General features: G+C 73.7%; 54 protein-coding genes and 1 tRNA gene. 30 read left to right on the top strand and 25 right to left on the bottom strand.

Features of this window, described 5'->3' with window-relative positions:
- Positions 1 to 156 precede the first annotated feature (156 nt).
- Positions 157 to 936, bottom strand: a complete 780-nt coding sequence (locus H1A17_RS14045) for a D-Ala-D-Ala carboxypeptidase family metallohydrolase (protein WP_145918096.1) — start codon at positions 934 to 936, stop codon at positions 157 to 159.
- Between the two features lie 319 nt (positions 937 to 1255).
- Here H1A17_RS14045 and H1A17_RS14040 point away from each other — a divergent pair, with 319 nt between their 5' ends.
- Positions 1256 to 1891 carry a DUF6642 family protein gene (locus H1A17_RS14040; RefSeq protein WP_145918097.1) on the top strand — a complete coding sequence of 212 codons (636 nt, stop codon included), beginning with the start codon at positions 1256 to 1258 and terminating at the stop codon, positions 1889 to 1891.
- A 28-nt stretch (positions 1892 to 1919) separates the two neighbouring features.
- Positions 1920 to 2384 (top strand): PPOX class F420-dependent oxidoreductase, encoded by a 465-nt coding sequence (locus H1A17_RS14035; RefSeq protein WP_145918098.1) that lies wholly within the window; start codon positions 1920 to 1922, stop codon positions 2382 to 2384.
- A 67-nt stretch (positions 2385 to 2451) separates the two neighbouring features.
- On the opposite strand, the gene H1A17_RS14030 is transcribed toward H1A17_RS14035, so the two are convergent.
- Entirely contained in the window at positions 2452 to 3093 is a 642-nt protein-coding gene (locus H1A17_RS14030) for an NAD(P)-dependent oxidoreductase (RefSeq protein ID WP_145918099.1), read from the bottom strand.
- A 127-nt stretch (positions 3094 to 3220) separates the two neighbouring features.
- Between H1A17_RS14030 and H1A17_RS14025 the strand changes: the two genes are divergently transcribed.
- Positions 3221 to 4279, top strand: a complete 1059-nt coding sequence (locus H1A17_RS14025) for a hypothetical protein (protein WP_194822038.1) — start codon at positions 3221 to 3223, stop codon at positions 4277 to 4279.
- A 41-nt stretch (positions 4280 to 4320) separates the two neighbouring features.
- Here H1A17_RS14025 and H1A17_RS14020 read toward each other — a convergent pair whose 3' ends face one another.
- Positions 4321 to 5553 (bottom strand): serine hydrolase, encoded by a 1233-nt coding sequence (locus H1A17_RS14020; RefSeq protein WP_194822037.1) that lies wholly within the window; start codon positions 5551 to 5553, stop codon positions 4321 to 4323.
- 77 nt (positions 5554 to 5630) lie between these two features.
- On the opposite strand from H1A17_RS14020, the gene H1A17_RS14015 reads away from it, so the two are divergent.
- The 3 genes from H1A17_RS14015 to H1A17_RS14005 all read left to right on the top strand — a co-directional run bounded on the left by H1A17_RS14015 (position 5631) and on the right by H1A17_RS14005 (position 7860).
- Positions 5631 to 6224, top strand: a complete 594-nt coding sequence (locus H1A17_RS14015) for a pentapeptide repeat-containing protein (RefSeq protein ID WP_145918102.1) — start codon at positions 5631 to 5633, stop codon at positions 6222 to 6224.
- A gap of 222 nt (positions 6225 to 6446) precedes the next feature.
- On the top strand, positions 6447 to 7346 hold the full coding sequence (locus H1A17_RS14010; RefSeq protein WP_240762619.1) for a hypothetical protein: 900 nt from the start codon (positions 6447 to 6449) through the stop codon (positions 7344 to 7346).
- A gap of 76 nt (positions 7347 to 7422) precedes the next feature.
- Positions 7423 to 7860: a nitroreductase family deazaflavin-dependent oxidoreductase gene (locus tag H1A17_RS14005; protein WP_145922596.1), complete on the top strand. Its 438-nt coding sequence runs from the start codon at positions 7423 to 7425 to the stop codon at positions 7858 to 7860.
- Between the two features lie 15 nt (positions 7861 to 7875).
- On the opposite strand, the gene dacB is transcribed toward H1A17_RS14005, so the two are convergent.
- Complete coding sequence (gene dacB / locus H1A17_RS14000; protein ID WP_145918103.1) at positions 7876 to 9459, bottom strand: D-alanyl-D-alanine carboxypeptidase/D-alanyl-D-alanine-endopeptidase; 1584 nt, start codon at positions 9457 to 9459, stop codon at positions 7876 to 7878.
- A gap of 97 nt (positions 9460 to 9556) precedes the next feature.
- Positions 9557 to 10282, bottom strand: a complete 726-nt coding sequence (locus H1A17_RS13995; protein ID WP_145918104.1) for an MIP/aquaporin family protein — start codon at positions 10280 to 10282, stop codon at positions 9557 to 9559.
- Between the two features lie 216 nt (positions 10283 to 10498).
- Here H1A17_RS13995 and H1A17_RS13990 point away from each other — a divergent pair, with 216 nt between their 5' ends.
- On the top strand, positions 10499 to 10780 hold the full coding sequence (locus H1A17_RS13990; protein ID WP_088641796.1) for an adhesin: 282 nt from the start codon (positions 10499 to 10501) through the stop codon (positions 10778 to 10780).
- Between the two features lie 5 nt (positions 10781 to 10785).
- Here H1A17_RS13990 and H1A17_RS13985 read toward each other — a convergent pair whose 3' ends face one another.
- Positions 10786 to 11856: a beta family protein gene (locus H1A17_RS13985; RefSeq protein ID WP_370517006.1), complete on the bottom strand. Its 1071-nt coding sequence runs from the start codon at positions 11854 to 11856 to the stop codon at positions 10786 to 10788.
- A 229-nt stretch (positions 11857 to 12085) separates the two neighbouring features.
- Between H1A17_RS13985 and H1A17_RS13980 the strand changes: the two genes are divergently transcribed.
- Positions 12086 to 13429, top strand: a complete 1344-nt coding sequence (locus H1A17_RS13980) for a cellulose binding domain-containing protein (protein WP_145918105.1) — start codon at positions 12086 to 12088, stop codon at positions 13427 to 13429.
- A gap of 51 nt (positions 13430 to 13480) precedes the next feature.
- Here H1A17_RS13980 and H1A17_RS13975 read toward each other — a convergent pair whose 3' ends face one another.
- Positions 13481 to 14170 (bottom strand): response regulator transcription factor, encoded by a 690-nt coding sequence (locus tag H1A17_RS13975; RefSeq protein ID WP_194822035.1) that lies wholly within the window; start codon positions 14168 to 14170, stop codon positions 13481 to 13483.
- Between the two features lie 291 nt (positions 14171 to 14461).
- Between H1A17_RS13975 and H1A17_RS13970 the strand changes: the two genes are divergently transcribed.
- Together H1A17_RS13970 and H1A17_RS13965 are read left to right on the top strand one after the other, a co-directional pair.
- Entirely contained in the window at positions 14462 to 14869 is a 408-nt protein-coding gene (locus H1A17_RS13970) for a hypothetical protein (protein WP_145918107.1), read from the top strand.
- Positions 14870 to 15117: 248 nt separating this feature from the next.
- A complete protein-coding gene (locus H1A17_RS13965) occupies positions 15118 to 15510 on the top strand; it encodes a cupin domain-containing protein (RefSeq protein WP_088641792.1) in 393 nt (130 codons plus the stop codon).
- 58 nt (positions 15511 to 15568) lie between these two features.
- On the opposite strand, the gene H1A17_RS13960 is transcribed toward H1A17_RS13965, so the two are convergent.
- Positions 15569 to 16756 carry a threonine synthase gene (locus tag H1A17_RS13960; RefSeq protein WP_145918108.1) on the bottom strand — a complete coding sequence of 396 codons (1188 nt, stop codon included), beginning with the start codon at positions 16754 to 16756 and terminating at the stop codon, positions 15569 to 15571.
- 115 nt (positions 16757 to 16871) lie between these two features.
- Between H1A17_RS13960 and H1A17_RS13955 the strand changes: the two genes are divergently transcribed.
- Positions 16872 to 17654, top strand: coding sequence for an aldo/keto reductase (locus tag H1A17_RS13955; RefSeq protein ID WP_194822034.1), 783 nt, complete (start codon positions 16872 to 16874; stop codon positions 17652 to 17654).
- Positions 17655 to 17722: 68 nt separating this feature from the next.
- Here the strand turns inward: H1A17_RS13955 and H1A17_RS13950 are convergent, their stop codons facing one another.
- Both H1A17_RS13950 and H1A17_RS13945 read right to left on the bottom strand, forming a co-directional pair.
- The gene (locus H1A17_RS13950; RefSeq protein WP_145918110.1) at positions 17723 to 18850 is read right to left on the bottom strand and encodes a cellulose binding domain-containing protein; all 1128 of its coding nucleotides are present in this window, start codon (positions 18848 to 18850) and stop codon (positions 17723 to 17725) included.
- A 155-nt stretch (positions 18851 to 19005) separates the two neighbouring features.
- Positions 19006 to 19785: an IclR family transcriptional regulator gene (locus H1A17_RS13945; protein WP_240762620.1), complete on the bottom strand. Its 780-nt coding sequence runs from the start codon at positions 19783 to 19785 to the stop codon at positions 19006 to 19008.
- A gap of 196 nt (positions 19786 to 19981) precedes the next feature.
- On the opposite strand from H1A17_RS13945, the gene H1A17_RS13940 reads away from it, so the two are divergent.
- Positions 19982 to 21088, top strand: coding sequence for an FAD-dependent monooxygenase (locus tag H1A17_RS13940; protein WP_145918112.1), 1107 nt, complete (start codon positions 19982 to 19984; stop codon positions 21086 to 21088).
- Between the two features lie 137 nt (positions 21089 to 21225).
- Positions 21226 to 22983, top strand: coding sequence for a cytochrome c oxidase subunit I (ctaD, locus tag H1A17_RS13935; protein ID WP_145918113.1), 1758 nt, complete (start codon positions 21226 to 21228; stop codon positions 22981 to 22983).
- A 353-nt stretch (positions 22984 to 23336) separates the two neighbouring features.
- Here the strand turns inward: ctaD and H1A17_RS13930 are convergent, their stop codons facing one another.
- From H1A17_RS13930 to H1A17_RS13915, 4 genes are all read right to left on the bottom strand, one after another.
- Positions 23337 to 24584: an MFS transporter gene (locus H1A17_RS13930; protein WP_194822033.1), complete on the bottom strand. Its 1248-nt coding sequence runs from the start codon at positions 24582 to 24584 to the stop codon at positions 23337 to 23339.
- A gap of 64 nt (positions 24585 to 24648) precedes the next feature.
- Positions 24649 to 25230, bottom strand: a complete 582-nt coding sequence (locus H1A17_RS13925) for an isochorismatase family protein (RefSeq protein WP_145918115.1) — start codon at positions 25228 to 25230, stop codon at positions 24649 to 24651.
- Between the two features lie 68 nt (positions 25231 to 25298).
- Positions 25299 to 26585, bottom strand: a complete 1287-nt coding sequence (locus tag H1A17_RS13920; protein WP_145918116.1) for a nicotinate phosphoribosyltransferase — start codon at positions 26583 to 26585, stop codon at positions 25299 to 25301.
- 16 nt (positions 26586 to 26601) lie between these two features.
- Positions 26602 to 29280, bottom strand: a complete 2679-nt coding sequence (locus H1A17_RS13915) for a LuxR family transcriptional regulator (RefSeq protein ID WP_194822032.1) — start codon at positions 29278 to 29280, stop codon at positions 26602 to 26604.
- A 197-nt stretch (positions 29281 to 29477) separates the two neighbouring features.
- Here H1A17_RS13915 and H1A17_RS13910 point away from each other — a divergent pair, with 197 nt between their 5' ends.
- The 9 genes from H1A17_RS13910 to rdgB all read left to right on the top strand — a co-directional run bounded on the left by H1A17_RS13910 (position 29478) and on the right by rdgB (position 36360).
- Complete coding sequence (locus H1A17_RS13910) at positions 29478 to 31043, top strand: hypothetical protein (RefSeq protein WP_145918118.1); 1566 nt, start codon at positions 29478 to 29480, stop codon at positions 31041 to 31043.
- A gap of 130 nt (positions 31044 to 31173) precedes the next feature.
- Entirely contained in the window at positions 31174 to 31464 is a 291-nt protein-coding gene (gene clpS / locus H1A17_RS13905; protein ID WP_088641781.1) for an ATP-dependent Clp protease adapter ClpS, read from the top strand.
- 120 nt (positions 31465 to 31584) lie between these two features.
- Positions 31585 to 32079, top strand: coding sequence for a DUF2017 domain-containing protein (locus H1A17_RS13900; protein WP_194822040.1), 495 nt, complete (start codon positions 31585 to 31587; stop codon positions 32077 to 32079).
- Positions 32080 to 32134: 55 nt separating this feature from the next.
- Positions 32135 to 32623: a Mov34/MPN/PAD-1 family protein gene (locus H1A17_RS13895; RefSeq protein ID WP_145918119.1), complete on the top strand. Its 489-nt coding sequence runs from the start codon at positions 32135 to 32137 to the stop codon at positions 32621 to 32623.
- Between the two features lie 61 nt (positions 32624 to 32684).
- On the top strand, positions 32685 to 33050 hold the full coding sequence (locus H1A17_RS13890) for a MoaD/ThiS family protein (RefSeq protein WP_194822031.1): 366 nt from the start codon (positions 32685 to 32687) through the stop codon (positions 33048 to 33050).
- A gap of 11 nt (positions 33051 to 33061) precedes the next feature.
- On the top strand, positions 33062 to 34027 hold the full coding sequence (locus H1A17_RS13885; protein WP_145918121.1) for a PLP-dependent cysteine synthase family protein: 966 nt from the start codon (positions 33062 to 33064) through the stop codon (positions 34025 to 34027).
- Positions 34028 to 34219: 192 nt separating this feature from the next.
- The gene (locus H1A17_RS13880) at positions 34220 to 34966 is read left to right on the top strand and encodes an MBL fold metallo-hydrolase (protein ID WP_145918122.1); all 747 of its coding nucleotides are present in this window, start codon (positions 34220 to 34222) and stop codon (positions 34964 to 34966) included.
- 54 nt (positions 34967 to 35020) lie between these two features.
- Positions 35021 to 35749 (top strand): ribonuclease PH, encoded by a 729-nt coding sequence (gene rph, locus H1A17_RS13875; protein WP_145918123.1) that lies wholly within the window; start codon positions 35021 to 35023, stop codon positions 35747 to 35749.
- Positions 35746 to 36360 (top strand): RdgB/HAM1 family non-canonical purine NTP pyrophosphatase, encoded by a 615-nt coding sequence (rdgB, locus tag H1A17_RS13870; RefSeq protein WP_088641776.1) that lies wholly within the window; start codon positions 35746 to 35748, stop codon positions 36358 to 36360. The genes rph and rdgB overlap by 4 nt, the downstream gene beginning before the upstream one ends.
- Positions 36361 to 36718: 358 nt before the next feature.
- Here rdgB and hutH read toward each other — a convergent pair whose 3' ends face one another.
- The 7 genes from hutH to H1A17_RS13835 all read right to left on the bottom strand — a co-directional run bounded on the left by hutH (position 36719) and on the right by H1A17_RS13835 (position 45700).
- Positions 36719 to 38257 (bottom strand): histidine ammonia-lyase, encoded by a 1539-nt coding sequence (gene hutH / locus H1A17_RS13865; protein ID WP_145918124.1) that lies wholly within the window; start codon positions 38255 to 38257, stop codon positions 36719 to 36721.
- The gene (gene hutI / locus H1A17_RS13860; RefSeq protein WP_145918125.1) at positions 38245 to 39438 is read right to left on the bottom strand and encodes an imidazolonepropionase; all 1194 of its coding nucleotides are present in this window, start codon (positions 39436 to 39438) and stop codon (positions 38245 to 38247) included. Before hutI ends, hutH begins: the two co-directional genes overlap by 13 nt.
- A gap of 75 nt (positions 39439 to 39513) precedes the next feature.
- Entirely contained in the window at positions 39514 to 40869 is a 1356-nt protein-coding gene (locus tag H1A17_RS13855) for a formimidoylglutamate deiminase (protein ID WP_145922598.1), read from the bottom strand.
- Positions 40866 to 42050, bottom strand: a complete 1185-nt coding sequence (locus tag H1A17_RS13850) for an allantoate amidohydrolase (RefSeq protein ID WP_194822030.1) — start codon at positions 42048 to 42050, stop codon at positions 40866 to 40868. The genes H1A17_RS13855 and H1A17_RS13850 overlap by 4 nt, the downstream gene beginning before the upstream one ends.
- Positions 42047 to 43702 carry a urocanate hydratase gene (hutU, locus tag H1A17_RS13845; protein ID WP_145918127.1) on the bottom strand — a complete coding sequence of 552 codons (1656 nt, stop codon included), beginning with the start codon at positions 43700 to 43702 and terminating at the stop codon, positions 42047 to 42049. Before hutU ends, H1A17_RS13850 begins: the two co-directional genes overlap by 4 nt.
- Before the next feature lie 12 nt (positions 43703 to 43714).
- Positions 43715 to 44563 (bottom strand): MurR/RpiR family transcriptional regulator, encoded by an 849-nt coding sequence (locus H1A17_RS13840; protein ID WP_145918128.1) that lies wholly within the window; start codon positions 44561 to 44563, stop codon positions 43715 to 43717.
- Positions 44564 to 44659: 96 nt separating this feature from the next.
- Positions 44660 to 45700, bottom strand: coding sequence for an LCP family protein (locus tag H1A17_RS13835; protein WP_145918129.1), 1041 nt, complete (start codon positions 45698 to 45700; stop codon positions 44660 to 44662).
- Between the two features lie 125 nt (positions 45701 to 45825).
- On the opposite strand from H1A17_RS13835, the gene H1A17_RS13830 reads away from it, so the two are divergent.
- The 3 genes from H1A17_RS13830 (at position 45826) to H1A17_RS13820 (ending at position 48300) form a co-directional block, all read left to right on the top strand.
- Positions 45826 to 46659 carry an O-methyltransferase gene (locus H1A17_RS13830; RefSeq protein ID WP_194822029.1) on the top strand — a complete coding sequence of 278 codons (834 nt, stop codon included), beginning with the start codon at positions 45826 to 45828 and terminating at the stop codon, positions 46657 to 46659.
- A 183-nt stretch (positions 46660 to 46842) separates the two neighbouring features.
- A complete protein-coding gene (locus H1A17_RS13825; protein WP_145918131.1) occupies positions 46843 to 47169 on the top strand; it encodes a hypothetical protein in 327 nt (108 codons plus the stop codon).
- A 54-nt stretch (positions 47170 to 47223) separates the two neighbouring features.
- The gene (locus H1A17_RS13820; RefSeq protein ID WP_309236772.1) at positions 47224 to 48300 is read left to right on the top strand and encodes an expansin EXLX1 family cellulose-binding protein; all 1077 of its coding nucleotides are present in this window, start codon (positions 47224 to 47226) and stop codon (positions 48298 to 48300) included.
- A 95-nt stretch (positions 48301 to 48395) separates the two neighbouring features.
- Here H1A17_RS13820 and H1A17_RS13815 read toward each other — a convergent pair whose 3' ends face one another.
- The 4 genes from H1A17_RS13815 to bcp form a co-directional block, all read right to left on the bottom strand.
- Positions 48396 to 48923, bottom strand: a complete 528-nt coding sequence (locus H1A17_RS13815; RefSeq protein WP_145918132.1) for a GNAT family N-acetyltransferase — start codon at positions 48921 to 48923, stop codon at positions 48396 to 48398.
- Between the two features lie 65 nt (positions 48924 to 48988).
- A tRNA-Leu gene (locus tag H1A17_RS13810) sits at positions 48989 to 49074 on the bottom strand.
- 5 nt (positions 49075 to 49079) lie between these two features.
- Positions 49080 to 49778 carry a helix-turn-helix domain-containing protein gene (locus H1A17_RS13805; RefSeq protein ID WP_194822028.1) on the bottom strand — a complete coding sequence of 233 codons (699 nt, stop codon included), beginning with the start codon at positions 49776 to 49778 and terminating at the stop codon, positions 49080 to 49082.
- Between the two features lie 31 nt (positions 49779 to 49809).
- Positions 49810 to 50286, bottom strand: a complete 477-nt coding sequence (bcp, locus tag H1A17_RS13800; protein WP_088641767.1) for a thioredoxin-dependent thiol peroxidase — start codon at positions 50284 to 50286, stop codon at positions 49810 to 49812.
- Between bcp and H1A17_RS35080 the strand changes: the two genes are divergently transcribed.
- The 5 genes from H1A17_RS35080 to H1A17_RS13780 all read left to right on the top strand — a co-directional run bounded on the left by H1A17_RS35080 (position 50285) and on the right by H1A17_RS13780 (position 53159).
- Entirely contained in the window at positions 50285 to 50416 is a 132-nt protein-coding gene (locus H1A17_RS35080) for a hypothetical protein (protein ID WP_255470132.1), read from the top strand. The genes bcp and H1A17_RS35080 overlap by 2 nt on opposite strands.
- Before the next feature lie 82 nt (positions 50417 to 50498).
- Positions 50499 to 51218, top strand: coding sequence for an energy-coupling factor ABC transporter permease (locus tag H1A17_RS13795; protein WP_145918134.1), 720 nt, complete (start codon positions 50499 to 50501; stop codon positions 51216 to 51218).
- Positions 51215 to 51613 (top strand): PDGLE domain-containing protein, encoded by a 399-nt coding sequence (locus H1A17_RS13790; RefSeq protein ID WP_194822027.1) that lies wholly within the window; start codon positions 51215 to 51217, stop codon positions 51611 to 51613. Before H1A17_RS13795 ends, H1A17_RS13790 begins: the two co-directional genes overlap by 4 nt.
- A gap of 14 nt (positions 51614 to 51627) precedes the next feature.
- Positions 51628 to 52398, top strand: a complete 771-nt coding sequence (cbiQ, locus tag H1A17_RS13785) for a cobalt ECF transporter T component CbiQ (RefSeq protein ID WP_145918136.1) — start codon at positions 51628 to 51630, stop codon at positions 52396 to 52398.
- Positions 52395 to 53159, top strand: coding sequence for an energy-coupling factor ABC transporter ATP-binding protein (locus H1A17_RS13780; RefSeq protein WP_194822026.1), 765 nt, complete (start codon positions 52395 to 52397; stop codon positions 53157 to 53159). The genes cbiQ and H1A17_RS13780 overlap by 4 nt, the downstream gene beginning before the upstream one ends.
- The last annotated feature ends 23 nt before the right edge of the window (positions 53160 to 53182 follow it).

The following is a 53182-nucleotide window of genomic DNA, read 5'->3' as shown; positions in this document are numbered from 1 at the left end:
CCGGAGTCCGGCGGCACGTACGTCTACGGCCGGTGACGCCCCCCGCCGCCGCGCCGCGCTGGCCCCGGGCGAGCTGAGCGCCCGGCCCCGGTGCCCCGACGCCGGCCCGGCCCTGGTGATCCCGTGGGGCCGGACCGGCGTCGGCCGTCGTCTCGGTCAGCGGCTCACGCCGCAGTCCGGAGCGGCCCAGCTGGTGCGGTTCGTCGAGTTGTCCCGGTTGTTCTCCCGCCGCGAGTCCACGTGGACGTGGTCGTCGTGACCGGGGTAGCCGGGGCCGTAGATGCCGCTGAACCCGTGGTCGCGGGAGGCGCGGGCGATCTCGCAGAGCGACCTGTTCTGCGAGGTCACGTCGGCGGCGTTGCCGTAGAGGTGCTGGCTGTCCGAAGCCCCACCGACCTGCTTGTTGCAGCTGGAGTCCCGGAACCCGCTGGTGACGTTGAGCGGCTTGTCGCCCAGGCCGCGCCGCAACGCCTCCAGTTTCCACATGGTGCGCACCGCGTTGGCCTTGGTGTCGGTGGCGGAGAGCGGACCACCGCTCCAGCCGCCCTTGCCGCAGCCGCCGTCCAGCTCCCGGTAGCTGAAGTGGGCCGGCGTGCAGTCGTTGTCCTGCAACTGGTAGAGCTTGCTGAAGGTCTGCTTGCCGGCGACGCCGTCGCTGCGCAGCCCGTACGCGCTCTGGAAACGCTTGACCGCGGCGGCGGTCTCGGGGCCGAAGTCCCCGTCGATCCGGACGGTTCCCCCGCGCCCCGCCCAACCGGCCACCCGGATCTGCAACTGGCGGACGTCGTCTCCGGAGCGCCCCTGGTAGAGGTCGCGTTTCCAGGTGTAGCAGCCGTCGGCGTGGGCCGCTGGCGCGGCGGCCACCGTGGCGATCGCGGCTCCCGGCAGAGCCAGGGCGAACGCGACGAGTGCCCGCTTCACAGTGTTCTGGCGCACAGAAGTCCTCCCGATTGGAAGTGAATGGGGTGGTGAACAGGCCATCGCCCGGGACGTCCTGCAACTTCCACCTTGACAGCTACCTGGACGATTCGCGGCAATAAAGGGGAATCGTCCTCGCAGTCGGCGATAGCTGGGTATTGCCTGTGAATGGCGATGAATGGCGATTCGGGCAGGAGGGGTCAGCCGGTGACGGGAGGGACGCCAATTCCGACACCGGTGAAGCGCCCCGAAACGGATCAGCCGGGCACCGAGGGTGATGTGGGTCCGTGACCCGGACCCGGTAACGTCGTCCCGGCGGCGACGGGGAGGTGGGACGGTGGCGCGGGGCGGGGTCTTCTGTGTCGAGGGGCAGTGGCACCGCGACCTCAACGAGCGCGGTTCCGTGCTGCCCACCCTCGACCTGCTCGAACGGCTCGGCCGCATCCGCTACATCCACAAGGACGCCGCCACCCGCGACGAGCTGTTCTACTTCCTCGACCGGTGGCTGCTCAAGCAGTACGCCGACCACCGGGTCGGCTTCTTCGCCATGCACGGCGAACCCAGCCGGCTCTGCCTCACCGACTGGGACTCCGTCGAGCTGTCCGACGTCGCCGAGCGGATGGCCGGCCGGGGCGAGGGCCGGCGGCTCTACTTCGGTAGCTGCTCGGTGCTGCGCGCCTCCGACGCCACCCTGCGCGATTTCCTCGACGTCACCGGCGCGGCCCTGATCTGCGGCTTCACCCGCGAGGTCGACTGGGTCGAGTCGGCCGCCTTCGAGACGGTGCTGCTCGACGTGCTCGCCAACGGCCAGCGGCACAACGCCGCCGAGCTGCGGATGGGTTCGGCGCACTGGGCTCCGCTCGCGGCGTACCTCGGCTTCCGGGTGATCTACGCCAACGGGCGCGCCTGGCGGCCCGCCGCCCGGCCCCGGGTCCCCGCCCAACCGGGCCGGGTCGGCGGCCGGTCCGGCTGACGCCCGGCGGGCCTGGTAGAACCGGGGGATGGCACGCAGCGTCGCAACCAACACCCGGGTCGACCGGGACGCCCTGCTCGACTTCGTCCGGCCCCGGCACCGGGTCCTGCTGATGACCACCCGCGCCGACGGCCGGCCACAGTCCTCCCCGGTCGCCTGCGGCGTGGACGCCGCCGGACGGCTGGTGATCTCCACCTATCCGGAACGGGCCAAGGTCACCAACATCCGCCGTGACCCCCGGGTCTCCGCCTGCGTGCTCTCCGACGACTGGGACGGCCCGTGGGTGCAGGTCGACGGCGTGGCCGAGGTGCTCGACCTGCCCGAGGCGCTGGACCCGCTGGTGGAGTACTTCCGCAGCATCGCAGGGGAGCACCCGGACTGGGACGAGTACCGGGCGGCCATGACGGCGCAGGGCAAGTCGCTGATCCGGATCACCGTCGAGGGCTGGGGCCCGATCGCCACCGGCGGCTTCCCCGCCCGCCTCGCGGACTGACGTCCGGTACGACGCCGGCCGCCGCTCCGAGACGCCGGCCGCCGTCGCGCCGGCCGTCGTCGCCCGGTCAGTACGCCGCCGTGAACCGCATGTTCTCGTAGCGGGGCTCCTCGATCTCGTCCACGATCGCCACCGCCAGGTCCTCGTAGCTGAGCACCGAGCGGCCCTGCCCGTCGGTGACCGGGTGCTCGGTGCCGGTGCGGTACCGGCCGGTCCGCTCGCCGGGGTGGAACTCCACCGGCGGCGGCGAGACGTACGTCCAGGTCACCCCGTCGGCCGAGGAGCGGTACAGGGCCAGGGCGTCGGCCTGCCCGAGCGCCGGTTCCCGGTACCCGTCGGGGAAGTCCGGCTCGTCGAGGAACGGGGTGTCCCGCGCCGTCAGCAGGGTCGCCCCGCCGCCGACGTGGATCACCCGGGGCGGATCGGGCAGGTCACGCAGGACGGTGACCAGGTTCTCCGCCGCGGTACGCCACAGCGCCCGCTCACCGCCGCCGACCGCCACCACGATCACGTCGGCCTCCGGGGCCAGTTCGGCGACGCTGCGCGCCGAGGTCACGTCCCCGGTCACCACGCGTACCCCGGCCGGCAGCCAGGTGACCGCCTCCGGGCGACGGACCGCCGCGGTGACCCGGTGCCCCCTGCCGGCCGCCTCGGTGGCGATCCGTGAGCCTGCGGTGCCCCCGGCGCCGTACACCACCACGTTGCCCATGCCGTCCAGGCTAGGCAGCGGGTCGCCGTCGCGGTGGTGTAACGGGCGATCCGGCCGGTACGGGGAGTGTTGCCAACATCGACTACGGTCGGTCCGGTTCCGATCCATCGACCACGGGGGAAACATCATGACCGATCTCTCCGTACCACGCCGGTTGCTCGCCTGGAGCGCTCCGGCGGCCCTCGCCCTCGCGGTGACCGTGCCGGCCGCGCCCGCCCTGGCCGCCCCGGCCGACCGGCACCCGACGCCGGCGGTCGCCGGCCCGGTCGACCGGGACCTCGACGGCGACGGCGTGCCGGACCTGGTCACCGTCGGCGGCACCGCCGGTCTCGGCTCCGGTGTCTGGTCCGCGACCGGCCTGACGTCCCGCCGCACCGGCGTCGGCACCGGTCGGGTGCACACGCCGGCCGGCAACATCGGGTTGCTCGGCAACGGCGTCGGCGGCACCAACTCGCCCGCCGAGTTCGACGGGGCGCAGGTGGTCACGGGGCGCTTCTTCGGCGGCGACCGGCAGGACTTCCTCGCCTACTACCCCGGCGGCGCCGCTGCCGGGTACGCCAGCATCATCCGGGGAGCCGGCGACGGCACCATGCTCAACCCGTACCTCAGCGGCAACCAGATCTCCGTCGGCAGCGGGCAGCTCGTGGACGACGACGGCAACGCGCCGCTCCAGGTGGCCAACGCCTACGGAGCCGACGGCGTCAACCCGGAGTATCCGGATCTGATCTCGGTGACCGGCGACGCCACCAACGGTCACCGGCTGGTCTACCACCCCAGCTTTCCGGTGCCCGGCGGCTACCTCTTCCGGGTCGCGTTGGCCGACGCCACGCCGACCGGGGGCACGGACTGGCAGAACTGGACCATCGCCAGCACCGAGACGGCCACCGGGGTGGCGATGTACCTGCGCAACGCGGCCACCGGCGACCTCTTCCTCTGGACCGGGGTCACCCTGGTCGACAACGGTGACGGCACCGGCTCGCTGACCCACACCCAGTACCACGTCGCCAGCAACTGGAACACCGCCACGACGATCACCACGATCTCGGTCGCCGACGTCAACGCCGACGGCGTCCCCGACCTGTGGGCCGTCCGCCCGGACGGCACCGTCCGGGCGTACCTCGTCTCCGGCCTGTCGGCCGGTGGTCCGGCGACCGTGCGGGCCACCCGCGTCCAGCACCTGGTCTGAGCCGCGATCGGGCCGCCACCCGGTGGTGGCGGCCCGTCGGCTCAGCCGACCAGGGCGGCGTAGACGAGCTGGCGGAGCTGGGAGCGCAGCGGGTAGGTGCTCGACGGCATCAGCTGGGTGAACAGCAGCGCGGTGATCTCCTCGGCCGGGTCGACCCAGAACGCGGTGCTGGCCAGCCCGCCCCAGTAGTACTCGCCGACGCTGCTCGGCACCTTGGCCGGGACCGGGTCCTGCACCACGGCGAAGCCCAGGCCGAAACCGATGCCGTCCAGCACCGTCTCGGCGAACCCCTGCGGCTGGAGCGACGCCAGGTCGCCGCCGCCGGGCAGGTGGTTGCGGGTCATGTAGCGCACCGTGCGGGGCCCGAGCAGTCGTACGCCGTCCAGCTCGCCGCCACGCAGCAGCAGCTGGGTGAACCGGTGGTAGTCGGCGGCGGTGGAGACCAGCCCACTGCCGCCGGAGAAGCACTCCGGGCGGGTCAGCGCGGCGGCGCCGAGCTGGTCGGCGCGGACCGCCCGGCCGGTGCCCGGGTGCGGGGTGTAGAGGGCGGCGAGCCGTTTGGCGTCGGCCGGGTCGACCCAGAACCGGGTGTCGGTCATGCCCAGCGGGGTGAGGACCCGTTCGGTGAGGAAGTCGGTCAGGCTCCGCCCGGAGACCACCTCGACGAGCCGGCCCAGCACGTCGGTGGAGACCCCGTAGTTCCAGCCGGTGCCGGGCTGGAACAGCAGCGGCAGTTTCGCCATCCCGGCGCTGGCCCCGGCCAGGTCGAGCCCCGGCGGGACGGCGAGGTCGTAGCCGGCTGCCCGGTAGAGCGCGTCGACCACCGAGGTCTGCGCGAACCCGTAGGTCAGCCCGGCGGTGTGGGTGAGCAGGTGCCACACCCGGATCGGCTCGACCGCCGGCACCGTGTACGGCTTGAGCGCCGACCCCTTGTCGAAGACCCGGACGTCGGCGAACTCCGGTAGCCAGCGGCTGATCGGGTCGGTCAGCTCGAACCGTCCCTCCTCCCACAGCATCATCGCCGCGACCGAGGTGATCGGCTTGGTCATCGAGTAGATCCGCCAGATGGTGTCCGGCTCGACCGGGGTGCCCGCCTCCACGTCGCGCAGCCCGTACACCGAGGAGTGCGCGACCTCGCCACGGCGGGTGACCACGACCTGCCAGCCGGCCAGCCGGCCGTCGTCGACGTACCTGCCGAAGTGCTCGTCGATGCGGGCCAGCCGGGCCGGGTCGAAGCCGGTACGGGCCGGGTCGCTGCTGGGTGCCACGCTCACCCGCCGAACCTACTAGCCGGTACGCGCCGGACGGAAGGTGCGGCGGCGGTGTCGGTGCTCGCACCTAGGGTGGGACGGTGCCGCAGACCATCGAGGACGAGACGTTCCGCCACACCGACTGGTACGCCGAGGAGCTGACCGACAGGCACTTCGTGCGTTGCGTCTTCACCGACGTCGACCTGACCGAGGCGGTGAGCCGGGGCGCCTCGTTCACCGGGTGCGACTTCGGCGGGGTGTCGTTCAACGCCTCCCGGCACACCGACTCGGCCTTCGTCCGCTGCGGGTTCCGCCGGTGCAACCTGTTCGAGGCCGAGTTCACCGGGTGCAAGCTGGTCGGCAGCACGTTCGACCAGTGCGCGCTGCGTCCGCTGCGGGTGTCGGGCGGGGACTGGTCGTTCGTCGGGTTGCCCGGCGCCGACCTGCGGGGCGCGCAGTTCAGCGACGTACGGATGCGGGAGGCCGACCTGTCCGGGGCGGACCTGAGCGGCGCGACCCTGGCCCGGGTCGACCTCTCGGCCGCCCAGCTGCGCGCGGCCCGGTTCACCGGGGCCGACCTGCGGGGCAGCGACCTCACCGCGCTCGACCCGACGACCGTCGAGCGGGCCGGCGCGGTGATCGACCCGCAGCAGGCGATGGTGCTGGCGCAGGCGTTGGGTTTCGAGATCCGCTGACCGGCCCGGACCTGTCCATCTCTCCGTCATTGCGGCTCTGAGCTGCACTTTTCCATCGGGTAGGAAACTTTCCATCGGGATCACTCGGTAACAAACTGGAAACGCCCACCCGCTGGCATATGGCGCATCACGGCCCTGAAATGAAAACGTGAGAACGCTCACGCCGCGACCGCACCCCCTCCCCGACCGGTCGCGGGCGTCGGGCTGGGGAGTGGGACACGCGTGAACGACCAAGAGACCTGGCGGATCGGGCCGGGCCCGACGACGCGCAGCGCGCAGCGGCGGGAGGCCCGTCGTCGGCAACGTCGCCGCTGGGCGATCGAGGCGGTGGCCGCCCTGGCCTGCCTCGCGGTGCTGGTGACCTATCTGGGCCCGGATTCGGACCCGCCGGAGCCCGATCTGGTGCTGCCGGCCGGCGCGCCGACGCCGGCCGGTTATCCGACCGGGGCGGCGGGGCTGGGCGAGTCGGCCGAGGCCGGGATCGCCACGCCCGGCCTGCAACCCCGGGAGCGCACCCCGTCGCCGAGCGAGCCGCCGACACCGACGGTCACCCCGGCGGCGTCCTCGTCGCCGGCCGCGCCGACGCTGGGCGTCTCCCGGGCCGACGTGCCCGCCGAGGTGGACCTGACCGCGCTGGGCACCCGGGACTGGGTGCACTGGGGGCTCAACCGGCCGGAGACCGTGGTCCGCAAGAGCGGCGGCACCGGCGAGATCCGGGACGAGGGCGGCCGGGGCGCACGCGACCGGTACGACACCAATCCCGAGCTGTTCGGGTGGCGCGACGGGTCCCCGGTGCCGGCCGTCTCCGCCACCGGCGCCGGGGTGTTCGTCTGCGGTGCGGGCAACGGGTTCGCGCTGTCGGTGGCCGGCGACGGTGAACCGCGTACGGTGCACCTGTTCGCCGGGATCTGGATGGCCCAGGGGCGGCTGGACGTGCGGTTGTCCACCGGCGGGTCGACCCGCACGCTGCGGCTGGAGGACCCGCACACCACGCACACCGCCCAGTTCGTAATCAAGTTCCGGGTGCCGAAGGGCGAGCGGCTGCTGATCCGCTGGACCGTCGAGGGGACCTTCCGGAACAGCTGCGGCAACGTGAACCTTCAGGCGGCGGCGGTGCGTTGAGCCGTTCGCCCTTTTCCGGGGCTTATGTCGGGATAGCGTGGCCGGGTCGATGCCCACGAGCCACCCGGAGACGCCGATGCCGACCGACGAACAGGTGCTGGACAGCCCCGAGGGCTGGGTCGCCGACCACATCCGCCGGTACGTCGCCACCGGCGGCGCGGAGGGGCACGAGTGGCAGCCGGGCGTGTTCACCCTGCTGCTGACCACCCGGGGCCGGCGCAGCGGCCGGCTGCGCCGTACCGCCCTGATCTACGGCCGGGACGGCGACGACTACCTGATCGTCGCCTCCCAGGGCGGCGCGCCCCAGCACCCCTCCTGGTACCTCAACCTGCTCGACGATCCCGAGGCGGAGGTGCAGGTGGGCCCGGAGACGTTCGGCGTGCGGGCGCGCACCGCCGAGCCGGCCGAGCGGGCCCGGATGTGGCCGACGATGACCGCCATCTGGCCCGCCTACGACGAGTACCAGAGCAAGACCGACCGGGAGATCCCGGTGGTGGTGCTGCACCGGCGCTGACCGGGCCGGCCGGGCTCAGCAGACGATCGGCTTGACCCAGGAACACTCCCGGCCCTCGGGCACCCGGGGCGCCTCCGGGGCCACCGGGGGTGCGGCCCGCGCCGTCCCGCCGTCCCCCTCGCGGTAGCTGGCCAGCGCGATGGCGATCTGGTCCTCCAGCCCCTTCACCGACGAGGTCAGGTAGTTGTTGAACACCACCGAGAAGGCGAGCAGCCGACCGTCGCCGTCGGTGGCGTAACCGGAGAGGCCGGACACCCCGGTCAGGCTGCCGGTCTTGGCGCGCACGTTGTCCGCCGCCGGGGTGCCGCGCATCCGGCTGCGCAGGGTGCCGCCGACGAGGCGGTCCGGGTTGCCGGCGACCGGCAGGGCCGCGTACCAGGTGTCGAACCAGGGTTCCCGGCGGACGGCGGCGAGCAGCGCGACGAACTCGCCGGCCGGGATCAGGTTGCGCCGGGACAGCCCCGAGCCGTCGAGCTGACGCAGGACGCCGGTGTCCACTCCGGTGTCGGCGACGTACTCGCTGATCGCGGCGAGCCCGGCCGGCCAGCTGCCCGACCCGGAGATGACCCGGCCGATCTCCTTGGTCAGCACCTCGGCGTGCCCGTTGTTGGACAGTTTGAGGAAGGGCACCAGCAGCTCGGCCAGGGTCATCGAGTCGTGCCGGGCCACCGGGGTGGCGTCCGTCGGGGTGGCCCGGCCGGGCACCGTCCGCCCGAGCACCCGTACCCCGTGCCGGCGCAGCGCGTCCCGGAAGACGGCGGCGGCATAGCCGGTGGGCTCCCCGACGGTCATCCAGTCGCTGACCGCCGCCGCGCCGGCCGCGATCCGGCCGGTGACCACGATGGTGTTGCCGCCGTGCGTCCGCTCGAACGACAGCGTCGTCTCGCCGTCGGCCACCGTCTCGGCCCGGTTGTCGATCCGCAGGTAGCCGTTGGGCGGGGTCATGGTGACCACCGGCCGTGCCCCGGCACTGCCCGCCGGGGCGGCCCGCACGATCACCGTGCCCGCGTCGTAGTCGGTGTCCGGGGCGAGGGTCAGCGCGGAGACCTGCGCCGCGTAGTAGTACGACTCGTCGTCCCAGGCCCACTCCGCGCCGAGCCGGGTGGCGTCGTAGCGGGTGTCGTCGGCGACCAGGTTGCCGGTCACCATCCGTACGCCGCTGTCGGCGACCTGGGCGGCCAGCGCGTCGTAGTCGGCGGCCAGCATCGTCGGGTCGCCGCCGCCGCGCAGGTAGAGGTTGCCGGAGACGAGGCCGGCCCGTCGGCGGCCGTCGGTGAGCACGTCGGTGCCGAACCGGTGCCCGGGGCCGAGCAGCGCCAGGGCCGCCGTCGAGGTCAACAGCTTGGTGTTGGAGGCGGGCACCAGGCGGCGGTCGCCGTTGCGGTCGTAGAGGGTCCGGCCGGTGGCGGTGTCCACCACGACCACCCCGGCCTGCGCCCCGGCGAGCAGGGGGTCGGCGAGGACGGCGTCGATGGTGGCGTGCAGCCGGGTGGCCGCCGGGGTGGGTGACTCGGCGGTCGCCGGCAGCGCACCGGCGGCGGCCACGGTGGCGACCAGCGCCACCAGCGCGAGCGTCCGGGGGAAGAGACGACGATGCATGCGACGACGCTGCCACGAAGGTTTCCGTCGGGCAAGCCTCGGCACCGTAGATTTTCTTCCATGGCTGGTGGCCCCGGGCCGGTGGTCGGCCGGTGGGTCAGGTCGGGTCCGGCGCGGCCGGGTCGGGCGCGTCGGGTTCGGCGCGGAAGTGCCGGCTCGGCTTCACCAGCAGCGGTGCGGCCAGCGCGGCCAGTGCCCCGCCGAGCAGCGGGAAGACGATGAACACCCACAGTTGGCGTAGCGCCGCGCCCCCCTCGAACACGGCCGGGCCGAACGACCGGGCCGGGTTGATCGAGGTGCCGTCGAGGGTGATCCCCACCAGGAGCACCGCCACCAGCGCCAGGCCGATCGCCAGGCCGGCGAAGCCGGCGTGCTCGACCCGGCTCGTCACCACCAGCACCACCAGTACGAACAGGAACGTCAGGACGACCTCCAGCACCGCCGTGCCGCCCTGGTTGATGTGCACCCCGTAACCGTTGGTGCCCAACACCCCGGTCTGGTCCGCCACCCCGCCCCAGCGGACCAGCCCCCAGATGGCGAAGCCGGCCACCGTGGCCCCCACGAACTGCGCCAGCCAGTACGCCACCGCGCCGACCGCGGAGATCTTGCCGGAGAGCAGCACCCCCAACGTCACCGCGGGATTGAGGTGCGCGCCGGAGAGCGGGCCGATCGCGTACACCAGCCCCACCAGGACGAACCCGAAGGCCAGCGCCACGACCACCACGCCGCCCTGAAGCTGGGCGAACACGGCGGTGCCCACCCCGACGAAGACCAGCAGCAGGGTGCCGATCAGTTCGGCGGCGTACCGTCGGGCAGCGTCCATGCGTTCAGGGTAGAAAGCCGCAGGGCCGTGAGGAGCGGAAACGGGGATCTCCGACAGACCCCGCTCTATTTGACGAACCCCTGGGCAGGGGGCACGGTGGGGGGAGAGGGCCGCGCGGCGGCGCCCCCGGAACGCCCGGCGGGCACCGGTCCGCCGCAGGGGCGCGCATCTGTCGTCGCGCCACGTTCCGCCCGACAACTCCCGAGGAGTCCCATCATGCTCACCATGACCGACAACGCCGTGCTCGTGATCCGTGACCTCGCGGCCCAGCAGGACGTCGCCCAGGACGGTGGGCTGCGGATCGCCGCCGACACCGAGGCCGGCGCGCTCACCATCGAACTGGTCCCGGTGCCGGCGCAGGGCGACCAGGTGGTCGACACCGAGGGGGCGCGCATCTTCCTCGACGCCGAGGCCGCCGAACTGCTCAACGACAGCTCGGTGGACGCCTCCGTCGACGACGAGGGCGTGGTGCAGTTCGGGTTCACCGAGCAGGAGTGACCCGGTCAGCGGCCCCGCCGGTGCTCACCGCCCCGGTGCGGGCGGGTGAACCCGGTGCGGTCCTCGGCGGACGTCGGCGGGCCGCGACGCCGCCCGTCGGCCGGGCCGGTCAACGCCGCCAGCACGTGCGCCAGGTGGTGCGACGTGCTCCACGCCGTCCAGTTCGCCGGTGAGCCCGCGCCGGTGACCCGGCGGGCCCGGCGCAGCAGCTCGTGGTCGCCCCAGGAGAGGCCTGCCCCGGCGGGCGGCCAGTGCGGGGCGGTGACCAGCGTGCGGCACAGGTCGGCGAACCGTTCGTCGCCCCGGCCGCCCCGCCGCGACCAGCGGTAGATCCACCAGCCGTCCTCGGCGGTGTACCGCACCGTGGGCAGCCGGTCGCCCGGCTCCACGCCGCCCGGCGGCGCGGGCGACACCCCGTAGTCGCCGTACCCCACGCCCAGGTCGGCCAGCCGACTCCGGAGCAGCCAGTCCCAGCGGTCCACCCGGACCGGCTCGTCGGTGGGCAGCCGGGACAGCGACGGCGGCATCCCGCCGGCCGCCACGGTCACCGTGCGCCAGGCGTGCCGGCGGGCCCAGTCCACCACCCGGCGCACCCGGGGCTCGGCGACGCGCAGGTCGGCCGGGCAGCAGACGTCACCGGCGTCGACCAGCAGGTCGCACTGCTCCGGGACCAGCCCGGTGCGCCGCCACACCCGCTCCACCGCCGCCGTCGTGGCGTCCGGGCCGGTGCGGTCCCGGCCGGGCCGCAGCCGGACCACCGCCCCCCGGGCGTACGCCCGGCACGCCGCGCCGTGCGCGGCCAGCCGCCGGTCACCGCAGGTCAGGCCGACCACCGGCTGCACCGGTACGCCCCACCGGGCCAGCTCGCCGGCCGGCCCGTCGGGCAGCGCGCACACGTCGACGGCCGGCACCAGCCCGGCGGGCAGCCGGCGCAGCACCTGGGGCAGGCCGGTGTCGGCCGGGGACACGTCGAGGACCGGGACGACCAGGGGAGCGTGGGCGCTGTCCAGATGACCCAGCGCCTCCAGCTCACCGCGTCTGCTGGTGAGGATGGGGCGGTAGACGGGCTCCGCCACCCGACCCCCGGGGGCGGGCACCATACCTCAATCTACCGGGCCGACCGCCCCCGTCACAGGGGTTGCCCGGCAATCGTGGTGACGGATCGGCGTCGCATCCGGGCCCTCCACATCGGGCATTGACAGTGGTCGGTGACGGTGGTGGCATGGGTGGGCGGTACGCCGGGCGTGGAAGGGCATCCGAAAACCCATGTCCCCGCTCCCTGCTGCCCGGAAGGCGTACCCCCTCATGACAACGTCGCGTCACCGTGCCGGCCTGCTCGCGGCGCTGACCGCCGCCGCCGCACTGCTGCTGGTCGTCCCGCTGCCCGCCGGGGCGCTCGCGGTACCCGAGCCGACCACCCCGGTCACCGGCAACGCCACCCACTTCGACGCCCTCGGCGCACCGTACGGCGGCTGCGGCCTGCCCCAGGCGGAGCTCGACGCGCCGGACTTCGTCGCGCTCAACGCCTACGACCTGCCCGGCGACTACTCGTCGTACCCGATGCGGCCGATCCCGGCCAGCCAGGCGGCGAAGATCGGGCTGTGGAACAACGGCCTCAACTGTGGCCGGTTCGTGCGGGTCACCGTCGGCGACTACTGCACCGGCGTCAACGACGGCGCGCCCGGCCAGCCATTCTGCCGCAACGGCTCGTGGACCGCCGACGCCTACAGCGGGGCCACCCTGACCATGGTGGTGGCGGACAGTTGCGGCGACGGCAACGCCTGGTGCCGTGACGACCCCTACCACCTGGACCTCTCCACCGCCTCGCTGAACCGCTTCGTGCGCAACGGGACGCCGGTGGGGGACATGAACCCCGCCCACTGGAACAACCGGCACGTCTCCTGGTCGTTCGTCCCCGCCCCGAACTACTCCGGCGACATCCGGATCGGCTTCATGAGGGGCGCCCAGCGGTACTGGCCGGCGATCGCCGTCTCGCACCTGGCCAACGGCATCCACGGGGTGGAGTACCTGGCCGGTGGGGTGTGGACGGCCGCCACGATGAACAGCGACATGGGACAGTCGTACGTGATCGGGGCGACCGCCGCCGGGGGCACCGACTTCCAGATCCGGGTCCGCGACGCGGCCGGCGTTCTGATCAACAACGGTCGGGTCTACCGGTTCGCCCTGCCCGCCTCCTGCGGCGGGACGTGCTCGGCGGCGTACACCCGGGTCGACTACACCACCTCCGACGGGCCGACCCCGACCCCGACCGGCACCCCCACGGCCACCCCCACCGCGACGCCGCCGGTCACCCCCACCGCGACCCCCACCGGCACCCCGGCCCCGGTGACCGGTTGCTCGGCCGCCTACCGGGTGACCGGCTCGTGGTCGGGCGGCTTCCAGGCGGAGGTCACCGTACGCAACCTCGGTGCCGGCGCGATCACCGGCTGGGCCACCGCGCTGACCTTCGCCGGAAGCCAGCAGGTCGCCTCGTCGTGGAGCGCCACGGTCAGCCAGTCCGGCCGGCAGGTCACCGCGACCAACGCCGCCTACAACGGGAGCCTGATCCCCGGCGCGACCACCAGCTGGGGGATGGTCGTCACCGGCGACAACCAGCCCCCGACGGTGGTGACCTGCGCCGTCCGGTGAACCACCGGTGGCCGGCCCGCCCGTGGTGGCGGGCCGGTCACCGCCCCGGCGCTAGGCCCCGGGCGCGGTGAGCCGCACCCCGACCCCGCGTACGGTGTGCAGGTAGCGGGGTTGCTGGGCGCTCTCCCCGAGCTTGCGGCGCAGCCAGGACAGGTGCACGTCGACGGTCTTGTCCGCGCCGCCGTAGGGGATCTGCCAGACCTCGGTGAGCAGTTCCCGTTTGGTCACCACCGCGCCGGGGCGGCCGGCGAGGTGGTGCAGCAGGTCGAACTCGCGCGGGGTCAGCTCCACCGGCGTGCCGTCCAGGGTGACCTGGCGGGCGCGCGGATCGATCCGCAGCCCGCCGACCACCAGCACGGGCTCGCCGTCGGGCCGCTCGGCCCCGCCCCGGCGCAGCACCGCCCGGACCCGGGCGTCGAGCTGGGCGGCGGTGAACGGCTTGACCAGGTAGTCGTCCGCCCCGGCGTCGAGCAGCCGGACGATCTCCCGTTCGTCGTCCCGGGCGGTGGCCACGATCACCGGCACGGCGCTGACCGCGCGCAGCATCCGCAGCAGCTCGCCGCCGTCGAGGTCGGGCAGGCCGAGGTCGAGCACGACGAGGTCGGGCCGGTCGTCGAGGGTGTGCCGCAGCCCCTCCATCGCGGTCGACGCGGCGGCCACCGCGTGCCCCCGGTCGCGCAGCGCCCGGACCAGCGGGGCACGGATGGTCAGATCGTCCTCGACGAGCAGCAGGCGGGCCACCCCAGCAGGCTAGCCCCGGGGGGCGGGCCCGGCTGCCGACCGGGCCGGGCCGGACGACCACGTCGGGACGACCCGCCCGGGCGCGCACCAACTGCCGCCGCGACTCATGAGACGGGTGTTTTCGCAGCTCAGCACGGGTGGGTGTCGGCTACTGGACAGTTGGTCGGGTGGTCGCAAAAGGCGCAACCGACATATTTTCGAGGTACGCGATCCGGTCGGTCGGCGTGGATCGCCATCCCACCCCCCATCGCTCCCGGCCCGAGAAGGTGGCCGGCAGGCAGGAGCACCACGATGTCCAGCACCGGTTCCCGGCGTCGCCCGGTCAACCAGCCCGTCCCCTGCCGCAACGACCTGGCCCGGGCCGACGCCCAACTGGCCAGCGACCGGCGGGTGGGACTACCCCCCTCGGCCCGGATGCTCTACGCCGTGGTGCACGCGAACGGCACCCTGGCCCGTGGTCTCGGTGCGGCGTCGGCCACCCGACTCGCCCCCGGCATGTACCAGGTCGTCTTCGACCAGGACGTGAGCACCGCCGGCTACGTGGGCACGATCGGATTGGCCGGCAGCGCCGGGCTCGCGCCGCCCGGGGGGATCAGCGTGGTCGGCCGGACGGGAATCCCGAACGGGGTGTTCGTCAAGACGTTCGCCAGCGACGGCAGTGTCTCGGACCGTCCGTTCCATCTGGCGGTCCTGGCCTGAGGCCGGCGGATACGGGCGCACGGCGCCGTACGGCACACCGGCCGTCCGTCGCCGCGCTCCGACCGTCTCCCACCACCGCAGCCATCCGGCGGTACGCCAGCGGGGACCTGGTGCGACCGGTGCGGTGCCCGCGCCGGTCTGGGGTGCACGTTGCCCGATCCGGCGGCGCGCAAACCTGCCCGGGGCCGGGAATTGCCTCATCTGCACGACACGGCGTGATCCGTCGCCGTTGCGGGTATGAGCGGGACATGGAGCATTTCACGATCGCGACGGTCGCCCAGAAGAGCCCGGACTTCCGCCGGGTGCTCTGGACCGGCGAGAAGACCCAGTTGGTGATCATGACCATTCCGCCGGGAGGGGAGATCGGCGAGGAGGTCCACGACGGGATCGACCAGATCCTGACCTTCGTCAGCGGCACCGCGGAGGCCCGGGTCGGCGGGGAGACCCGGGACGTCGCCCAGGGTGACCTGGTGGTGGTGCCGGCCGGGACGAAGCACAACTTCGTCAACACCGGGCCCAACCCGCTGGTCCTCTACACGGTCTACGGCCCGCCGGAGCACGCCGACCAGGTGGTGCACCACACCAAGGAGGAGGCCGACGCGGCGGAGGCCGCCGGCGAGGACGAACCGCCGACGTCCTGAGCCGCCGCCGGACCGTTCCGCCGCACCGGCGTCCCCGGTGGGACGCCGGTGCGGGCGGTCAGCCCACGGGTACGGCGGAGACGTCCACCGTCTCCGGATACTTCAGCCCCGACCCCGTGTTCAGCACCACCACCCGCTCGTCGGGGCGGATCCAGCCCCCGGCCCGCAGGTGCCGGGCGGCGGTGAGGCAGGCCGCCCCCTCCGGGCAGAGCAGCAACCCCTCCCGGGCGGCGAACTCCCGCAGGTCGGTGAGGATCTCCGCGTCGTCGACGGCGACCGCCGTCCCACCGCTCTCCCGCAGCGCGGTCAGGATCAGCTCGTCGCCGAGGGGCGCCGGCACGGTGATCCCGAACGCCACGGTGCGCGCGTCGGCCCAGGGGCGGGCCCGGTCCTCACCGGCGGCGAACGCCCGGACGATCGGCGCGCAACCGGTCGACTGCACCGCCACCAGCCGGGGCAGCCGGTCGCTCACCCAGCCGAGTTCGCGCAGCTCGTGCAGGGCCTTGTGGATGCCGATCAGGCCGACCCCGCCACCGGTGGGATAGATGATCACGTCGGGCACCTGCCAGCCGAGCTGTTCGACGATCTCGTACCCCATCGTCTTCTTGCCCTCCAGCCGGTAGGGCTCGCGCAGCGTGCCGGCGTCGAAGACCGCGCCGTCCGCGCCGGCCACCAGCTCGGCCACCCGGCGTCCGGCGTCGCTGATCAACCCGTCCACCAGGAGCAGGTCGGCACCGGCGGCCACGCACTCGCGGCGGCAGATGGTGGGCGCGTCCAGCGGCATCACGATGGTCGCCGCCATCCCGGCCCGCGCCGCGTACGTGGCCCAGGCCGCTCCGGCGTTGCCGTTGGTGGGCATGGCGAACCGCCGTACGCCCAGCTCCCGGGCCCGGCTCACCCCGACGGCGGCGCCCCGGGCCTTGAACGACCCGGTCGGGGTGAGCCCCTCGTCCTTGACGATCAGGTCGGCGACGCCGATCTCGTGGCCGTACGCCGGCGCGCGCCACAGCGGCGTCCAGCCCTCACCCAACGTGGTGACGTGCCGCTCGTCGGCCACCGGCAGCAGCTCCCGGTAGCGCCACAGGTCGGCCGGGCGCAGCCCGAACCGTTCGGGCGTCACGGCGGCGGCCACCGCCGCCAGGTCGTAGCGGGCCAGCAGCGGCGACCCGCAGTCACACAGGTTGGTGAGCCGGTGGGCGTCGTGTTCCCGGCCGCAGCGGGGACACTCCAGGTGGGTCAGGTACACGATGCTCCTCGCCGTCGGCCCGGTCGGTGCTCGGCACACCGGCATTCTCCGGCAATCGGCCCGGGTTCGCCGCTCGCCCGGCATGCCCACGCCGATCATGGGTAGAACCGTCGGCATGGACCTCGACCAACCCACCGTCGGTCTCCCCGGCGACGTCCGGATGCCGCTGCTCGGCTTCGGCACCTGGCAGGCGACCGGCCGGGCCGGCTACGACGCCGTGCTGGCCGCGTTGGACGCCGGCTACCGGCACCTCGACACCGCCACCATGTACGGCAACGAGGAGGAGGTGGGTCGGGCGGTGCGGGAGAGCGGACTGCGCCGCGAGGACGTCTTCATCACCACCAAGCTGCCGCCGGACCGGGTCGGCCGGGAACGGGAGACGATCGAGGCGAGCCTGCGGGCGCTGGGCACCGACCACGTCGACCTCTGGCTGATCCACTGGCCGCCGTCGTCGCCGTCGGACAGCATCCCGGTCTGGCGGGAGCTGCTGGCCGCCCGGGACGAGAACCTCACCCGGGCGGTGGGGGTGAGCAACTACGCCACCCCCCAGCTCGACGAGCTGATCCAGGCGACCGAGGAGAACCCGGCGGTCAACCAGATCCGGTGGAGCCCGTCGCTGTACGACCGGCAGCGGCACGCCGAGCACCGGGACCGGGGGATCGTGCTGGAGGGTTACAGCCCGTTCAAGACCAGCGACCTGGCCGACCCGGTGCTGACCCGGATCGCCGCCGCGCACGACGTCTCCCCGGCACAGGTGGTGCTGCGCTGGCACGTCGACCACGAGATCGTGGTGATCCCCAAGTCGGTGACCCCGGAGCGCATCCGTGCCAACGTCGACATCTGGAACTTCTCGCTCACCGCCGAGGAGATGCGCGACATCGACGCCCTGGGTGGCTGAGCCCGGACGGGGTGCGGGGGGCGTGACCGGCCGGTCACGCCCCCCGCGTGGTGGTGGGTGGTGTGGGGTCAGGCGCGGGAGCAGGCGACGCCGTTGAGCGAGAAGCTGGTCGGCGCCGAGTACGTCCCGTTCAGCGAGCCCTGGTAGCCGAAGCTGGCGGTGCCACCGGGGGAGACGCTGCCGTTGTGCGAGGCGTTGCGGGCGGTCACCGTGGACCCGCTCTGGGTGACGGTGGCGTTCCAGGAGCTGGTGATCTGCTGCCCGCTGGGCAGGCTGTAGGTCAGCGTCCAGCCGTTGATGGCGCTGGAGCCCCGGTTGGTGATCGTCACGTCGGCGGTGAACCCGTTGTTCCACGAGTTGGACGTGTACTTCACCGCGCAGCCGCCGCCGTTGCCCGGGGGCGTGGTCGGCGGGGCGGTGGTGGGCGGCGGGGTGCCACCGGTGTTGACGGTCTGGGAGAAGTTGGTGACGGCCAGCCCGGCGCCGCCCTGCCAGGGCTCGAAACCGGCCTGGATGCTGGTCAGGTACCAGTCGTTGGTGATCGCCCCACGGTTGCGGGTGTCGGCGATGAAGTCCAGCACGTTGAAGCTCATGGACCCGATGGCCGACGGCGCGACGTACGAGATGACGTTGTTGCCGCCGTTGTTGCCGCGCCACACCTCCCAGCTGCGGCCCGCGATGTTCGCGTTGCCCACCGGCGAGCCGATCGGCTGGATGCTGCCCTGCCGGTTGAACCAGATCATGATCTCCATCGCGTTGACCCCGTCCCGCTTGGGCGACGGGTCGAGCCAGATGTCGTAGGCGGCGTCGTAGATCGCCCCGCCGACGTAGTTGAAGGAGATGCTGCCGGGCGCGCTGCTGATCGACTTCACCTGGGCCGGCAGGTTGGTGCCCGGCGAGCAGTTGGTGTAGTGGCAGCCGACGAAGATCGACGGGTACGACACCGGCGCGCCGTTGGTCGGCGCGGAACCCTGCTGGCTGGCGATGCTGAAGCCACTGCCGGTGACGTTGATGCACTGCTGGGCGGTGGTGCCCCAGCGGTTGTTCTGGACCACGTACCTGCCGCCGATGACGGTGGAGCCGTACTGCTCGCAGATCTGGGTGTCGGCGGAGGCGGTGCCGCCGACGGCGACGGCCACGATCGTGCCGACGGCCAGGAGACCGGCGGCGGCGAGGGCCCGCAATGGACGCTTCATGATGCTCCTTGGCTGCGGCGCGGGGACGCCGGAGGTGTCTCGGACGTGACCGGGAGCGCTCCCACGGTCCTGAACACATTTACATACTTGAAACTGTGACGCAACTGAACCGGTTAAGTTCGCGGCCGATCTCGTCCACGTACGTGAACCGCGTTCTACAGGTTGGGCGCGAGCAGCGTGCGCGCCGTCCGGGCCTGCGCCGCCGCCTCCCGCAGCGCCGCCGCCAGCCGGGTCCGCGCCTCCGGCCCCAGCCGGTCCACCGGCGCGGCCACCGAGATCGCGTCCACCGCCGGCTCCCGCAGCGGTACGGCCACCGCCACCGCGGCCAGCCCCGGACTGCACTCCTCCCACTCCTCGGCCCAGCCCCGCCGCCGCACCGCGGCCAACTCGGCACGCAGCGCCTCCGGCGTGGTGACCGTCCGCCCGGTGAACGCCGGCAGCGGCCACTGCAACAGCCGGTCGACCTCCTCGTCGGAGCGCGCGGCGAGCAGCGCCTTGCCGGCCGCGGTGGCGTGCGCGGGCAGCCGGCGACCCACCGCGCAGACCGGCCGCACGATGTGCGCCGAGTCCCGCCGGGCCAGCAGCACCACCGCGCTCCGGTCGAGCCGGTAGAGCTGCACCGTCTCGCCGGAACACTCGGCCAGCCGGTCCAGGGTCACCTCGTACAGGGCGGCGACGTCCGCGCCGGCCAGGAACGTCGCGCCCACCTCCAGCGCCCGCAACCCCACCGAGAACCGGGTGCCGGTCGGGTCGGCGGCCACCCACTCGCGGTCCAGCAGGGTCCGCAGGATGGCGTGCAGGCTGCTCTTGGGGATGCCCAGCGCCCGGCTCAGCTCCACCGGTGAGCGGGGGCCGTCCGGGGTGGCGAGCGCCTCCAGCACGTCCAGCGCCCGACCCGCCGACTTGACCGAGCGGTATGACTCGTCCGTCGTCACGCCGTCACTGTAGTGAGACGGACGACATCCGGCCGATGGGTATTCTTCGATCGAACCTCGTTCAGCTGGCTGAACAACTTTCTGTCCAGTCCGGAGCGTCCCGGGTGGGGGATCATCGGCCCTGGTGTGCGCCGATCGCGCGGAGTAGTGTCTTGCCTTCACCGCGTACCGATCCCCTCCGGAGGCGTACACCACCATGCGTGGCTCCCCCCTGCGCATCCTCGTCGTCGGCGCGGGCATCGCCGGTCTCGCCGTCGCCCGGGCCCTGCGGTTGGCCGGCTTCCGACCGGACGTCACCGAGAAGCTCCCCCCGAACGAACTCGCCGACACCGGCCTCTACCTGCCCGGCAACGCCGCCCGCGCGCTGCGCCGGCTCGACCTCGACGGCCCGGTCCGCCCGCTCGGGCAGGTGATCCACCGCCAACGCTTCCTCGACGCCGCCGGTGACCCGCTCTGTGAGGTGGACCTCGACACGCTCTGGGCCGAGGTGGGGGAGTGCCGGGCCCTGCCCCGCCGCGACCTCTACCAGGTGCTGCTCAGCGGCGCCGGGGGCGCTGTCCGGCACGGGGCCGAGGTGAGCACCGTCGAGCTGCTGCCCGCCGGGGTCGCGGTCACCTTCACCGACGGCACCGGCGGCGAGTACGACCTCGTGATCGGTGCCGACGGCCCCCGCTCGGCGGTCCGTTCCCTGGCCGCGCTCGGCGGTCCGCCCCGCCCCGCCGGCCAGGTGGTCTACCGGGGCGTGGTGCGCGACGGCCCCGACGTGGCCGACTGGACGGCGCTGCTCGGCCGGCGGGCCGGCTTCCTGGTGGTGCCGCTCGGCGCCGGCCGGCTCTACTGCTACGCCGACGAGGCGGGCACCGTCGCCCCGGCCGACCCGGTCGCCCGGCTGCACGAACTCTTCGGCGGCTACGGCGGCCCCGTCCCGGCGGTGCTGGCCGCCTGGCGCGACGTGCAGGTCGGGCTCACCGACGAGGTCGAGCTGGGCCGCTGGCACCGGGGCCGGGTGCTGCTGGTCGGCGACGCCGCGCACGCCACCGCGCCCACCCTGTCCCAGGGGATCGCGATGGCGCTGGAGGACGCGGTGGTCCTCGCCGAGTCGCTGCGCGCCGCCGGCAGCGTCGAGGCCGCCCTGGTCGCGTACGAGAGCCGCCGTCGTCCGCGTACCCGATGGGTGCGGGACCGGACCCGCGACCGCAACCGCACCCGGGACGTGCCGCCGGCGCTGCGCGACCCCTTGCTGCGCGGGCGGGGCGGGCGGATCTTCGGCGAGCACTACCGGCTCCTGGTCGGCCCGCTGTAGGTGCGGCGGGTGACCGGACATGGTGCCAGAGCACCCCGAGCGGTGCTGCCACCTGCCGGGGACTAACATCCTTTCGGATGACGGCCCGCAGCTGACGAGGCGTGCCGAGCGGGACAACCGAGAACCGGAGGCCATTCGTGACCACCGTCGCACCCAAGCCGGTCGTGACCCGGCCATGGCCGGTCCGAGAGCCGGTCAAGGGGTCGGCCATCGCGCGGCTGCTGCGCACCACGGACGCGAAGCAGATCGGGATCATGTACATGGTCACCGCGTTCGTGTTCTTCATGATCGGTGGCCTGATGGCCCTGGTCATGCGAGCCGAGCTGGCGCGGCCGGGCATGCAGTTCCTGTCGCCGGAGCAGTACAACCAGCTGTTCACCATGCACGGCACGATCATGCTGCTGTTCTTCGCGACGCCCATCGTGTTCGCGTTCGCCAACTACGTCGTGCCGCTGCAGATCGGCGCCCCCGACGTCTCGTTCCCCCGGCTGAACGCCTTCGCCTACTGGCTGTACCTGTTCGGCGGCACGATGGCGACCGCCGGCTTCCTCAGCCCGGGTGGCGCCGCCGACTTCGGCTGGACCGCCTACACCCCGCTGAGCAGCATCGAGCACTCGCCCGGCGTCGGCGCGAACATGTGGGTGGTCGGCCTGGCGATCTCGGGTCTGGGCACGATCCTCGGCGCGGTCAACCTGATCACCACGATCCTGACCCTGCGGGCCCCCGGCATGACCATGTTCCGGATGCCGATCTTCACGTGGAACATGCTGGTCACCAGCCTGCTGGCGATCCTGGTCTTCCCGCTGCTGGCCGCCGCGCTCTTCGCGCTGGCCGCGGACCGGCTGCTCGGCGCGCACGTCTACGACCCGGCGACCGGCGGCCCGATGCTGTGGCAGCACCTCTTCTGGTTCTTCGGCCACCCCGAGGTCTACATCATCGCGCTGCCGTTCTTCGGCATCATCACCGAGATCATCCCGGTCTTCTCCCGCAAGCCGATCTTCGGTTACAAGGGTCTCGTCGCCGCCACCATCGCCATCGCCGCCCTGTCGATGAGCGTCTGGGCGCACCACATGTTCGCCACCGGCCAGGTGCTGCTGCCGTTCTTCAGCTTCCTCAGCTACCTGATCGCCGTGCCGACCGGCATGAAGTTCTTCAACTGGATCGGCACCATGTGGCGGGGCCAGATCACCTTCGAGACGCCGATGCTGTTCGCCATCGGCTTCCTGGTGACCTTCCTCTTCGGTGGTCTGACCGGGGTGCTGCTGGCCAGCCCGCCGCTCGACTTCCACCTGCACGACAACTACTTCGTCGTGGCGCACTTCCACTACGTGCTCTTCGGCACCATCGTGTTCGCCGTCTTCGGTGGCATCTACTTCTGGTTCCCGAAGATGTTCGGCCGGATGCTCGACGAGCGCCTGGGCAAGATTCACTTCTGGCTCACGATGATCGGCTTCCACACCACCTTCCTGGTGCAGCACTGGCTCGGCGCCGAGGGCATGCCCCGCCGGTACGCCGACTACCTGCCCAGCGACGGCTTCACCACGCTCAACATGATCTCCACGATCGGCGCGTTCATCACCGGTATCTCGACCCTGCCGTTCATCTGGAACTGCTGGAAGTCGTACAAGACCGGGCCGGTCGTCGAGGTGGACGACCCGTGGGGCCACGGCAACTCGCTGGAGTGGGCGACCAGCTCCCCGCCGCCGCTGCGTAACTTCGACCGGATGCCCCGCATCCGTTCCGAGCGCCCGGCGTTCGACGCGAAGTTCCCCGAGCTGGCCGCCGGGCAGAGCCTCGCCGGCCCGCCGGAGGGTGGTGCCAAGCCACTGACCAGCGAGGTCAACGGCGGCGCCAGCTACCAGGAGGACACCGCCGGGAACCTCGACCAGCGCTGATCCGCACCGACATCGCCGACGGGCGTCGTACCCACCCGGGTACGACGCCCGTCGGCTTTCCCTGCCCGGTGCGGGGTCGACCGGGTGACCTTCCGCGCCACCGACGGTTCCCGTGTCACCGGCCCTATCCGGGACGCTGACGGCAACCGACGGTGACGGTCGGGCCGTGACATGCCCTCAAGGGGCTCGATGCCACAGCGGCGTAGATATGACTCTGTGGCATATCACTTCACCGGAGGACATGCCGCTGAGCTGCTGAGCCGCCGAGCCGGGCGATCCGCTGGTCCGGCCGTCGGGCCGCCGGACCCGGCCGGTCGTCGGGTCGCCGGGCGAACCGTCGGCGGGAGGCGGTATCAGGGAGTGGCGGGGGTCAGGTCGACGGCGGGGTCGCTGGTGGCGGGGACGACCGCCGACCCGGGGGCGGCGGTCGCGGGTGGGCGGCGGTGGGGCAGCACCACGGGCAGCACCGCCAGGGTCACCAGCAGCCCCACCGCCCCGGTGACCACGAAGCCCCAGAGCGGCACCGAGGCGTCGATCACCGCGCCGGCCAGCGGAGCGCCGAGCGCGATGCCGACCGTGGTGGCGGAGCCGTGCAGGCCCATCGCCTCACCGCGTACCCCGGCGGGGGCGAGCCGGCTGACCGCGTCGGCGGTGGCGGCGATGGTGGGGGCGCAGAGCAAACCGGCCGGGAGCAGGGTCAGACAGAGCAGCCACCAGTGGCCGCCGCCCAACCCGACCGGGATGGTGCAGAGGCTGAGCAGGGCGGCCAGGGCCAGCGGGGAGAAGGAGCGGCGGACGGCCCCGTACGCGAAGCCGCCGATCAGCGACGCGATCGCCCAGGCGGTGAGCACCGCACCGGTCCAGCCGACCTCGCCGCCGGCCCGCAGCACCGCCACCACCGCCACGTCGGTGCCGCCGAGCACCAGGGTCGCGGCGGCGCTCACCGCGAACACCGCGAGCAGGCGACTGGTCAGCCACTGCCGCCGGGGCACCCGGGGCTGCGGCCCGACCGACTCGTCGGCGCTGCGGGTCGGCGGGTCGAGCAGCCAGAGGACGATGCCCGCGCCGACGATGCCCGCGCCGACCGCCCAGAGCGTGACCCGGGGCGAGACGGCGGTGGCCAGCGCCACGGCCAGCGCCGGCCCGATCATGAAGGACAGCTCCATCGACATCGAGTCCAGCGCGTACGCGGGGCGGCGGCGCTGTGCCGGCACCAGCGCGGCGATCGACTGCCGGACGACCGAGAACACCGGCAGCGCGAACAGCCCGGCCACGAACGCGGCGGGCAGCAGCAGCGGCAGACTCAACGTCGGGGCGCTCACCCAGAAGGCTGCCTCGACGACGGTGGTCACCGCGACCACCGGGCGTAGACCACGCCTGTCGACCAGCCGGCCGAGCAGGGGGGAGCCGATGGCCGCGCCGGCGACCGATGCGGCACCGACCAGACCGGCGGCGCCGTAACCCCGGCCCAGCTCCAGCACCACGTAGAAGGTGAGCGTCACCCCCGTCGCGGTGAGCGGGATGCGGGCCAGCACCGCCACCAGCAGCAGGGCCCGCAGACCGGGCTGGGCCAGGGCCTGCCGGTAAGGCGTCAACGTCATGATGCTCCGTACCTCCGGCGGTCATCCTGGACCGGGGGTACGACATCGGCAAGCGATTACCGGCTCATGCGGCGCTGATCACCGGCTCCCCGCGCAGGGTCACCCCGGCGCCGTCCATCGCCCGCAGCGCCACGTCCAGCGTCGCCGGCGCGACCGCCGCCGTCAGGTCGAGCAGCACGGTGGTGGCGAAGCCCTCCCGGGCGGCGTCCAGGGCGGTGGCCCGTACGCAGTGGTCGGTGGCGATGCCGACCACGTCGACCCGGTCGACGTCGTGCCGGCGCAGCCAGTCGGCCAGGCACTCGCCGTCGTCGGCGTGCCCCTCGAACCCGGAGTACGCGGCGGCGTGCTCGCCCTTGTGGAAGATCGCCTCGACCCGGTCGGTCACCAGGTCGGGGTGGAACTCGCTGCCCGCAGTGCCGACCACGCAGTGCCGGGGCCACGACTCGACGTAGTCCGGCGGGTCGCCGAAGTGCGCCCCCGGGTCGACGTGGTAGTCCTTGGTGGCGACCACGTGGTCCCACCGCTGCGGCTCCCCGGCCAGCAGGCCCGAGATGCCGGCGGCGACGCCCGCGCCCCCGGTGACGGCGAGGGAACCGCCCTCACAGAAGTCGTTCTGCACGTCCACGATGATCAGCGCGTTGGCCATCGGTGCCCTTCCTCTCCGCTCGCCGCCGGTGACCCCACCTGCGGCAGGACCCAGTCTGCCCCGACGGCTCAACCGGCCGGCACGACCGTGACCGGGATCGCCGGATCACCGGCGGAGAGCTTCAGCCCCTCCCACGGGATCGAGATCAGGCACTGGCGCAGGTGCTCCCGGGACTCGGCGATGGTGGGCAGGTCGACGGGTTCGCCATCGACCACGTAAGAGTGCTGGAGCAGCCGGTCGTTGGCCTGCCGGTCCGGCACGCCCTGCGAGACCACGACCTCCTCGGTGGCGGTGCCGGTGGGCTTGTGCCGGCGTACCGCGACCTTCCGGCCCCCGATGGTGGCCTTGTTCTCGGAACGCTTGACCACCGGCCGCCCGTCCACCTCGACCAACTTGTAGACCAGGCTGGCGGTGGGTGCGCCGGAGCCGGTGACCACGGCGGTGCCCGCGCCGTACATGTCGACCGGCTCGGCGGCGAGCGCGGCGATGGCGTACTCGTCGAGATCCCCCGAAACGATGATCTTCGTCTCGGTGGCGCCGAGCGAGTCGAGCAGTTCCCGGGACTGCTGGGCGATGACCGCGAGGTCGCCGGAGTCGATCCGGACCGCCCGCAGTTGCGGCCCGGCCACCTCGATGGCGGTCCGGATGCCCTGGCTGATGTCGTACGTGTCGACCAGCAGCGTGGTGTCCCGCCCCAGGGTGGCGACCTGCGAGGCGAACGCCGTCCGCTCGTCGTCGTGCAGCAGGGTGAACGCGTGCGCGGCGGTGCCGGCGGTGGGGATGCCGTACCGTTGGCCGGCCGCGAGGTTGGAGGTGAACCGGAACCCGGCCAGGTACGCCGCCCGCGCGGCGGCCACCGCCGCCTCCTCGTGGGCCCGCCGGGAACCCATCTCGATCAGCGCCCGACCCCGGGCCGCGGTGACCATCCGGGCCGCCGCCGCGGCCACCGCGCAGTCGTGGTTGAGCACCGACAGCACCAGCGTCTCCAGCACCACGCACTCGGCGAAGCCGCCGGAGACGGTGAGGATCGGGGAGCCGGGGAAGAACAGCTCGCCCTCGGCGTACCCGTCGATGTCGCCGGTGAACCGGTAGTCGGCCAGCCAGCGGGCGGCCGGCTCGTCCACCACCCCGGTACGGAGCAGGAACTCGACCTCCTCCGGGGCGAACCGGAACTCCCTCACCATGTCGATCAGGCGGCCGGTCCCCGCGACCACCCCGTACCGGCGTCCGGCGGGCAGGCGTCGGCTGAACACCTCGAAGGTGCACCGGCGGTCGGCGGTGCCGTCGCGCAGGGCGGCACTGACCATGGTCAGCTCGTAGTGGTCGGTCAGCAGCGCGGGGCGAAGGTGGCTCACCAACCCAGCCTAGAGTTCAGCCGGTCGGACCGTCGCCGTGGCCCGGGAGCGCCCGCAGCGCGGCACCCAACTCGGCCCGGCCGGTGATGCCGAGCTTGCTGTAGACCCGCTGGAGGTGATTCTCCACCGTCCGGGGCGACAGGAACAGCCGGCCCGCGATGGCCCGGCTGGTCACCCCGGCGGCGGCGAGCGCGGCGACCTCCAGCTCCCGGTCGCTGAGCGTGGGCCGCAACGCGTCCAGCGCCGGGGTTCGGATCTGGTCGCAGCGGGTGAGCAGGGCGGCGAGCTGTTCGTGGGCGGCGGCGGCCGACGTCGACCGGTCCCGCCGCCAGCCGTGCAGCGCCGTCGCCGTGGCGTCGACCGCCCAGACCGTCAGGTCGAGCTTCGTGAGGCCGTCCGCCACCTCCAGCAGGGCCTCCCCGTCGCGTGCGGCGGCGGCCCGCGCGTACCGGGCGAGCAGCGGGGTCAGCGTCCCGTCGACGGTCTCGGAAAGCTCGGTCAGCCGCTGCGCCACCGTACGCCGGTCGCCGTCGGTGCAGGTCGGCCCGACGGGGGCGGTGGCCCGGCCGAGCCGGACCAGGTCGTGCAGCACCAGCACCTCGTGGCCGGCGAACCCGTCGGCGCGCAACCGGTCGGCCAGCCCGCCGAGGTGCCGTGCCGCCCCGGCCAGGTCGCCCTCGGCGGCCAGCACCGCGGCGCGGGCCTGCTCCAGCCACGGTTGCAGCACCGCCATGCCGGGGGCCTGGGTGCGGTCGGCCTCGGCCATCGCCTCCACGGCGGTGGCCGGGTCGCCGCGCAGCACCGCCGCCTGGGCCCGTTCGGCGTGCGCCAGCCCCGCGAAGACCCGGCTGGTGGCGAGCACCGCGCACGCACCGAGACTGGCCTTGAGCGCGTCGTCGCCGCGACCGCGCAGTCGCGCCGCGTACGCCTGGAGGATGGACAGGTAGCCGGTGCCGAGCCGGAAGTCCCCGGCGCCGGCCTGGTCGGCGAACTCGTCGGCCACGATGGCGTCGATGCCGGCGAGGTCCCCGGAGAGCGCCAGCCGGGTGCCCCGGGCCAGTTCCATGGCCAGTTGCAGGTACGGCATGTCGGCCCGCCAGTTCGCCGCCTCCGCCTGCACCCGGTCGATCGCGGTGGCGCTGGCACGGAACCGGCCGCGCACCGCGTCGGCGTGGGCGATGGTGCACCGGGCCAGCTCCCGGGCGGCGACGCTGGCCGCCGGCCGGTCCAGCACCGACCGGCCGAGCCGCAGCGCGGTGTCGACCTCCAGGCCGTGCAGCCGCATGATCGCCTCGAAGGCGCGCACCCTGGCCTGGTGACCGGGGTCGGTCAGGGCGCGCCCGGCCGCCGCGATGGTGTCCACGGTGGATCGTTCGCTGAGCCCCCAGTAGCTGACCATCCCGCGTACGGTGAGCCAGCGGCTGCGGCGTTCCTCACAGGCGATGTCGTCGGCCACCGCGTCGAGCACCCCGATCGCCTCGGCCGGCCGGTCGCCGAACATCAGGATGGTGGCGAGCAGTTCGGCGGCGTCGTAGCCGCCGTCGGCGTCGAGCGCGGCCCGGGCCAGCCGGGTGGCCAACGGCACGTCGTACCGGGTGAACGCCTGGACGGCCGCGTGCAGCAGCAGGGCCGGGTCCTGGGCGGTGCCGGAGTCGAGCCGCCACACCGCCACCCGGAGCAGGTCGCCCCGGCGGCGGGCGCCCGCCGCCTCCACCCGCTCGGCGAGCTGCGCCTGGAGGCGGCGGGTCCGGCTGACCGGGCAGCGACGGCGGATCACCTCGCCGTACAGCGGGTGGGCGAGCCGGACGTCCATCCGCCGGTCGTCGGGTACGACGGTGATCAGCCCGCGTTCCTCGGCTACCTCCACGGCGGTCGGGTCGGCGGCGCGGTCGAGCAGGCGCAGGCCGAGCGGTTCACCGAAGGCGACCAGCTCCACCACCGCCCGGACCCCGGGGTCCAACTGGCCGATCCGGGTGTCGATCAGGTCGGTGAGGCTGGGGGCCAGCTCCAGCCGTCCGGTCCACCGCCACACCCCGTAGGTGCGGACCAGCTCACCCCCGGTGGTGGCGGCCAGCACCAGCTCCCGCAGCAGCAGCGGGTTGCCGGCGGAGAGCCGGAACAGCCGCTCGGCGGAGCCGGCGTCGACCGGCCCGTTCAGCAGGGCGGCGAGCAGGCCGGTGGTCTCACCCTGGCCGAGCGGGGCCAGCTCGGCGTGCGCGACCAGGTCGTCGGTCCACAGTGCCCGGATCGGCAGCGGGATCTGCTCGCCGCTGCGCAGGGTGCCCAGCACGGTGGTGTTCTCGGCGCGGGCGAGCAGGTGGACCAGCGCCGCCGAGGGCGGGTCGAGCAGGTGGGCGTCGTCGATGGCGAGCACGATGCGCCGCCCGGCCGCCTGCTCGTGGAGCACGTCGACGCCCCAGCGCAGCACCCCGGCGGGGGAGAGCCCGGGTGGCTGCTCGGCCGGCAGCACCGGGGCGAGCCCGCCGAAGGGGAGCGCCGCGGTGGCCGTGCTGGCCGCGACGAACGACAGCGCGTACCGCTCGGGAGGCAGTGCGGCCACCGCCTCGCGGAGCAACCGGCTCTTGCCGACGCCCGCGCTGCCGCTGAAGAAGAGGCCGTGCCCCTGGCCCTCGTGCACCGCTGCCAGCAGACGGTTGAGTTCATCCGTTCGGCCGACGAAACTCCACCGACTCATCCGAGCAGCATATCGATGTAAATCGGTCCGGAGGTACCTGGTCACGCTGTGAAGTTGAGTAATGTCGCAGTTACTGCTGAGTATCCGAGATGTTCCGGTGGAAACGGGTGCGGCCCGTAACCTTCCCGCAGCCCATCGTCACCGATCGGACGTCCTACCGCGGGTGCAGCCAGTCGCCCGCGTCGAGCGGAGGCCGAATGAAGCCCGGTCCACTCCCCGGGGTCGACATGACCGACGACCCGTCCGACCATCCCGACGCCGTCGGGCTGCCGCCCCGGGGCCCGCTCCCGGCCCACGCGCAGGCCACCGAGGTCGACCCCGACGAGCCGCTCGCCGTGGTGGCCGCCGGCCCCGCCGGGGCGGCCCGCCGCGAGGTGCTCGCCGCGCTGCTCGGGGTCCCCTCCGGAATGCTCGTCACCCCGACGGGCAGCTGCCTGCTGGTCCGGCACGCCCGGGTCGCGACCCGGGCGGCGTACGTGCCCGGCTACCGCCAGCCGCACTCCTACGGCGCCGACCAGGCCGCCGCCGGCCCGGCGCTGGCCCGCGCGCCCCGCCGGGTCGAGCTGAGCCTGCCGGAACCGCTGCTGCGGCACTTCGCCGTGCTCGACACACCGGACACCGACACCCTCGGCGTGGCCGGCGGCCGGGTCCTGCTCGACGCGGTCGTCCGGTCCGGCGCGCTGCTGTTCGTGATCGGCGCCGACCAGACCTTCACCGCCGCCGACCTGCACCTGCTCGCCGAGGTGGCGCGTACCCGGGTACGGGTCTTCTTCGTAGTGACCCCCGGCGCGGGCGGCTGGGCGGCGGCGGAGCCGGCCGCGACCGACGACACCGGGGTGGCGCTCGCGTCGCCGCCCGACGCGCCCCCGGCCGGCGGCCCGGTCGACCCGGTCGCGGTGACCGTCGCGGCGCACCGGGCCACGCTGCTGGCCGCGGTGCCGGGGCTGGCCGAGGCCAACTGGTATCCCGTGTACCGGGCCGAGCATCCGGCGCTGCGCCGGGCACTGGTCGGCTGGTCGGCCATCGAGGGGCTGCGCCGGGCGAGTTCCCGGCCGCCCGTGCCGCCCGGCGCGCACGGGCGGGTGCCGGTGGCCCCCGAACCACCCGGCGACGACTGGGCCGACCGGTTGGAACGGCAGAGCCGCCGCTACGCCCGGAGCATCCGTCAGCAGCTCGCGCTCGAACTGGCCAACATCCACCTGCGGACCGTCCAGGAGATCGTGTTCGGGGTGGGCTGCGCGGGCCTGCCGCAACTGCTCGACCGGGAGCTGGAGGCGCTCTCCCTGCTCGCGACCGAGCAGCAGGACCGGGCCGTACGGGAACTCCTCGACGGGGCCGCCGCCCGGATCTTCGGCGCACCGCTGGCCGAGGGGGTACGCCAGCGCATCGGCGCGGCCGTCCGCTGGGGGTTGGCCGACCATCCGTCCGGTCAGGAGCTGGACCGGGTGCTCCTGGTCACCGGTACCGCCGGGGTGGCGGCGCTGCCCGGGGCCGGCGCGCTGGACGCCCTGCTCGGTCATCCCGGCGCGCCCCGGGGCGAGGTGCTGCCGCGCATCGGGGTCGCCCTGTCCGGCGGCTGCTGGCAGCACTGGCGCAGCCCCGGCAACGACGATCCGAACGCCGCCCGGTCCTGGGCGCAACGGGCGCTGCGCGAGGTCGAGCTGGAGTTGTCCCGCGAGGTGTCGCGGCGGTTCGAGGCGTTCCGGCTCGCGCTCGACGCGGTCCTCACCGACGCCCTCGACCATGGCATCCTGCTCGCCTGAACCGAGCGTCCCGGTGCGTATCCCCGCCGTGTCCGTAGCCCTCCCGGTTTCCGCAGCTCGGGAGGGTGATCCGGGCCGCCCCGGCGTTCCGGTTCATCGGATCGCCACTTCCGGTGGCACGATGGGGGGCATGGCCGCTCCACAGGTTGCCCCGGTCGAGACGCCGGACACCGACGAGGTGCCGGTCGAGGACCGGCAGTGGGTGACGATCGTCTGGGACGACCCGGTCAACCTCATGACGTACGTGACCTGGGTCTTCCAGAAGTTGTTCGGTTACAGCCGGGAGAAGGCCGAGAAGCTGATGCTGGACGTGCACCACAAGGGCCGGGCGGTGGTCTCCAGCGGTGCCCGGGAGCGGATGGAGCACGACGCGTCGCAGTTGCACGCCTACGGCCTCTGGGCGACGGTGGACCGGTCGTGAGCGCGAGGAGCGAGCCGGTGTCGCGAGCCCCGCAGTCGCGAACCAAGGTGGTCCGATGAGCATCGGGAGCGAGCCGGGCCTGCGGGTCCGGCGGTGGCGATGGGGGTTGACGCGGTGAGCATGTTCCGCCGCCAGGGCGGCTGTTACGTGGCGACCTTCGCCGTCGACGAGGTCCGGGTGCTGCGCAAGGTCGCCACCGAGGTGGTCGGCCTGCTCACCGACGGGTTCGACCACACCGACCCGGTCGTCGGGCGGCTCTTCCCCGACGCCTACCCGGACGATCCGGCCGGCACGGCGGAGTTCCGCCGGTACACCGAGGGCGACCTGAAGACCGCCAAGATCGACCAGGCGGGCGCGGTGCTGGCCGCGCTGCCCGAGTCGGCCGGTGGCGAGGTGCGGCTGGACGCCGAGGCGGCCGAGGCGTGGCTGCGGGCGCTCAACGACGCCCGGCTGGCGATGGGCGTCCGGCTGGAGATCAGGGACGGCACCGACCTGGGTGAGGAGCTCGACGACGCGGTCGCCGACGATCCCACGTCGTCAAGGGTGTTCCAACTGTCGGTCTACGCCTATCTGGGTTATCTCCAGGAATCCCTGCTCAACGCCATGATCGACTGAACTGTGACGGTCACCGCCTCGCCGGGCGCGGCGGGTGGGCGCTAGGCTGGGCCACGTGCTGAGCATCGACCGGTCGATCGTCGACGCGATCGTCGCCCACGCGCGCCGGGACCACCCGGACGAGGCGTGTGGGGTGGTCGCCGGACCCGTGGGCGGCGACACCCCGACCCGGCACATCCCGATGGACAACGCGGCCCGCTCGATGACCTTCTACGAGTTCGACTCGATGGAGCAGCTGCGGGTGTGGCGGGAGATGGACGACCGCGACGAGGAACCGGTCGTCATCTACCACTCGCACACCGCCACCGAGGCGTACCCGTCCCGCACGGACGTCGCCTTCGCCGGTGAGCCGGGCGCGCACTACCTGCTGGTCTCGACTCGCGAACCGGACACCGAGGAGATCCGTTCCTTCCGGATCGTCGACGGCGTGGTGACCGAGGAACCGGTGCGGATCGTGGACGCGGGGGTGGACCCGCACGCGGTCCAGTCCTACATGTTCGGGCAGAGCCCGGCGACGGTCGACTACGAGTGTTCCGGCAGCTGACCCCAGCTCCGCACACCCTGTTCCGTCCGGCACCGAGGCACACCCGACCAAGGAGTACGTCATGGCCATCGAGGTTCGCATCCCCACCATCCTGCGCAGCTACACCGGCGGCGCGAAGGTCGTCGAGGGCGCCGGGGACACCCTGGGCGACCTGCTCACCGACCTGGACACCCGGCACGCCGGCCTGAAGGCCCGGCTGGTCACCGACGCCGGTGCGCTGCACCGCTTCGTCAACGTCTACGTCAACGACGAGGACGTCCGTTTCCTGGGCGCGCTGGACGCCAAGCTCAACGACGGCGACAGCGTCACCGTCCTGCCGGCCGTCGCCGGTGGGGCGTTCGGCTTCGCCGCCGCGGCGGCGATCAGCCAGCACCGTGCGGCCACCGCGGCGGTGGCGGCACGGCGCGCGGCCGTCGCCCCCTGCTGAGGGCGGGCGTCATGGCGCGGTACGACAGCCTGCTCGACGCCTGCGGCGGCACCCCCCTGGTGGGGTTGCCCCGGCTCTCGCCGACGGTGCCCGACGGGGCGCCGCCGGTGCGGCTGTGGGCCAAGCTGGAGGACCGGAACCCGACCGGCAGCATCAAGGACCGCGCGGCCCTGTTCATGGTCCGCGCGGCGGAGCAGGCCGGCCGGCTCCGGCCCGGGGACACCATCCTGGAGCCGACCAGCGGGAACACCGGTATCTCGCTGGCCATGGTGGCCAAGTTGCGCGGCTACCGGCTGGTCTGCGTGATGCCGGAGAACGTCTCCACCGAGCGGGTCCAGCTGCTCCGGATGTACGGCGCGGAGATCATCTTCTCGCCGGCGGCGGGCGGCTCGAACCAGGCGGTCGCCACCGCGAAGCAGATCGCGGTCGACCACCCGGACTGGGTGATGCTCTACCAGTACGGCAACGAGGCCAACGCCCGCGCCCACTACGAGACCACCGGCCCGGAACTGCTGCACGACCTGCCCACCATCACGCACTTCGTGGCGGGCCTGGGCACCACCGGCACCCTGATGGGCACCGGGCGGTTCCTGCGGGAGAAGGTCGAGGGCATCCAGGTGGTGGCCGCCGAGCCGCGCTACGGCGAACTCGTCTACGGCCTGCGCAACATCGACGAGGGTTACGTCCCCGAGTTGTACGACGCGGCGGTGCTCACCCGGCGCTTCTCCGTCGGCACCCGGGACGCGGTGCTGCGTACCCGGCAGTTGGTGGAGGTGGAGGGGATCTTCGCCGGTTTCTCCACCGGGGCGATCCTGCACGCCGCCCTGTCCGTGGCGCACGAGGCGGTCCGGGACGGCCGACGGGCCGACGTCGCCTTCGTGGTCTGCGACGGCGGCTGGAAGTACCTCTCCACCGGGGCGTACGGCGGCACCCTCGCCGACGCCGAGAGCTCCCTGGAGGGGCAGCTCTGGGCATGACCCGTCGCGGGGCCGGCCGGCGGACCGTCGGTCGGCCCTGTGGGTGTCACGTTGATGACAACTTCCAGAAGATGATTCTTGCCCTGCCGTCGCTGCGCGTAGGCTGCGCACCGTGGCGTACGCGTCGGTAGAGATCATCATCGGTGCTGACTCCGGCGTGTTGACTACGTACCGTAATCGTGGGGCGACCGGATGCGGCTGACCGTCCTGGGCTGTGCGGGAAGCTTCCCCGGCCCCGAGTCCCCCTGCTCCGCCTACCTCATCGAGGCGCAGGGTTTCCGGCTGCTCGTCGACTTCGGGCCGGGCTCGCTGTCCACCCTCCAGCGGTACGCCGGCCTGCACGCCCCGGACGCCATCCTCCTCACCCATCTGCACTGCGACCACATCCTCGACGCCGCCTCGTACGTGGTGGTCCGGCGGTACGCCCCGGACGGCCCCTACCCGCCGCTGCCGGTCTACGCGCCGCCGGGCGCCCCGGACCGGCTCGCCACCGCCTACGGCCAGGACGACAGCAGCGTGGAGGACGTCTACCAGTTCTACGGCCTCCAGCCGGGCACCTTCCCGATCGGCCCGTTCACCGTCACCGTCGACCGGGTCAACCATCCGATCGAGACGTACGGGGTGCGGTTGGAGCACGAGGGCCGGGTGCTCTGCTACTCCTCGGACACCGCCCCCTGTGACGCGCTGCTGCGCCTCGCCCAGGACGCCGACGTCTTCCTCTGCGAGGCCAGTTACCTCGACGGGGTAGACAACCCACCGGATCTGCACCTGACCGGCCGGGAGGCGGGCGAGACGGCCACCAAGGCGGGGGTGGGCCGGCTGCTGTTGACCCACCTGGTGGCGGCCTGGGGCAGCGAGTCGCACACCGTCGCCTCGGCGGCCGGGTCGTTCACCGGGCCGCTGGAAGTGGTGCGGGCCGGCGCCAGCTACGACATCTGAGCGCACCCGGGCACCCGGGCATGCGCCGATCATGCGACCGCATAGGGTGCAGGGATGGCACGACCTGACGGGCGGCGGCCCGACCAACTCCGACCGGTGACGTTGACCCGGGGCTGGAGCACCCACCCGGAGGGCTCGGTGCTCGTCGAGTTCGGCGGCACCCGGGTGCTCTGCACCGCCAGCGTCACCGAGGGTGTGCCCCGTTGGCGCAAGGGCTCCGGGCTCGGCTGGGTCACCGCCGAGTACGCGATGCTGCCCCGGGCCACCAACACCCGCTCCGACCGGGAGAGCGTGCGCGGCAAGATCGGTGGGCGGACCCACGAGATCTCCCGGCTGATCGGCCGCAGCCTGCGCGCCTGCGTCGACCTCAAGGCGCTCGGCGAGAACTCGATCGTGCTCGACTGCGACGTGCTCCAGGCCGACGGCGGTACCCGTACCGCCTCGATCACCGGCGCGTACGTGGCGCTCTACGACGCGGTGAGCTGGCTGGCCGCCCGCAAGTCGTTGGCCGGTAAGCCGGAGAAGGTGATGCACCGGTCGGTGGCCGCGGTCAGCGTCGGGATCGTCGCCGGGGAACCCCTGCTCGACCTCTGCTACGTCGAGGACGTCGCCGCCGAGGTGGACATGAACGTCGTCTGCACCGGCGAGGGCGACTTCGTCGAGGTGCAGGGCACGGGCGAGGACGGCGTCTTCTCCCGGGCGCAGCTCGACGCTTTGCTGGACGTCGCGTCGTTGGGTTGTCTGGAACTGGCCGAGGCGCAGCGGAAGGCTCTCGCATCATGAACAAGGTCCTGCTCGCCACCCGTAACCGCAAGAAGCTGGTGGAGTTGCAGCGCATCCTGGACGGCGCGCTCGGCGCGCACCGGATCGCCCTGCTCGGCCTCGACGACGTCGAGGAGTACCCGGAGCTGCCCGAGACCGGCCTCACCTTCGGCGAGAACGCCCTGATCAAGGCGCGGGAGGGCTGCCGGCGCACGGGCCTGCCCACGATCGCCGACGACTCCGGCATCGCGGTCGACGCGCTCAACGGCATGCCGGGGGTGTTCAGCGCCCGCTGGGCCGGGCGGCACGGCGACGACCGGGCCAACCTCCAGCTGGTGCTGGACCAGATCGCCGACCTGCCCGACGAGCACCGGGGGGCGTCGTTCGTCTGCACCGTGGCGCTGGTGCTGCCCGGCGGCAAGGAGCACCTGGTCGACGGCCGTCAGCCCGGCCGGCTGCTGCGCGCGCCGCGCGGCGAGGGCGGCTTCGGGTACGACCCGATCTTCGTCGGCGACGGCCAGGAGCGGACCAACGCGGAGCTGACCCCGCAGGAGAAGGACGCGATCAGCCACCGGGGCAAGGCGTTGCGCGAGTTGGCGAAGCTGGCCGCCAAGGTGCTCCCCGCCACCTGACGCCCCGCGCGCCTCGTCCCACCGGCCCCGCCCGCGTCCCGTGGGCGGCCCGGCCCGCCCGGCCCATGAACGGCCCGGCGTCGTCGGCATCCGGCACCGCTGGCTGCCGGCGCGTGGGCGGCGTGGTCCGTGGCCGTTCTGCCCGCCTGCGCGGTTGCCCCCACCCGCCGCTGCGCGCCGCACCGCGAGGACACGGTCCGCTTCGTCCGCCCCGGACACCCGACGCCAAGCTCCATCTGATCGCCGACGGTAATCGTCGGGTCGAAGGTGTCGTCACGGAATGTGATTATGCTGCGGGCGGCGGGCCGTCGAGGGTGGTGGGCGGAGGTGGGCGGGTCCGGGAAGGTCGGGGTGGTGGTCAGCCCAGTGGGCCGATCTCCCGCTCGATGGCGGTACGCAGGTCGGGGCCGGCGAGCACGGCGCGGGCCGCTTCCAGCACCGGGGCGAGGAAGACATCGGGACCGGGTTCGCCGGCCGCACCGCCGAGCGCCGCCACGGCGGCCCGGCCGGCCGGCGACGGCTCCAGCGGTGCGCGCAGTTGCAGGCCCCTGACGGCCGCCAGCAGTTCGACGGCGAGCAGGCTGGCCAGGTTGTCCAGCACGGTCCGCAGCTTCTTGGCCCCCGCCCACCCCATCGAGACGTGGTCCTCCTGCATACCGCTGGTGGGCAGCGAGTCCACCGAGGCGGGCGCGGCCAGCCGACGGTTCTCCGCGACGATCCCGGCGGCCGTGTACTGGGCGATCATCAGCCCGGAGTTCACCCCGGCGTCGGGGGACAGGAACGCCGGCAGGTCCCGGTTGCGGGTCACGTCGAGCAGCCGGTCCACCCGGCGTTCGGCGATCGCCCCCACCTCGGCGGCGGCGATCGCCAGGTAGTCGGCGGCGAAGCCGAGCGGAGCGCCGTGGAAGTTGCCCGTCGACTCGACCCGGCCGTCCGGCAGCACCACCGGGTTGTCCACCACCGAGACCAGTTCCCGGCCGGCCACCGTCGCGACGAAGTCGAGGGTGTCGCGGGCCGCCCCGGCCACCTGCGGGGCGCACCGCATCGAGTACGCGTCCTGCACGGCGTGCGCCAGGTCGTCACGGTGCGAGTCCATCACCCGCGAGTCCTGGAGCAGCCGGTGGATGTTCGCCGCCGACGCGGCCTGCCCGGGGTGTGGCCGGATCGCGTGCAGCTCCGGCAGGAACGGCCGTTCCGAACCGAGCATCGCCTCGATGGCCAGCGCGGCGGTCACGTCGGCCATGGCGAACAGGTGCCGGGCGTCCGCGATGGCCAGCAGCAGCATGCCGAGCATGCCGTCGGTGCCGTTGATCAGCGCCAGCCCCTCCTTGGCGGCCAACGCCACCGGGGCCAGCCCGGCCGCCCGCAACGCGTCGGCGGCGTCGACCCGCTCGCCGCCCGGACCGAGCACCCACCCCTCGCCGAGCAGCACCAGCGCGCAGTGCGCCAGCGGCGCCAGGTCACCGGACGCGCCGAGCGACCCGTGCTCCGGCACCCACGGGGTGACATCGGCATTGAGCAGGTCGACGAGCGCCTGCGCGACCAGCGGCCGGACCCCGGAGCGGCCCAGCGCCAGCGAACGGACCCGCAGCAGCATCATCGCCCGGACCACCTCGCGGGGCATCGGCGCACCGATCCCGGCGGCGTGTGAACGGATCAGCGCGTGCTGCAACTCGGCCCGGCGCTGCGGGGCGACGAACGTGTTCGCCAACGCCCCGAAGCCGGTGGAGACGCCGTACACCGGGCGGCCGGCGGCCTCGATGCCGTCCACGATGGACCGGCTGACGCGCATCGCCTCGACGGCGGCCGGGGCGAGGACGACCCGGGCGTCGCCGCGCGCCACGGCGAGCACGTCGGCGGGGGTGATTCCGGTGGGCTGGACGGTCACAGTCGACATTGCGGCACTCCGTTGTGCAGAACCTGGCGGATCAGGGGAACACCCGGCCGGTAGGCCAGGTGCAGGTGGGACGGGGCATCGAGGATCATCAGGTCGGCCCGCGCCCCGGGGCGCAGCACGCCGACGTCGGTGCGGCGCAACGCCCGCGCGCCGCCCGCCGTCGCGGCCCGGACCGCCTCCGCCGGGGTCATCCGCATCTCGCGGACGGCCAGCGCGACGCAGAACGGCATCGACGAGGTGTACGACGATCCGGGGTTGCAGTCCGTGGCCAGCGCCACGGTCACCCCCGCGTCGAGCAGCCGCCGGGCGTCCGGGTACGGCGACCGGGTGGAGAACTCCGCCCCCGGCAGCAGGGTCGCCACGGTGGGATCGTCGGTGGTGGCCGAGCCGGCCAGCGCGTCGACGTCGGCGTCGGACAGATGGGTGCAGTGGTCGACGCTGGCCGCGCCCAACTCCACCCCCAGCCGCACCCCCGGCCCCGGGCCGAGCTGGTTGGCGTGCAACCGCAGCCCCAGCCCGGCGGCCTGCCCGACGGTGAGGATGGCCCGCGCGTGGTCGGCGTCGAACGCGCCCCGCTCGCAGAACACGTCCACCCAGCGGGCGTACGGCGTGGCGGCGGTGAGCATCGGCCCGCAGACCAGCCCCACGTAGTCGTCGGGGCGGCCCGCGTACTCGGCGGGGACGACGTGCGCGCCGAGGAAGGTGGTCTCGGCGGTCACCTCGGCGGCGATCCGCAGCGAGCGGGCCTCGTCGGCGACGGTCAGGCCGTACCCGCTCTTGATCTCCATGGTGGTGGTGCCCTGCCGCATCGCCTCGTCGCGCAGCCGGCGTACGGTGTCCCGCAGGTCGTCGTCGGAGGCCGCGCGGGTCGCGCCGACCGTGGTCCGGATGCCACCCCCGGTGTACGGCTCGCCGGCCATCCGGGCCGCGAACTCGGCCGCCCGGTCCCCGGCGAACACCAGGTGGGCGTGGCTGTCCACGAACCCGGGCAGCACCGCGCCGCCCTCGGCGTCGATCCGCCGGTCGGCGGCCGGGGCGTAGCGGGTCGGCCCGATCCAGACGACCCGACCCGCCTCCACCAGCAGGGCGACGCCCCGCCGGATGCCCAGCGGCCCCTCGTCGCCGACGGTCGGCACGTTGGTGACCAACTCGCCGATGTCGTCGACCAGCAGACTGCTCACGCCACCCCTCCCGTCCCGTACCGGCCGCCCCCGCCGCGCGTCGCCGGCCGCTGCCCGGCCCCGGCCGGGGCGCGGCTAGTCACCGGTCACCGCCGCGACCGCCGCGCTCAGCTCCGCCGGCACGTCCACGCTCAGGTGCCGGCCGTCACGCACCACCTGCCGCCCGTCGACCACCACCTGGTCGACGTCGGCGGCGGTGGCCGCGAAGAACACCCCCACCGGCGGCACCCCGGCGGTACGCGGGCTGTCCAGCCGTACGGTCACCAGGTCGGCGCGTTCCCCGACGGCGATCCGGCCTGCGTCGGCCCAGCCCAGCGCGGCGTGCCCGGCGACGGTGGCCGCGTCACGCAGCGCGGCGGCGGTGAAGTGCCCGCGCCGCCGGGTACGCAGCCGCTCGTCCAGCTCCACCGCGCGGGCCTCCTCGAACAGGTCGACCACGGCGTGACTGTCGCTGCCCAGGCTCAACGGGATGCCGGCGTCGGCCATCAGCCGGGCCGGCCCGATCCCGTCGGCCAGGTCCCGTTCCGTGGTGGGGCACAGGCACACCCCGGTCCGGTGCCCGGCCAGCAGGGTCAGGTCGGCACCGGTCGGGTGGGTGGCGTGCACGGCCGTGACGTCGGGGCCGAGCACCCCGTGGTCGGCGAGCAGCCCGGTCGGGGTACGCCCGTGCGCCGCCCGGCAGGCGTCGTTCTCGGCGGGCTGCTCCGACAGGTGCACGTGCAGCGGGGTGCCCTGCCGGTACGCCCATCCGGCGACGGTGGCGAGCTGCTCCGCCGGCACCGCGCGTACCGAGTGGATCGCCGCCCCGCGCAGCGCGTGCGCCCCGGCCGGGCGGAACCCGTCGACCCGTTCCGCCCAGCGCAGCGCGTCCCCGTCGCCGAAGCGCCGCTGCACCCCGGCCAGCGGCTCGCCGGCCACCGAGGCGGTCAGGTAGCAGGTGTCCAGCAGGGTGATCCGGATGCCGGCCTGCGCCGCCGCCTCGACCAGCGCCGCGCCCATCGCGTTCGGGTCGTCGTACGGCCGGCCGTCGGGGCCGTGGTGCAGGTAGTGGAACTCGCCCACGCAGGTCACCCCGGCCAGCGCCATCTCGGCGTACGCGGCCCGGGCCAGCGCCAGGTACGAGTCGGGGTCGAGCCGGCCGGCGACGGCGTACATCTCCTCCCGCCAGCTCCAGAAGTCACCCCGACCGCCGTGGGTACGCCCGCGCAGCGCCCGGTGGAAGGCGTGCGAGTGGGCGTTGGCCAGGCCGGGCAGGGTGAGTCCGGGCAGCCGTACCGCGTCGGCGAGCACCTCCACCCCGGTGTGCGGCGCGTCGCCCCGGGCCAGCGGGGTGACGGCGGTGAACCGGCCGTCCTCGGCCTCGATCAGCACGTCCGGGGTCGGCGCGGCATGGTCGGGTAGCCACGCCTGCTCGGCCAGCCAACGGGTCAGTGGCATGCCAGCTCCTCCAGCACCCGGGCCAGCGCGACCACCCCGGCCGCGCAGTCGTCGTCGGTGGCCGACTCGGCGGGGGAGTGCGACACCCCGGTCGGGTTGCGCACGAACAGCATCGCGGTGGGCAGGTGCGCGGCGAGCACTCCGGCGTCGTGGCCGGCCCCGGTGGGCAGCACCGGTGCGGCCAGCAGCCCCGCCAGCCGGTCGGCCAGCCCACCGTCGAAGGCGACCAGCGGGGTGGCCGACTCCCGGGTCACGGTCAGCTCGGTGCCGTCCCGGCGGGCCCGCTCGGCGGCCTTGGCCCGGACCGCCTCGACCAGGCCGTCCAGGGTCTCCGGCGCGGCGGCGCGGGCGTCCAGCCAGCCGGTCACCGTCGACGGGATCGCGTTGGTGGCGTTGGGTTCCACCGCCACCCGGCCGACCGTGGCGTGCGCGTCGCGCAGCCGGGCCTCCTTGTTCGCCGCGAGCACGGTGAACGCGAAGGTGAGCATCGGGTCGCGGCGGTCGGCCATCCGGGTCGTACCGGCGTGGTTGCCCTCGCCGCGCAGCTCGAAGCGCCACCTGCCGTGCGGCCAGATGGCGCTGCCCACCGCGACCGGCGCGTCGGCGTCGACCAGCGCCCGCCCCTGCTCGACGTGCAGCTCCACGAAGGCGGCGAACCGGCCGAGCAGCGCCGGGCCGGCCCCCGCCGGCCGGTGGCCCAGCGCCTCGGCGAGGCTCACCCCGGCCGTGTCGCGCAGCCCGGCCGCGCGGTCGGCGTCGATCGCGCCGGTGAGCAGCCGCGACCCCAGGCACGGTACGCCGAACCGGGCCCCCTCCTCCTCGACGAACGCGGCCACCACCACCGGCCGGACCGGGGTGACGCCTGCGGCCCGTAGCTCGTCCACGGCGAGGAACGCGCTGACGATGCCGAGCGGCCCGTCGTACGCTCCGCCGTGCGGCACCGAGTCGAAGTGGCTGCCGGTCAGCACCGCGCCCCCGGCGGCGGGGTCGCCCCACCAGGCGAACAGGTTGCCGTTGCCGTCCTCGCTGACCGGCATGCCCCGGCTGTCGGCCTGCGCCCGGAACCACTCCCGCAGCCGCAGCTCCGGCGCGGTCAGCGCGTACCGCAGATAGCCGCCGCTGCCGGCGTCCCGGCCGACCGGCGCGATCTCGTCCCACAACTCCCGGAACCTCACGGGGTTTCCCCCGCCATGGGGATGCGGACGTTGTCGCGGGCGGCGATGTCGCGGGCGGTGTCGTAGCCGGCGTCGACGTGCCGGATGACACCCATCGCCGGATCGTTGGTGAGCACCCGTTCGATCTTCTGCCCGGCCAGCGGGGTGCCGTCGGCGACGCAGACCTGGCCGGCGTGCAGCGACCGGCCGATGCCCACCCCGCCGCCGTGGTGGATCGACACCCAGGACGCGCCGCTGGCCGTGTTGACCAGCGCGTTGAGCAGCGGCCAGTCGGCGATCGCGTCGGAGCCGTCGGCCATCGCCTCGGTCTCCCGGTACGGGCTGGCGACGCTGCCGCAGTCCAGGTGGTCCCGGCCGATCACGACCGGCGCGGACAGCTCCCCTGCGGCGACCATGTCGTTGAACCGCACCCCGGCGACGTCCCGTTCGCCGTAGCCCAGCCAGCAGATCCGGGCGGGCAGGCCCTGGAAGGCGACCCGTTCGCCGGCCAGCCGCATCCACCGCGCGAGGGACTCGTTCTCGGGGAACAGGTCGAGGATGGCCCGGTCGGTGGCGGCGATGTCGGCCGGGTCGCCGGAGAGCGCCGCCCACCGGAACGGCCCCTTACCCTCGCAGAACAGCGGCCGGATGTACGCGGGCACGAAACCGGGGAAGTCGAACGCCCTCGCGTACCCGCCCAACTGCGCCTCGCCCCGGATCGAGTTGCCGTAGTCGAACACCTCCGCGCCCGCGTCGAGGAAGCCGACCATCGCCTCGACGTGCTTCGCCATCGACGCCCGCGCCCGGTCGGTGAACTCGGCCGGCTTGGCCGCCGCGTAGTCCCGGGCGTCGGCCAACTCCACCCCCTCCGGCAGGTACGACAGCGGGTCGTGCGCGCTGGTCTGGTCGGTGACCACGTCGACGGCGACGCCCCGGCGGAGCAGTTCGGGGAAGACGGTGGCGGCGTTGCCGACCACGCCGACGCTCAGGGCCCGCCGGTCCCGCTTCGCGGCCAGCACCCGGGCGACGGCGTCGTCCAGGTCGTCGGCGACCTCGTCGAGGTAGCGGTCGTGCACCCGCCGGTCGAGCCGGCTCCGGTCGACGTCCACGATCAGGCAGACGCCGTCGTTCATGGTGACCGCCAGCGGCTGCGCCCCGCCCATCCCGCCGCAGCCGGCGGTGAGGGTCAGCGTCCCGGCGAGGCTGCCGCCGAAGCACTTCGCGGCGACGGCGGCGAACGTCTCGTAGGTGCCCTGGAGGATGCCCTGGGTGCCGATGTAGATCCACGAGCCGGCGGTCATCTGCCCGTACATGGTCAGGCCGAGGGATTCCAGGCGGCGGAACTCGGGCCAGGTGGCCCAGTCGCCGACCAGGTTGGAGTTGGCCAGCAGCACCCGGGGCGCCCACTCGTGGGTCCGCAGCACCCCGACCGGACGGCCCGACTGCACCAGCATCGTCTCGTCGTCGCGTAGGTCGGTGAGGGTGCGCACCAGCGCGTGGTACGACGGCCAGTCCCGGGCGGCCTTCCCGGTGCCGCCGTAGACCACCAGGTCGTCGGGGCGTTCGGCCACCTCCGGGTCGAGGTTGTTCATCAGCATCCGCAGGGCGGCCTCCTGCGGCCACCCCTGCGCGGTACGGGTGGTGCCACGGGCGGCGCGGACGGGCTGGTGCATGGCGTACTCCTCTCAGCCGAGGAACAACTGACGGCGGGCGGCGGACGACTCGAACGCCTCCAGGCGGCGCTGGGTCTGGATCGGGGCGGCGTCGCAGATCGCCTGGAGCACCACCATGGCCAGGGTCATCGGGGCGGTGTGCAGGTCGAAGACGAGGTCGGTGCCGACGGCGGCGGGGAGCACCAGCTCGGCGTACTCGGTGGCGGGGCTGACCGGGGAGTCGGTGATCGCGACGACGGTGAGGCCGGCGTCGCGGGCCGCGCGCAGCGCGTCGAGGGTCTCCCGGGGGTAGCGCGGGAGCACGAAGGCGAGCAGCGCGTCCGCCCCGGCCGAGGCGGCCTGTTCGAGCCGGTCGGCGAGCAGGCTGCCACCGTCGTCGAGGACCCGGACGTCGGGCAGCACCTTGGCGGCGAAGTAGGCGAAGTAGGCGGCCAACGGTGCGGCGGCCCGCAGGCCGAGCACCGGCAGCGGGCGGCTCGCCGCGAGCAGCCGGCCGGCGGTGGCGATCCGGTCCCGGTCGGCCAACTCCCCGGCCAGCCGGTCCAGGTTCGCCATCTCGGCGCGTACCGCACGTTGCAGTTCGTTGCCGTCGTCGGCGCGGCCGTCGGGGCCGGCGGTCAGCTCGCGCAGCCGGCGGCGCAGCGCCGGGTAGCCGTCGTGGCCGAGTGCCACGGCGAACCGGGTCACCGACGGTTGGCTGACCCCGGCCAGCTCGGCCACCTCGGCCGCCGACAGGTAGGCCACGGTGGCGGCGTGCTGCACCAGGCAGTGCGCGATGCGCCGCTGGGTGGGGGTGAGCCGGACCCCGTGGAACAGGTCGAGCAGCCGGTCCGGTGGCGCGGCGACGGCTCCTTCATTCATGCCGCGACTCTATGCATGAAAAATTTCAGAGGCAAGCACCGGCTTCCCGCCCGGGGGCAAGCACCGGCTTCCCGCCCGGCGGGGGCGACGCCGGGCTCAGCGGGCGGCGCGGACGATCTCGGCGGTGGCGTCCCGGCGGACCGCGTCGTAGAACGCCTCGGACTTCTGCTCGTCGGCGAAGACCACGCTCTCGGTGCCCACCCGGCCGGTGCCCCGCGACGGGCTGGTGACGAAGGTGAGGTTGCCGCCGCGCAGGCCGCGCAGCTCGGTCGCCAGGTCCAGCAGCGACATCTCCCGGTCGACGGAGACCGACGCCGAGGCGGCCCGGACGAAGTCGTTGAGCTTTCCCGGGCTGGTGAGGATGCCGCCGCCGGCCGCCTTGTCGAGGATCGCCCGGATCACCTGCTGCTGGTGCCGGATGCGGGCGAAGTCGCCGTCCGGGAACTGCTTGCGCTGGCGGGAGTAGTCCAGCGCCGTCGCGCCGTCCATCGTCTGCCGGCCGGCCGGGAAGGTGCGCAGCGGCGGGTGGATCGAGGTGAACCGGTGGTCGACGGTGATGTCCACCCCGCCCAGCGCGTCGATGATCTCCTGGAACCCCGCGAAGTCGACCACCGCCACGTGGTCGACGTGGACCCGGGTGAACTCCTCGACGGTCTGCACCATCAGCGGAATCCCACCCCAGGCGTACGCCGCGTTGATCTTCGCGGTCCGGCCGCCGTGCCGGCCGTCCGCCGACCGGGGTACGCGGACCCAGGTGTCCCGGGGGATCGAGACGAGCTGGGCGCTCTTCCGGTCCTTCGGCAGGTGGGCCAGGATGATCGTGTCGGTGCGGGACCCCTCGGTCCGCTCCGGGTCCCGGGAGTCGCTGCCCAGGATCATGATGTTCATGGCGTCCCGGGCCACCACCGGCGGCCGGTTCTCCGTCGGCACCCCGGTGAAGGCGTCCACCCGCTCGACGTCCTTGTCGACCGAGCGCAGATAGAGCGCGCCCGCGCCGACGCCGCCCGCCCCCAGCAGGGCCAGCGCCAGCAGCGCCACCAGCGCGATCCGCCAGCCCCGCCGACGCCTCGGTGGCGACCCCGGGATGTCGTCGGACGGGGTCGGGGTGGAGTCCGAAATGTTCTCACCTGCGGGCATGGCCGCATGTTACTGAGTCGTCACTGAGTTCGGCAGCCCGCGTACGCCCGACGGGCCGAGGCCCGAAGAGTCGCCGTACGCTGGACGTTCAGCCGCCCGTCACCTGCGGCTGGTAGAACCGCGCCGTGGACGCGACGAGACTGCGCCGGGCCATCGCCCGCACCCCGCTGGCACCGGTGGCCGCCTTCCCCGGGCGGCTCGCCCGGGTCGCCCAGTACGACGCGAAGGTGCTGCGCACCTCGGCCCGCTGGCTGGCCACCTCCCGGGAGCACCACAACTACACCTACGAACTGACCCGGCTCAGCCGGGAGCACCTCACCTGGTTCGTCAGCGTGGTCTGTGACGTCCCGGTGGCCCGGGTCCGGGCCCATCTCGCCGAGATCACCGGTGACGCGGCGCTGCGCCGGCACATCGAACAGGCCACCGCCCGGTCCGCCCGACGCGGCCTGGCCGACCGCCGGGTCCGCTACGCCCGCCGGATCGGCTGGTACGCGATCGTCCGGGCCACCCGACCGGCCCACGTCGTCGAGACCGGCACCGACAAGGGGCTGGGCAGCTGCGTCCTCGCCGCCGCCCTGCTGCGCAACGCCGCCGAGGGTCACCCCGGCCGGCTCACCTCGCTGGACGTCAACCCGGAGGCCGGCTACCTGGCCCGCAGCGCACCCTGGGCCGACGTGGTCGACCTGGTGGTCGGCGATTCGGTGACGGCGATCGCCGCCCTCGACCGGCCGGTCGACCTGTTCCTGCACGACAGCGACCACAGCCACGACCACGAACGCCGCGAGTTCGACGCCGTCGAGCCGAAGCTGGCCCCCGGCGCGATCCTGCTCACCGACAACGTCACCACCACCGGGGTGCTCGCCGAGCACGCCGAACGCACCGGCCGCCGGTTCCTCGCCTACCGGGAGACCCCGCTCGACCACTGGTACCCCGGCGACGGTATCGGCGTCGCCTGGTGAGATGCCCGCCCTCCGGAGCCGGGGCGGCCGGGGTGGCCGCCCGGGACCGGCCGGGGCGCGGCGCGGGCCGCCACGCCCGCGCGGTGCCGGACGGCCGAGCCGTCCTCGGCCGCCCGGGTGTTGCCCCCGGGACGGCGCCGGATCGATGATTGCCGAATCGCCACCACCGACGGAGGAGTCGGCATGCAGGTTCTCCACCACCCCCGCGTGGCCTGGGACACGGCCCGCCTGATCGTCGCGACCGTCCCCGACGACGAACTCTTCGACTGGCTGCGCAGCGAACTCGGTGAGCTGCTCGGCCCCGACCACGCCGGCTCCCTCCAGGACACCCGGCGGCGGCTCCAGCCGTGGGCCCGGACCACGCCCGAGGCCGCCGCCGTCGAAGCCGGCCGCTGGCGGGTCCGCCTGGAGGACCTGCTCCGCACCCGGCCGGAGGCCGCCGAGCCGCTACGGTCGCTCATCGTGATCGCGTCGGAACTCCACCGCAACCGGACCGGCCGACCGGCTTAGCTTTCGCTTAGCCGGCTTGTCGCCGGGCCGTCCGCTGCGGCAGCATCGGTCGGCGTGACCGACGGCAGCGTGTCCCAGGAACCCGAACCCGGGCCGGGCAGCCGCGCCCCCGCCGGGCGTCCCGGGCCGGGGCGTCGCCGCGCCCGTGGCGGCGGACGTCGCCGCTGGCTGGCAGCCGGTGGCGTGGCCACGCTCGCCACCGTGCTCGGGCTGAGCCTCGCGCTACGTTCCGGCGCCGCCCCCGCCTGCGCCGCCCCACCGGTCGCGCTGGCCGGTGCCGGGCCGGTGGCCGCCGGGCCGCTGCCCCTGGCGGCCCCACCCACCGGGAGTACGGTCCACAAGGGAAAAGCCACCTTCTACGACTCGAAGGGCGCCGGCGGGAACTGCTCCTACCCGTCCGCCCCGGCCGACCGGATGTACGTGGCGCTCGGCCCCACCGAGTACAGCGCCGGTGCGGCCTGCGGCGGGTACCTCGACGTCACCGGCCCCCGGGGCACCGTCCGTGTCCTGATCATGGACCAGTGCCCGGAGTGCGCCCCCGGGCACGTCGACCTCTCCCGGGAGGCGTTCGCCCGGATCGCCGACCCGGTGCAGGGCATCGTCAGCGTCAGCTACCGCGCGGCGGTCGACCCGCCACTGTCGGGTCCGCTCACCTTCCGGATCAAGGAGGGCGCGTCGCAGTACTGGTTCGCCGTGCTGGTCGCCGAGCACGGCAACCCGCTGCGCGCCGTCGAGGTACGGCAGGGCTCCGGTGCCTGGCGTACCGCGGCCCGGCAGGACTACAACTACTGGCAGATCGACTCCGGTGCCGGCCCCGGCCCGTACGCCGTCCGGGTCACCGACGTGTACGGCCACCGCGTCACCGCCGGCGGCGTCACCATGTCCCCCGGCCGCGTCCAGCGCAGCACCGTGAAGATGTACGGCGGCAGCGCCCCCGCCGCGCGGAAGAACCCGACCAGCCGGCCGTCCTCCCCGAGCCCCAGTGCCAGCCCGACCCGGGCCACCGCCAGCCCGTCGGCGGTCGCCCCCACCGGGTCTCCCAGCACGCCGCAGGTCAGCGCCCCACCCGTGCTCGCCGCCTCGGCGGAACCGGGCGCAGGCCGGCCGGTCGACTGCGCGTCCCGGGGCTGACTCCCCCGGGCGCTGCCCGACCTACGGCTCGGTCGCGCGGGACCGGTCTCCCACCGCGTCGGCCTCGCGGCGGTCGGGCGGCGGCCGGCGGACGGTCAGGTCGGGGTGCCCAGGTCCCGCCACATGAGGATCTCGTCGCGGTCGTCGTCGGGTGCCACCCGCAGCGCGCCCGGCAGCCGGCCCACCTCGCGGTAACCGAGCCGGTCGTAGAACTTCTCCAGGCCCAGCCCGCCGCGCACCGTCACGTGCAGCGCCCGCCAGCCCAGCTCCGGCGCGCGCCGGGCGGCCTCCCGCATCAGGGCCTGCCCGTGGCCGCGCCCCTGGGTGGCCGGGTGCACCATCACCCGCTTGAGGATGCCCCAGTGCGCCTTCAAGCCGAACCGGTTGTCGGCGAGGAACAACACCGCGACCGGTCGGTCACCCGCGTAGCCGACCAGCATCCGGTCCGGACCGTCGGTGACGGCGGCGAAGGTCGCCTCGGCGACGGGGCGCACGTCGGCGGTGGTGACCGGGGCGACGAAACCGACCGCACCGCCGGCGTTGGTGACGTCGACCCAGAGGTCGACGATCTGCTCACGCAGTGCGGGGGTGAGGTCGGGGTCGAGGACGAAACGCAGGCTCACCCTGCCGATCCTGCTGCCCCGACGCGTCGTACGCCCGCGATCGTGACCCTCCCGACAGGGCCGTGTGGTGCGGGAGGGGGGACTTGAACCCCCACGTCCTTTCGGACAATAGGACCTAAACCTACCGCGTCTGCCATTCCGCCACTCCCGCTCGGGTCAGAGTTTAGAGCGTCGCGCGGAAACGGTGGAGAGCCCGGCCCGGCGCAGGATGTTCGATACCGTCCCGTGACTGACGACGCAGGTGTCGCCCGTCGCCGTACGGATGAACGCGGCGAGTTTCCGGGGCCCCAGATCGGGACGGGCCAGCGCGTACCGGATGACGGTCCGCTGGTGTGCCGGGCCGTCGCGCGGTCGGGGCGGGGCGGCGACGGTGCCGGTGGCGGCGAGCCGGCGGCGGAGCCGGGCGACGTGGTTGCGGTGGCAGCCGATCCGCCGGGCCGCCCCGCTCGGCCCGAGGGCACCCGCCTCGACCTGCCGGATCACCTCGGCGACCCGCTCCGCGCCGACCGGGGCCGGGGCCGGGGCCGGGGCCGGCGGACGGTACGCGGCCGGCGGCGGGGCGGTGATGTCGGGCACCGTGCCGGCCGGGCGGGCCCCCGGCTTGCGTCGGGAACCCGCCGGCAGCGGACGCAACACCTGGGTCGACGGGGTGCGCCGCCCGGACGGTCTGCCGCCCCCGCCCGTCCGGCGGGTGAAGTGGGAGGTGTCGATGCCCAGTCGTTTGAGCTGACGACTGATGTGCGCATGCGAACCCCCGCTGAACCGCACCCCGAGAACGCGCAGGACGTCGGCGACGCTGCGGGACTGCGCCGCCGCCTCGGCGAGCATCTCCGGCGTGTACCTGTATCGGGTCATGCGCGGAAAGTAGCGGCGGGGTGTGACGCGTTCAGTCGAGGCCGAGGTCGCGGCGCAGCTTGGCGACGTGGCCGGTGGCCTTGACGTTGTAGAACGCGTGCTCGATCTTCCCGTCCGGGTCGATGACGAAGGTGGACCGGATCACCCCGGTCACCGTACGGCCGTAGGACTGCTTCTCGCCGAACGCGCCGTACGCGGTGAGCACCGCCCGGTCGACGTCGGCGACGAGCGGGAAGGTGATGGCGTCACGCTCGCGGAACTTCGCCAGCTTGGCGGGCTGGTCGGGGGAGATGCCGACCACCTCGTAGCCGGCGGCCTGGAGCGAGGCGAGCGAGTCGCGGAAGTCACAGGCCTGCTTGGTGCAGCCGGGGGTCATCGCGGCCGGGTAGGCGTACAGGATGACCCGGCGACCGCGCAGCGCGGCGAGGGAGAGCGTCTCCCCGGTGTCGGTGGGGAGGGTGAAGTCGGGAGCGGGGTCGCCGGGGGCGAGCCGGTCGGGCGCGGTCATGGCGACGACCCTACCGCCGGGCGGCGGCACCCCGGCCGATCCCCGCCGGGACACCCGGGCGTTCCCCACCACGCTGTCGTGGCGGGCGCGCACGGAACCCGGGTGGGGCTGGCCGGTGGCCCGGCGGTGAACAACGCCTGGCCTTGTTGCCGCATCTTGGCAACAACCCGCACCGGGAAATAGGCTGGGCCTGCCGGCCAACTGGAGGTCACGTGGAAACCCTGGCGATGCACATCTCGAACGGCATCATCAACGGTCCGGTCGCGGGGATCTTCGCCGCCGTCGCGCTGGCCGCCCTGACCTTCTGCGTGCTGCGTGGCCGGCGTGACCTGGACGACCGGCTCGCGCCGATGGCCGGCCTGGTCGCCGCGTTCATCTTCGCCGTGCAGATGCTCAACTTCCCGATCTTCACGGCCGGGGTCTCCGGTCACCTGCTCGGCGGCGCGCTCGCCGCGCTGCTGGTCGGCCCCTGGGTCGGCGCGCTCTGCGTCTCGGTGGTGCTGATCGTGCAGGCCCTGGTCTTCGGCGACGGCGGCGTCGCCATGCTCGGCCTGAACATCACCAACATGGCGCTGCTCGGCACGGCGGCGGCGTACCTGCTGATCGCCGGCCTGCTGCGGGTGCTGCCCCGCACCCCCACCGGCCTGGCCGTGACCGCCTTCGTCTCGGCGCTGGTCAGCGTGGTCGTCGCCTCCCAGGGGTTCGTCGTGCAGTACTGGCTGGGCGGCACCACCGACCTGGGCGGCAACCTGACCGGCCTGGCCGGCACGATGGCCGGCGTCCACCTGCTGATCGGCATCGGTGAGGGGCTGATCACGGCGACCACGGTCGCCACCGTCGCCAAGGTCCGACCCGACCTGGTCTACGCGTTGCGCGCGCTGAAGCCGGCGACCGCGCCGGCCCCCGTCCCGGCTGTCGGAGGTGCCCGGTGAGGAAGCGGTCCTGGGGTTTCGTGGCGGTCGGCCTGCTGGTCGCCCTGCTGCTGGCCGGGGTGGTCAGCAACTACGCCTCGTCGCACCCCGACGGGCTGGACTCGTCGCTGCTCAAGGGCTGCACGGTCAACGCCGACGACGAGATCACCGGCGGCTCCTGCCCGGCCCGGCAGGCGAAGGACCACGAGTTGGCGGACAGCCCGCTGGCCGACTACGGCATCCGGGGCGTGGACAACGGCTTCCTCTCCACCGGCCTGTCCGGGGTGGTCGGCGTGCTGCTCACCTTCGCCGTCGGCGGTGGCGTGTTCTGGCTGCTGCGCCGCCGTGGCCCGGCCGACACCGACGGGCAGCCGGCCGACACCGCCGACCGGCAGTCCGCCGGCACCGCCGGCTGACCGGGCGGTACGACATGGGTGCCGGACACGCGCACGTGCTCTACCGGGACACCCCCTCCCCGGTGCACCGGCTGGCGCCCGAGGTGAAGATCGCCGCGATGGTGCTGTTCACCGTGGCGGTGGTGGCCACCCCGCGCGAGGCGTTCTGGGCCTTCGGCGGGTACGCCCTGCTGGTCGCCGCCGTCGCCACGCTGGCCCGGGTCGGCCCGCGCTGGCTGCTGCTGCGCGCCACGATCGAGGTGCCGTTCGTGCTGTTCGCCGTCGCCCTGCCGTTCCTCGGGGCGGGGCCGCGTACCGAGTTCGCCGGGTTGAGCCTGTCGGTGGACGGCCTGCACGGGGCGTGGAACATCGTCGCCAAGGGCACCCTGGGGGTGCTCGCGTCGCTGCTGCTGGCCGCCACGACCACCACCCGGGACCTGATCGTCGGCCTGGACCGGCTGCGGTGCCCGCAGATCGTCACCCAGATCGCCACGTTCATGCTGCGCTACCTCGACGTGCTGGTCGGCGAGGCCCGCCGGATGCGGGTGGCCCGGATCTCCCGGGGTGACGACCCACGGTTCCTGTGGCAGTTGCGGGGCTTCGCGGCCGGGGTGGGCGCGTTGTTCCTGCGGGCCTTCGAACGGGGCGAGCGGGTCTACCTGGCGATGCTCTCCCGGGGCTACACCGGGCGGATGCCGGCGGTCTGGCAGGGCTCCGGGGCGGCGACCGCCGGGCAGTGGGTGGCGGCGGCGACCGTGCCGCTGGCGGCGGTGACGATCGCCGCCACCGCCGTCGTCCTGACATGATCGGGGACGTGCAGACCGCTGTCTCCCTCGACGTCCGTGGCGTCCGGTACGCGTACCCGGACGGTCACGTCGCCCTGGCCGGGGTGGACCTGGCCGTGCCGCGCGGTGGGCGGGTGGCCCTGCTCGGCCCGAACGGCGCGGGCAAGACCACGCTGGTGCTGCACCTCAACGGCATTCTCACCCCGACTGAAGGGTCAGTGAGCGTGGGCGGGCTGACGGTGTCCCGGGACCGGGACACCCTGGCCGAGATCCGCCGCCGGGTGGGTGTCGTCTTCCAGGACCCGGACGACCAGCTCTTCCTGCCCACGGTCGCCGAGGACGTGGCGTTCGGCCCGGCCAACCTGGGGTTACGCGGTGCCGAGCTGGCCGCCCGGGTGGACGAGGCGTTGACCGCGGTGGGGATGGCCGAGCACCGGGACCGCGCCCCGCACCACCTGTCGTTCGGGCAGCGGCGTCGGGTGGCGGTGGCCACCGTGCTGGCGATGCGCCCGGAGATCCTGGTGCTCGACGAGCCGTCGTCCAACCTGGACCCGGCGGCCCGCCGGGAACTGGCCGGGATCCTGCGCGCCCTGCCGGTGACCCTGCTGATGGTCACCCACGACCTGCCCTACGCGGCCCAGCTGTGCGAGCGGGCGGTCATCCTGGACGCCGGCCGGATCGTCGCCGACGCGCCCACCGTCGACCTGCTCGCCGACGCCGACCTGCTCTCCCGCCACCGCCTCGAACTGCCCTACGGCTTCCACCCCCGACCGATCGGCTGACCGGCCGACGGGCGGGGCACGGT

The organism is Micromonospora sp. S-DT3-3-22, from assembly GCF_015354745.1.
GTDB classification, from domain to species: domain Bacteria; phylum Actinomycetota; class Actinomycetes; order Mycobacteriales; family Micromonosporaceae; genus Micromonospora; species Micromonospora wenchangensis.
This window is presented reverse-complemented; position numbering and strand designations above follow the sequence as displayed.

Excerpts from the sequence above, each read along its gene's own strand:
- dacB (WP_145918103.1), bottom strand. The coding sequence starts at position 9,459 with ATGCATCGTCGTCTCTTCCCCCGGACGCTCGCGCTGGTGGCGCTGGTC.
- bcp (WP_088641767.1), bottom strand. The coding sequence starts at position 50,286 with ATGACCGCGCCCGACCGGCTCGCCCCCGGCGACCCCGCTCCCGACTTC.
- H1A17_RS13955 (WP_194822034.1), top strand. The coding sequence starts at position 16,872 with ATGGACCTCGACCAACCCACCGTCGGTCTCCCCGGCGACGTCCGGATG.
- H1A17_RS13970 (WP_145918107.1), top strand. The coding sequence starts at position 14,462 with ATGTCCAGCACCGGTTCCCGGCGTCGCCCGGTCAACCAGCCCGTCCCC.
- H1A17_RS14030 (WP_145918099.1), bottom strand. The coding sequence starts at position 3,093 with ATGGGCAACGTGGTGGTGTACGGCGCCGGGGGCACCGCAGGCTCACGG.
- H1A17_RS13805 (WP_194822028.1), bottom strand. The coding sequence starts at position 49,778 with ATGACCCGATACAGGTACACGCCGGAGATGCTCGCCGAGGCGGCGGCG.
- H1A17_RS13835 (WP_145918129.1), bottom strand. The coding sequence starts at position 45,700 with ATGCCCGCAGGTGAGAACATTTCGGACTCCACCCCGACCCCGTCCGAC.
- hutH (WP_145918124.1), bottom strand. The coding sequence starts at position 38,257 with ATGTCGACTGTGACCGTCCAGCCCACCGGAATCACCCCCGCCGACGTG.
- H1A17_RS13930 (WP_194822033.1), bottom strand. The coding sequence starts at position 24,584 with ATGACGTTGACGCCTTACCGGCAGGCCCTGGCCCAGCCCGGTCTGCGG.
- H1A17_RS13950 (WP_145918110.1), bottom strand. The coding sequence starts at position 18,850 with ATGAAGCGTCCATTGCGGGCCCTCGCCGCCGCCGGTCTCCTGGCCGTC.
- H1A17_RS13780 (WP_194822026.1), top strand. The coding sequence starts at position 52,395 with ATGATCGGGGACGTGCAGACCGCTGTCTCCCTCGACGTCCGTGGCGTC.
- H1A17_RS35080 (WP_255470132.1), top strand. The coding sequence starts at position 50,285 with ATGGCGACGACCCTACCGCCGGGCGGCGGCACCCCGGCCGATCCCCGC.
- H1A17_RS13925 (WP_145918115.1), bottom strand. The coding sequence starts at position 25,230 with ATGGCCAACGCGCTGATCATCGTGGACGTGCAGAACGACTTCTGTGAG.
- hutU (WP_145918127.1), bottom strand. The coding sequence starts at position 43,702 with ATGCACCAGCCCGTCCGCGCCGCCCGTGGCACCACCCGTACCGCGCAG.
- H1A17_RS14035 (WP_145918098.1), top strand. The coding sequence starts at position 1,920 with ATGGCACGCAGCGTCGCAACCAACACCCGGGTCGACCGGGACGCCCTG.
- H1A17_RS13965 (WP_088641792.1), top strand. The coding sequence starts at position 15,118 with ATGGAGCATTTCACGATCGCGACGGTCGCCCAGAAGAGCCCGGACTTC.
- rdgB (WP_088641776.1), top strand. The coding sequence starts at position 35,746 with ATGAACAAGGTCCTGCTCGCCACCCGTAACCGCAAGAAGCTGGTGGAG.
- H1A17_RS13990 (WP_088641796.1), top strand. The coding sequence starts at position 10,499 with ATGCTCACCATGACCGACAACGCCGTGCTCGTGATCCGTGACCTCGCG.
- H1A17_RS13890 (WP_194822031.1), top strand. The coding sequence starts at position 32,685 with ATGGCCATCGAGGTTCGCATCCCCACCATCCTGCGCAGCTACACCGGC.
- H1A17_RS13885 (WP_145918121.1), top strand. The coding sequence starts at position 33,062 with ATGGCGCGGTACGACAGCCTGCTCGACGCCTGCGGCGGCACCCCCCTG.
- H1A17_RS13940 (WP_145918112.1), top strand. The coding sequence starts at position 19,982 with ATGCGTGGCTCCCCCCTGCGCATCCTCGTCGTCGGCGCGGGCATCGCC.
- cbiQ (WP_145918136.1), top strand. The coding sequence starts at position 51,628 with ATGGGTGCCGGACACGCGCACGTGCTCTACCGGGACACCCCCTCCCCG.
- H1A17_RS14025 (WP_194822038.1), top strand. The coding sequence starts at position 3,221 with ATGACCGATCTCTCCGTACCACGCCGGTTGCTCGCCTGGAGCGCTCCG.
- clpS (WP_088641781.1), top strand. The coding sequence starts at position 31,174 with ATGGCCGCTCCACAGGTTGCCCCGGTCGAGACGCCGGACACCGACGAG.
- H1A17_RS13900 (WP_194822040.1), top strand. The coding sequence starts at position 31,585 with ATGTTCCGCCGCCAGGGCGGCTGTTACGTGGCGACCTTCGCCGTCGAC.
- H1A17_RS13825 (WP_145918131.1), top strand. The coding sequence starts at position 46,843 with ATGCAGGTTCTCCACCACCCCCGCGTGGCCTGGGACACGGCCCGCCTG.
- H1A17_RS13910 (WP_145918118.1), top strand. The coding sequence starts at position 29,478 with ATGAAGCCCGGTCCACTCCCCGGGGTCGACATGACCGACGACCCGTCC.
- rph (WP_145918123.1), top strand. The coding sequence starts at position 35,021 with ATGGCACGACCTGACGGGCGGCGGCCCGACCAACTCCGACCGGTGACG.
- H1A17_RS13840 (WP_145918128.1), bottom strand. The coding sequence starts at position 44,563 with ATGAATGAAGGAGCCGTCGCCGCGCCACCGGACCGGCTGCTCGACCTG.
- H1A17_RS13915 (WP_194822032.1), bottom strand. The coding sequence starts at position 29,280 with ATGAGTCGGTGGAGTTTCGTCGGCCGAACGGATGAACTCAACCGTCTG.
- H1A17_RS13995 (WP_145918104.1), bottom strand. The coding sequence starts at position 10,282 with ATGGACGCTGCCCGACGGTACGCCGCCGAACTGATCGGCACCCTGCTG.
- H1A17_RS14005 (WP_145922596.1), top strand. The coding sequence starts at position 7,423 with ATGCCGACCGACGAACAGGTGCTGGACAGCCCCGAGGGCTGGGTCGCC.
- H1A17_RS13980 (WP_145918105.1), top strand. The coding sequence starts at position 12,086 with ATGACAACGTCGCGTCACCGTGCCGGCCTGCTCGCGGCGCTGACCGCC.
- H1A17_RS13880 (WP_145918122.1), top strand. The coding sequence starts at position 34,220 with ATGCGGCTGACCGTCCTGGGCTGTGCGGGAAGCTTCCCCGGCCCCGAG.